Source organism: Thiomonas intermedia (assembly GCF_002028405.1).
GTDB lineage: Bacteria > Pseudomonadota > Gammaproteobacteria > Burkholderiales > Burkholderiaceae_C > Thiomonas > Thiomonas intermedia.
This window is the reverse complement of the sequence record NZ_CP020046.1, coordinates 1-57671: the sequence shown is the minus strand read 5'-3', so window position 1 is coordinate 57671 and position 57671 is coordinate 1. Positions and strand designations below refer to the sequence as shown.

Annotated in this window: 49 protein-coding genes, 2 tRNA genes, 1 other RNA gene and 2 pseudogenes (1 of these 54 running past the window's edge); 27 read left to right on the top strand and 27 right to left on the bottom strand. The window is 64.3% G+C overall.

Features of this window, described 5'->3' with window-relative positions; all coding sequences use genetic code 11:
- Positions 1-1459, bottom strand: the 5' portion of a protein-coding gene (mutL, locus tag BVH73_RS00280) for a DNA mismatch repair endonuclease MutL (protein ID WP_079420186.1). It extends 398 nt beyond the left edge of the window; 1459 of the gene's 1857 nt are visible here — the first part of the coding sequence; it begins with the start codon at positions 1457-1459; the stop codon falls past the left edge of the window.
- Between the two features lie 217 nt (positions 1460-1676).
- On the opposite strand from mutL, the gene BVH73_RS00275 reads away from it, so the two are divergent.
- Complete coding sequence (locus BVH73_RS00275) at positions 1677-2321, top strand: DedA family protein (RefSeq protein ID WP_079415054.1); 645 nt, start codon at positions 1677-1679, stop codon at positions 2319-2321.
- Positions 2322-2335: 14 nt separating this feature from the next.
- Here the strand turns inward: BVH73_RS00275 and lexA are convergent, their stop codons facing one another.
- Entirely contained in the window at positions 2336-3034 is a 699-nt protein-coding gene (gene lexA, locus BVH73_RS00270; protein ID WP_079415052.1) for a transcriptional repressor LexA, read from the bottom strand.
- Positions 3035-3204: 170 nt separating this feature from the next.
- Between lexA and BVH73_RS00265 the strand changes: the two genes are divergently transcribed.
- On the top strand, positions 3205-4167 hold the full coding sequence (locus tag BVH73_RS00265) for an asparaginase (RefSeq protein WP_245800368.1): 963 nt from the start codon (positions 3205-3207) through the stop codon (positions 4165-4167).
- 44 nt (positions 4168-4211) lie between these two features.
- Here the strand turns inward: BVH73_RS00265 and BVH73_RS00260 are convergent, their stop codons facing one another.
- Both BVH73_RS00260 and ompR read right to left on the bottom strand, forming a co-directional pair.
- The gene (locus BVH73_RS00260; RefSeq protein WP_245800367.1) at positions 4212-5654 is read right to left on the bottom strand and encodes a sensor histidine kinase; all 1443 of its coding nucleotides are present in this window, start codon (positions 5652-5654) and stop codon (positions 4212-4214) included.
- Positions 5623-6351 (bottom strand): osmolarity response regulator transcription factor OmpR, encoded by a 729-nt coding sequence (gene ompR / locus BVH73_RS00255; protein ID WP_079415048.1) that lies wholly within the window; start codon positions 6349-6351, stop codon positions 5623-5625. Before ompR ends, BVH73_RS00260 begins: the two co-directional genes overlap by 32 nt.
- A gap of 158 nt (positions 6352-6509) precedes the next feature.
- Here ompR and BVH73_RS00250 point away from each other — a divergent pair, with 158 nt between their 5' ends.
- From BVH73_RS00250 to BVH73_RS00190, 13 genes are all read left to right on the top strand, one after another.
- Positions 6510-6827 carry a transglutaminase gene (locus tag BVH73_RS00250; protein WP_245800366.1) on the top strand — a complete coding sequence of 106 codons (318 nt, stop codon included), beginning with the start codon at positions 6510-6512 and terminating at the stop codon, positions 6825-6827.
- Between the two features lie 198 nt (positions 6828-7025).
- Positions 7026-7892 (top strand): alpha/beta fold hydrolase, encoded by an 867-nt coding sequence (locus BVH73_RS00245; RefSeq protein ID WP_079420182.1) that lies wholly within the window; start codon positions 7026-7028, stop codon positions 7890-7892.
- Entirely contained in the window at positions 7889-10093 is a 2205-nt protein-coding gene (locus BVH73_RS00240) for a RelA/SpoT family protein (RefSeq protein ID WP_079415044.1), read from the top strand. The genes BVH73_RS00245 and BVH73_RS00240 overlap by 4 nt, the downstream gene beginning before the upstream one ends.
- A gap of 44 nt (positions 10094-10137) precedes the next feature.
- Positions 10138-10214, top strand: a tRNA-Val gene (locus BVH73_RS00235).
- Positions 10215-10442: 228 nt separating this feature from the next.
- Positions 10443-12362, top strand: a complete 1920-nt coding sequence (gene thrS, locus BVH73_RS00230) for a threonine--tRNA ligase (protein WP_079415042.1) — start codon at positions 10443-10445, stop codon at positions 12360-12362.
- Between the two features lie 50 nt (positions 12363-12412).
- Positions 12413-12958: a translation initiation factor IF-3 gene (infC, locus tag BVH73_RS00225; protein WP_079415040.1), complete on the top strand. Its 546-nt coding sequence runs from the start codon at positions 12413-12415 to the stop codon at positions 12956-12958.
- 212 nt (positions 12959-13170) lie between these two features.
- Complete coding sequence (gene rpmI / locus BVH73_RS00220) at positions 13171-13368, top strand: 50S ribosomal protein L35 (protein WP_013123033.1); 198 nt, start codon at positions 13171-13173, stop codon at positions 13366-13368.
- Between the two features lie 49 nt (positions 13369-13417).
- Positions 13418-13774 carry a 50S ribosomal protein L20 gene (gene rplT / locus BVH73_RS00215; protein WP_079415038.1) on the top strand — a complete coding sequence of 119 codons (357 nt, stop codon included), beginning with the start codon at positions 13418-13420 and terminating at the stop codon, positions 13772-13774.
- 119 nt (positions 13775-13893) lie between these two features.
- Positions 13894-14937, top strand: coding sequence for a phenylalanine--tRNA ligase subunit alpha (gene pheS / locus BVH73_RS00210; RefSeq protein WP_079415036.1), 1044 nt, complete (start codon positions 13894-13896; stop codon positions 14935-14937).
- A gap of 69 nt (positions 14938-15006) precedes the next feature.
- A complete protein-coding gene (gene pheT / locus BVH73_RS00205; RefSeq protein ID WP_079415034.1) occupies positions 15007-17430 on the top strand; it encodes a phenylalanine--tRNA ligase subunit beta in 2424 nt (807 codons plus the stop codon).
- A gap of 42 nt (positions 17431-17472) precedes the next feature.
- Positions 17473-17820: an integration host factor subunit alpha gene (locus BVH73_RS00200; RefSeq protein WP_079415032.1), complete on the top strand. Its 348-nt coding sequence runs from the start codon at positions 17473-17475 to the stop codon at positions 17818-17820.
- A 178-nt stretch (positions 17821-17998) separates the two neighbouring features.
- A complete protein-coding gene (locus BVH73_RS00195; RefSeq protein WP_079415030.1) occupies positions 17999-18397 on the top strand; it encodes a MerR family transcriptional regulator in 399 nt (132 codons plus the stop codon).
- 31 nt (positions 18398-18428) lie between these two features.
- Positions 18429-18505, top strand: a tRNA-Pro gene (locus BVH73_RS00190).
- Between the two features lie 282 nt (positions 18506-18787).
- Here the strand turns inward: BVH73_RS00190 and BVH73_RS15595 are convergent.
- The 16 genes and pseudogenes from BVH73_RS15595 to nth form a co-directional block, all read right to left on the bottom strand.
- Positions 18788-19907 (bottom strand): annotated as a pseudogene (locus BVH73_RS15595) (IS3 family transposase); the annotation flags it as partial.
- Positions 19908-20264: 357 nt separating this feature from the next.
- Positions 20265-20624: a transfer-messenger RNA gene (gene ssrA / locus BVH73_RS00175) on the bottom strand.
- A gap of 46 nt (positions 20625-20670) precedes the next feature.
- Positions 20671-21339, bottom strand: a complete 669-nt coding sequence (locus BVH73_RS00170; protein ID WP_079415026.1) for an HAD family hydrolase — start codon at positions 21337-21339, stop codon at positions 20671-20673.
- Positions 21336-22049 carry a bifunctional 2-polyprenyl-6-hydroxyphenol methylase/3-demethylubiquinol 3-O-methyltransferase UbiG gene (ubiG, locus tag BVH73_RS00165; protein ID WP_079415024.1) on the bottom strand — a complete coding sequence of 238 codons (714 nt, stop codon included), beginning with the start codon at positions 22047-22049 and terminating at the stop codon, positions 21336-21338. The genes BVH73_RS00170 and ubiG overlap by 4 nt, the downstream gene beginning before the upstream one ends.
- 26 nt (positions 22050-22075) lie before the next feature.
- On the bottom strand, positions 22076-22834 hold the full coding sequence (locus tag BVH73_RS00160) for a YdcF family protein (RefSeq protein WP_079415022.1): 759 nt from the start codon (positions 22832-22834) through the stop codon (positions 22076-22078).
- Between the two features lie 5 nt (positions 22835-22839).
- The gene (locus tag BVH73_RS00155; RefSeq protein WP_079415020.1) at positions 22840-24003 is read right to left on the bottom strand and encodes a glycosyltransferase family 4 protein; all 1164 of its coding nucleotides are present in this window, start codon (positions 24001-24003) and stop codon (positions 22840-22842) included.
- Positions 24000-24848 carry a polysaccharide deacetylase family protein gene (locus BVH73_RS00150; protein WP_079415018.1) on the bottom strand — a complete coding sequence of 283 codons (849 nt, stop codon included), beginning with the start codon at positions 24846-24848 and terminating at the stop codon, positions 24000-24002. The genes BVH73_RS00155 and BVH73_RS00150 overlap by 4 nt, the downstream gene beginning before the upstream one ends.
- A 3-nt stretch (positions 24849-24851) precedes the next feature.
- Complete coding sequence (locus BVH73_RS00145) at positions 24852-25946, bottom strand: glycosyltransferase (RefSeq protein WP_245800365.1); 1095 nt, start codon at positions 25944-25946, stop codon at positions 24852-24854.
- A gap of 58 nt (positions 25947-26004) precedes the next feature.
- Positions 26005-27537 (bottom strand): O-antigen ligase family protein, encoded by a 1533-nt coding sequence (locus BVH73_RS00140; protein WP_079415014.1) that lies wholly within the window; start codon positions 27535-27537, stop codon positions 26005-26007.
- Positions 27534-28340, bottom strand: a complete 807-nt coding sequence (locus tag BVH73_RS00135) for a polysaccharide deacetylase family protein (RefSeq protein ID WP_079415012.1) — start codon at positions 28338-28340, stop codon at positions 27534-27536. Before BVH73_RS00135 ends, BVH73_RS00140 begins: the two co-directional genes overlap by 4 nt.
- Positions 28337-29467: a glycosyltransferase family 2 protein gene (locus BVH73_RS00130; protein WP_079415010.1), complete on the bottom strand. Its 1131-nt coding sequence runs from the start codon at positions 29465-29467 to the stop codon at positions 28337-28339. The genes BVH73_RS00135 and BVH73_RS00130 overlap by 4 nt, the downstream gene beginning before the upstream one ends.
- Positions 29464-30369 carry an alpha/beta fold hydrolase gene (locus BVH73_RS00125; protein ID WP_079415008.1) on the bottom strand — a complete coding sequence of 302 codons (906 nt, stop codon included), beginning with the start codon at positions 30367-30369 and terminating at the stop codon, positions 29464-29466. The genes BVH73_RS00130 and BVH73_RS00125 overlap by 4 nt, the downstream gene beginning before the upstream one ends.
- Complete coding sequence (locus tag BVH73_RS00120; RefSeq protein ID WP_245800364.1) at positions 30362-31177, bottom strand: serine aminopeptidase domain-containing protein; 816 nt, start codon at positions 31175-31177, stop codon at positions 30362-30364. The genes BVH73_RS00125 and BVH73_RS00120 overlap by 8 nt, the downstream gene beginning before the upstream one ends.
- Before the next feature lie 5 nt (positions 31178-31182).
- Positions 31183-31974 carry a 4'-phosphopantetheinyl transferase family protein gene (locus BVH73_RS00115; RefSeq protein ID WP_245800363.1) on the bottom strand — a complete coding sequence of 264 codons (792 nt, stop codon included), beginning with the start codon at positions 31972-31974 and terminating at the stop codon, positions 31183-31185.
- A gap of 509 nt (positions 31975-32483) precedes the next feature.
- Positions 32484-33383, bottom strand: coding sequence for a cobalamin-binding protein (locus tag BVH73_RS00105; protein ID WP_079420180.1), 900 nt, complete (start codon positions 33381-33383; stop codon positions 32484-32486).
- Positions 33380-34021, bottom strand: a complete 642-nt coding sequence (gene nth / locus BVH73_RS00100) for an endonuclease III (RefSeq protein ID WP_079415001.1) — start codon at positions 34019-34021, stop codon at positions 33380-33382. Before nth ends, BVH73_RS00105 begins: the two co-directional genes overlap by 4 nt.
- Positions 34022-34155: 134 nt before the next feature.
- Between nth and smc the strand changes: the two genes are divergently transcribed.
- From smc to BVH73_RS00075, 5 genes are all read left to right on the top strand, one after another.
- Positions 34156-37689 carry a chromosome segregation protein SMC gene (smc, locus tag BVH73_RS00095; protein WP_079414999.1) on the top strand — a complete coding sequence of 1178 codons (3534 nt, stop codon included), beginning with the start codon at positions 34156-34158 and terminating at the stop codon, positions 37687-37689.
- Positions 37690-37720: 31 nt separating this feature from the next.
- On the top strand, positions 37721-38776 hold the full coding sequence (locus BVH73_RS00090) for a cell division protein ZipA C-terminal FtsZ-binding domain-containing protein (protein ID WP_079414997.1): 1056 nt from the start codon (positions 37721-37723) through the stop codon (positions 38774-38776).
- A gap of 16 nt (positions 38777-38792) precedes the next feature.
- Positions 38793-40856, top strand: coding sequence for an NAD-dependent DNA ligase LigA (gene ligA / locus BVH73_RS00085; RefSeq protein ID WP_079414995.1), 2064 nt, complete (start codon positions 38793-38795; stop codon positions 40854-40856).
- Positions 40857-41066: 210 nt separating this feature from the next.
- Positions 41067-44342: an EAL domain-containing protein gene (locus tag BVH73_RS00080; protein ID WP_079414993.1), complete on the top strand. Its 3276-nt coding sequence runs from the start codon at positions 41067-41069 to the stop codon at positions 44340-44342.
- A complete protein-coding gene (locus BVH73_RS00075; protein WP_079414991.1) occupies positions 44323-45291 on the top strand; it encodes an ROK family protein in 969 nt (322 codons plus the stop codon). Before BVH73_RS00080 ends, BVH73_RS00075 begins: the two co-directional genes overlap by 20 nt.
- Here BVH73_RS00075 and msrB read toward each other — a convergent pair.
- A complete protein-coding gene (msrB, locus tag BVH73_RS00070) occupies positions 45255-45689 on the bottom strand; it encodes a peptide-methionine (R)-S-oxide reductase MsrB (protein WP_079414989.1) in 435 nt (144 codons plus the stop codon). The two genes, BVH73_RS00075 and msrB, sit on opposite strands and share 37 nt — an antisense overlap.
- Positions 45690-45702: 13 nt before the next feature.
- Positions 45703-47247 carry a protein adenylyltransferase SelO gene (locus BVH73_RS00065; RefSeq protein ID WP_079414987.1) on the bottom strand — a complete coding sequence of 515 codons (1545 nt, stop codon included), beginning with the start codon at positions 47245-47247 and terminating at the stop codon, positions 45703-45705.
- Positions 47248-47368: 121 nt separating this feature from the next.
- Here BVH73_RS00065 and BVH73_RS00060 point away from each other — a divergent pair, with 121 nt between their 5' ends.
- The 6 genes from BVH73_RS00060 (at position 47369) to BVH73_RS00035 (ending at position 51224) form a co-directional block, all read left to right on the top strand.
- Complete coding sequence (locus BVH73_RS00060) at positions 47369-47896, top strand: methylated-DNA--[protein]-cysteine S-methyltransferase (RefSeq protein ID WP_079414985.1); 528 nt, start codon at positions 47369-47371, stop codon at positions 47894-47896.
- Entirely contained in the window at positions 47889-48842 is a 954-nt protein-coding gene (gene xerD, locus BVH73_RS00055; protein WP_079414983.1) for a site-specific tyrosine recombinase XerD, read from the top strand. The genes BVH73_RS00060 and xerD overlap by 8 nt, the downstream gene beginning before the upstream one ends.
- Positions 48843-48857: 15 nt before the next feature.
- On the top strand, positions 48858-49454 hold the full coding sequence (locus BVH73_RS00050) for a MarC family protein (protein WP_079414981.1): 597 nt from the start codon (positions 48858-48860) through the stop codon (positions 49452-49454).
- A 90-nt stretch (positions 49455-49544) separates the two neighbouring features.
- Entirely contained in the window at positions 49545-50045 is a 501-nt protein-coding gene (locus BVH73_RS00045; protein ID WP_079414979.1) for a Crp/Fnr family transcriptional regulator, read from the top strand.
- A gap of 10 nt (positions 50046-50055) precedes the next feature.
- Entirely contained in the window at positions 50056-50601 is a 546-nt protein-coding gene (locus tag BVH73_RS00040) for a cysteine hydrolase family protein (RefSeq protein WP_079414977.1), read from the top strand.
- 59 nt (positions 50602-50660) lie between these two features.
- The gene (locus BVH73_RS00035) at positions 50661-51224 is read left to right on the top strand and encodes a DUF924 family protein (RefSeq protein ID WP_079414975.1); all 564 of its coding nucleotides are present in this window, start codon (positions 50661-50663) and stop codon (positions 51222-51224) included.
- Positions 51225-51274: 50 nt separating this feature from the next.
- Here the strand turns inward: BVH73_RS00035 and BVH73_RS00030 are convergent, their stop codons facing one another.
- From BVH73_RS00030 to BVH73_RS00015, 4 genes are all read right to left on the bottom strand, one after another.
- Entirely contained in the window at positions 51275-52165 is an 891-nt protein-coding gene (locus tag BVH73_RS00030) for an EamA family transporter (RefSeq protein WP_079414973.1), read from the bottom strand.
- 72 nt (positions 52166-52237) lie between these two features.
- Positions 52238-53068: a ferritin-like domain-containing protein gene (locus BVH73_RS00025; RefSeq protein WP_245800362.1), complete on the bottom strand. Its 831-nt coding sequence runs from the start codon at positions 53066-53068 to the stop codon at positions 52238-52240.
- Positions 53065-53970: an SPFH domain-containing protein gene (locus BVH73_RS00020; RefSeq protein ID WP_079414971.1), complete on the bottom strand. Its 906-nt coding sequence runs from the start codon at positions 53968-53970 to the stop codon at positions 53065-53067. The genes BVH73_RS00025 and BVH73_RS00020 overlap by 4 nt, the downstream gene beginning before the upstream one ends.
- Before the next feature lie 44 nt (positions 53971-54014).
- Positions 54015-54491: an NfeD family protein gene (locus tag BVH73_RS00015; protein ID WP_079414969.1), complete on the bottom strand. Its 477-nt coding sequence runs from the start codon at positions 54489-54491 to the stop codon at positions 54015-54017.
- Positions 54492-54605: 114 nt separating this feature from the next.
- Here BVH73_RS00015 and BVH73_RS00010 point away from each other — a divergent pair.
- A pseudogene (locus BVH73_RS00010) lies at positions 54606-56868 on the top strand (Orn/Lys/Arg family decarboxylase).
- 131 nt (positions 56869-56999) lie between these two features.
- On the opposite strand, the gene BVH73_RS00005 reads toward BVH73_RS00010, so the two are convergent.
- A complete protein-coding gene (locus BVH73_RS00005; RefSeq protein WP_079414967.1) occupies positions 57000-57671 on the bottom strand; it encodes an ankyrin repeat domain-containing protein in 672 nt (223 codons plus the stop codon).

Genomic DNA, 57671 nt, shown 5'->3' with positions numbered 1-57671 from the left:
CGGCGAAGGCGGCGGGAATCAGCAGGGGCTGTACCGCCACGGTTACCTCGCCTTGCTCGGCGGATTTCAGGCGCTCGTACACGATGCGTTCGTGCGCCGCATGCATGTCCACGATCACCAGCCCCTGGCGGTTTTGCGCAAGGATGTAGATGCCCAGCAACTGAGCCAGGGCGAAACCGAGCGGAAAATCGTCGGCATTCGACCCGGTCGATGCCGCGGAGGGCGAGCGGGCGTAGTCGTTCGGCGCCGCTGCGTCGCGTGCCTGAGGGGGCTGCTCCGGGCCGGTGCCGGAAGGGGCCAGGGGTGCATAGGCGCGCGCGAGCGAGTCCCAGGGGGGCAGGCCCGGCCTATCGCTTCCGAAGGGGAGCGCGGCGGAGATCGGATGCGGCGGGGCTGGCGGCGCCGGCGTCGAATCGGTTGCGGGCTCTCGGGGCAGCGACGGTGCAAGCTCGCCGACGGCCCGCGCCAGTACCTTCTCGACGGCATGCCGCACGGCCTGGTGGACGGCGGAGCTGTCCCGAAATCGGACTTCGGATTTGGCCGGGTGCACATTCACATCCACCAGCTCGGACGGCAGGTCGATCAACAGGGCGTATTGCGGTTGCAGCGCGCCATGCAGCACGTCGGCATAGGCAGCGCGCACACCGTGGGCCACGGTGCGGTCGCGCACCCAGCGGTTGTTGACGATGATGTGCTGCACATCCGCGCGGGCGCGCGCGGCGGTGGGTTTGCACACCAGACCGCGCACGGCGAGCGGGCCGATTTGCATCGTGAGGGGCAGGGCCTGCGCGCTGAAAGACTCGCCCAGCACGGCCGCCAGACGGTCCAGGCCGTGGGGCGAGGGGTCGCGGTCGAACTGCAGTTTGAGTTGCCCGTCATGCCAGAGCCGCAGAGCAAGGTTCGGATGGGCGATGGCGGCGCGCTTGAAGACATCGGCGCACCAGGCGTATTCCGTCTGCGGCGATTTGAGAAACTTCCGTCGTGCGGGCAGGTTGAAGAACAACTGCCGCAGGCTCACGCGCGTTCCCGGCTGCGCGGCGGTGGGCTGCACCTGCCCGACCTGGCCTGCGCTGGCCTGAAGGCGGGCACCATCGCCACCGGCGCGGCGGCTGATGATCTCGAGTTCAGCCACGGCCGCCATCGCTGCGAGTGCTTCGCCCCGGAAGCCGAGATGGGCCGCATGCTGCAGCTCCCCAAGGTCGGCGATCTTGCTGGTGGCGTGGCGCAGCAGGGCCAGGGGCAGCTCTTCGGCAGGAATGCCGCAACCGTCATCTTCGACCTGCACGCAGCCCATGCCGCCCTGTTCGAGGCGTACCGTGATGGCGCGGGCGCCAGAGTCAATGGCATTGTCGAGCAGTTCGCGCAGGGCCGAGGCCGGGCGCTCGATGACTTCGCCGGCAGCTATCTGACTGATGAGCACGTCCGGGAGGGGACGAATCGGGCGTTGGGGTTGCAACAAGGTGGGAGTGGCGGGAGTGCACGGGCGCCGCAAGCCAGTTTGTGCGGCCTTGGAGCCTTTCGCGCTGCAGCGGAAAAGCGGGGACATCAGCGCTCAGTATACTTTTCAGGCTGCCTCCGCCGAGCGCGGGGCAGGGCTCCCTTTCGGGATCTGGTCGCAAGATATTGCAGCGTCAACCGCACTTGGGCCTGTTCGTCCCCTTTCTCCTGCAAACCGCATGGAACTCCACTCTGTCGTCGATCTTATCCTGCACTTCGATGTGCATCTGGCCCAGTTCATTGCGGCGTATGGCCCCTGGGTCTACGGGCTGCTCTTCGGCATCATCTTTGTCGAAACGGGGCTGGTCATCATGCCCTTCCTGCCGGGCGATTCCATGCTGTTCGTGGTGGGTGCTTTTGCCGCCACGGGGGCGCTGAGCCTGCCGGGCGTGATCGCCGTACTCTGGGTAGGCGCCGTGCTGGGAGACAGCCTGAACTACCAGATCGGCAAGGCCATCGGCCACAAGGTTTTTACCTGGTCGGATTCACGGTGGTTCAACCGCCGGGCGTTCGACAAGGCGCACGCTTTCTACGAGAAGTACGGCGGCATCACCATTGTCGCGGCGAGGTTCATGCCCTTCATCCGCACCTTCGCCCCGTTTGTCGCGGGCGTGGCCGAGATGTCCTACGGCAAGTTTCTGGCTTACAACGTTCTGGGGGCGACCCTTTGGGTGGGGCTGCTGGTCATGGCCGGCTATCTGTTTGGCAACATTCCGTGGATCAAACAGAATCTGGGCATGATGACGGTCGGCATCATCGTGCTTTCGCTGTTGCCAGCGGTGTGGGGGTGGTGGAAGTCGCGTCAGCAGTCGGCAGCGGTTTGAGCGTTGCCCACGACTTACTGCAAGGCGCCCCGAAGCAGGCCCACGGCCAGCCCTTCGATGGCGAAGGGCTGATTCGCGTCGACCCGGATGGCTGCGAAGTCAGGATTGGCCGGCAGGAGTTCGAGGTGATCGGCATGGGTCTTCAGGCGCTTGACCGTGACTTCATCACCGATACGGGCGACCACGATCTGCCCGCTCTGGGCCGTCAGGCTGCTTTTGACCGCCAGCATGTCGCCATCGAGAATGCCGGCATCGCGCATGCTCATGCCACGCACCTTGAGCAGGTAATCGGGACGAACCGCAAAGGTGGCGGGATCGAGGTTCAGCGTCTGTTCGATGTGCTCTTGAGCCAGGATGGGATGCCCCGCAGCAACGCGGCCGACCAGCGGCAGACAGAGCTGTTCGGCACCTGGCAAGGCGAGTTGCAGCCCTTGGCGCAAGCTCGACACGGTTGAGCCCCTGCCGACTGCGGAGGCGCGTTCGCGTGGCGGCTCGGTGATGCGGATACCGCGCGAGGCGCCGGGTGTCAACTCGATCACGCCTTTGCGCGCAAGCGCCTGCAAATGATCTTCGGCGGCGTTGGCCGAGCGAAAACCGAGCCGGGCCGCGATCTCGGCCCGTGTGGGGGGGTAACCGAGTTCGCGCACGGAGGCGGTGATGAGGTCGAGAATCTCCTGTTGGCGCGGGGTGAGCTTGGAAACGAGAGAACGCATGCGTAGGCTCCGGCGGTAGCACAATGGTTCGGCAGCGCAATCAGATACCTTTTGTAGCTTGAAGGCATCTCACCACGCGCCAACCTGGAAGGCCTGATAGGGCTTCCAGGTTGATGATTTTCACAGCACTGTAAATCAAAACAGCTTCCCTGCAAAGCACTTCCCACATGATGGCTCCATCCTCTCTCCGGCCTTTGCCCCAGATCGTCGTGCTGGGCACGGGCGGCACCATTGCGGGTACCGCCACGGGCGATCCCAGTCTTCCCGGCTATACCGCAGGCGTCCTGGGGGTCGAGGACTTGCTGAAAGAGGTGCCGACACTGGGCAGCCTGGCGCAGATCCAGACCGAACAGGTCGCCAACGTCGACAGCAAGGACATGACCTTTGCGGTCTGGACCCGCCTTGCCGGGCGGGTGATGCACTGGCTGGCGCAGCCATCCATTCAGGCCTGCGTCATCACCCACGGCACCGACACGCTGGAAGAAACGGCCTATTTCCTGAGTCTGGTACTGCCGCTGGACAAGCCGGTGGTCCTGACGGCGGCGATGCGACCGGCGACGGCGCTGAACGCGGATGGCCCGCAGAATCTGCTGGATGCGGTCCGCGTGGCGACCCACCCAGAAGCTCGCGGCATAGGGGTGGTATGCGTGCTTCACGGCGTGGTGCACGCTGCCCGCGATGTCGCCAAGATCAACACCCATGCGGTTGAGGCTTTCTCTTCTGGCGAACGCGGGCCCCTCGGCGAGATCGAAGGTGAGCACCTGCGGCTCTGGCGCAGGACTCCGCCGGAGTCAGGCGCGCCCTTTGCGCTGCCGGCCGCTGAGGCCTGGCCTCGCGTGGAGCTGCTGTCCAATGTCGCGGGTACCGATGGCGCTGTCGTGCGTTGTCTTGTCGAGAGCCCTTGTCTGCACCCGCGCTTGCGAGGGCTGGTTGTGGCCGGTACCGGTGGGGGCACGGTCAGCCGCGAACTTGAAGCGGCGCTGGAGGCAGCCGCCGCACAGGGCGTGAGCGTGAAGGTGGCTTCCCGCGTTGGCCCCCTGAGGGGGGGCGATGACGACGGTCTCAGCGCCGTGAAGTTGCGGGTCAGGCTGCTGCTGGAGCTGGCAGCAATCGGCACGCCGCTGCGGCCTTGAACTGAAAAGGGGGGCGAAGGCTGCGCTGACGAGGCCGCTTCGCCTCAGCTCGCTGTGCTGCCGGCGAGTGGCAGCCAGATCTGCACCTGCAGGCCGTTGGGCACGGCGTTACGCAACTCCAGACGGCCACCCATGGCCGTGATGGTTTTCTCGACGATGGACAGTCCCAGGCCGGTGCCTTTGGCCGACGTTCTTGCGGCATCGCCACGGAAGAACGGGCGTGTGAGTTGCGCCAGTTGTTCGTCGGGCACGCCGGGGCCGTGGTCGCGCACCGTCAGCAGTACGGAATCGATGCCCGGTTGCAGGCTGATGTCGAGATCGGTGTGTACCTCTTCAGGGGTCAAGGCGTAGCGCTTGGCGTTTTCCACCAGATTGACTACGACGCGCTGAAGCTCCAGGGTGTTGGCCCGCACGGGCGGCACAGGCGGGGTCTGCAAGCGGAGCACCACGGTCTCGTCTTTCTGATAGCGGTCGTGGACAAAGTCGAGCAAGGCATTGAGGTCGACCGTTTCCAGCTTGGGAGACGTGCTGCGCGCGTATTCGAGGAACTTGCTGATGATGCGGTCGGCCTGTTCGATGTCGTCGATGATGTGCTCGCGCGCCTGCTCATCGGGCACGCTCAGTTCGGCTTCCAGCCTCAGGCGGGCCAGCGGTGTGCGGATATCGTGTGAAATGCCGGCCAGCATCAGTGCGCGTTCCTCTTCCACCTCCTGAAGGCTGCGGGCCATGCGGTTGAAGCCGCGATTCACCTCACGGATTTCGCGCATGCCTGACAGTTCGTCGAGCATCTGCGAATAGTTGCCGGCGCCCACCCGGGCCGTTGCAAGCCGCAGGTCGCGCAGTGGCTTGTTGACAAAACTGGCGATGACCGCAGCGCCAATGAGGGCCAGCAGGGTGGCGATGGCACCCCACGTGGCCCAGGTTTCACTCAGGGAAGGATCGATCCGGGAGCGGTCGAGCAAGAGCCAGTAGGGGTCGCCTTCGATCTGGAAGCCGATCCAGAGTCCTGGACGATCATTCACGGCGTCGGCGAAATCGAGCTGTTCGTTCAGCCGGGTGTCAACCGCCGTTTCGAGACGTCTGGTGAACTCGGAATGATTCATCGGCGTCCACAGATCACCCGGATTGCGCGGGTAGATGTAGATGCCTTCTTTTTTCGCCAGATCGTCGAGCAGAGAGACCCGGTATTGCGGATCCGAGTGAATCAGCGCCAGTCGCGTGAGGTCGATGAGGCTGGTGATCTGACGTGAGGTCTGTTCGACCTGCGGGCCGAGTTCCAGCAGTCGAAAGCTCTGAAACCAGGTCGCCAGACTGGCGCTGACCAGCAGAACGATGAGCAGAAAGGTGCGCCAATACAAGCGGCCGAAGAGGCCGCTGATCCAGCGTATTGGGCGAAGTCGGCGACTGACGCCGGGGGCAGGTGCCGAGGCGGGTACGGCGTCGCCGTCGATGGCGTCAGCCTTCGGCGTTGTCGGGAACGAAGACATAGCCCACGCCCCAGACGGTCTGGATGTATCGCGGATGCGCGGCATCGGTTTCGATGATCTTGCGCAGACGCGAAATGGCCACGTCGAGGCTGCGGTCGAAGGCTTCGTAGTCGCGGCCGCGGGCCAGCTCGGCCAGCCGATCGCGCGACAGCGGTTGGCGGGGATGTCGCACCAGCGCCTTGAGCATGGCGAACTCGCCCGTGGTCAGGCTGATGGCTTCACCGTTCTTGCTCAGTTCACGCCGCGCCAGATCGAGGCTGAAGGGACCGAAGAGCACGGTTTCGTCTTCGCGCGAGGGCGCCCCGGGCAGTTCGGGTGAAGGCTGGCGACGCAGTACCGCGCTGATGCGGGCAAGAAGTTCGCGCGGATTGAAGGGCTTGGGCAGGTAATCATCGGCCCCGACTTCCAGGCCGATGATGCGGTCCACATCCTCCCCCTTGGCGGTCAGCATGATGATTGGGGTCTGGTCCTTGGAGGCGCGCAGGCGCTTGCAGATGGACAGGCCGTCTTCTCCGGGGAGCATCAAGTCGAGCACGATCAGGTCGAAACGCTCTTTCACCATGATGCGCGACATCGCCTTGGAGTCTTCGGCCACGAAGACTTCATAGCCCTCTTGCGAAAGATAGCGACGCAATAGGTCGCGGATGCGCGCGTCGTCATCGACGACCATCAGCTTCTTCGGTTTTTCGTGGTCCATAGAGGCGTCATTCCTGAATGAAAACAAGGCAGACTCGTCTGCCATCCTTCCTTGCAGCGATAGGTCAGCTAAAGGCTTGTTACAGAGTTTACTGCGAGAGTCGGGTGATTCGGGCCCATTCGATTCGATAATTTCAATTGCAAACTTTGGATACGCCCTTGCTTCGATCGCCCCTGAATTCCCTGCTGAGCGCCTGCCTCGTCGGCTCGATGTCGCAGGCGGCGGCGTCGGCCGCGCTGACGCCGCCGCCGTCGCTCCCCGCCCCTGTGGAAACGACGCTGTCGCAGCCCGTTGACGCAGGCCAGGCCGGCGCGCGGCTTGCGGCGTCGCATTTTCTCAGCCCGGCTGCATCGACGCCGGTCAGACCCCATGTGCTGACCCTGCACGACCGGGAAGTCCTGCGGCAGCAGATCCAGGGTTCTGCTCAGGGCTTGCACGCGTCGTCAAGCACCTCTCCAAGCCATTCCCGCCCGTGAAGTCGGCGCGGCGCCGTTACGCGGCGTTCGGGCTCGCCCACCTGCCACTTGGCGCGCGTTCGTGCCGCCGCGGGAGTGTGCTCATCGTCGCCCGGGTGCGACCCATCCGGCCAGGACGGGGTTTATGGTGGCACTCAAGGCTTCGCGTGGAACGGTCTGTATGATGCCCGCTCCTGTTGAACTCCAGCCTTGAACACCGTGGACCATCAGCCTCGCCTCTGCGCCGTGCAATGTTTGCATCCCGGGGGGCTACATCGTCTGGCCTATTGGGAATGGGGCGCTCCGGACCATGACGATGTGGTCGTGTGCGTGCATGGTTTGACGCGACAGGGGCGCGACTTCGACGTGCTTGCGCAGGCCCTTCAGGCCAAGCGTCGTGTGGTGTGCCCGGATCTGCCCGGACGTGGCGAGTCGGACTGGCTGTCCAATTCCGCGCTCTATCAGGTCCCGCAGTACCTCGCCGATCTGGTGACGTTGTTGGCCCGATTGAAGGCGCGCCGCGTCGCCTGGGTGGGAACCTCGCTCGGGGGGCTCATCGGTATGGCCTTGGCCGGCATGCCGCACAGCCCCATCGATCGTCTGGTACTCAACGATATCGGCCCCTCTCTGGATCCACAGGGGCTCATGCGCATCGCCAGTTATGTGGGTCGGCAGATGCGTTTCGACACGCAGGAAGAGGCGGCCGATTCGTTGCGTGAAATTTCGGTGGGCTTCGGGCCGCACACCGCCCAGCAGTGGATGGCGCTGACCCGCCCGATGCTGCGGCCCGACGGCGATGGCTGGCGGCTGCACTATGACCCCGCACTGGCTCAGCCCTTCACCGCCGCGACGGCGCAGGCTGTTGCGGCCGGCGAGGTTGCCCTCTGGCAGGCCTACGACCAGATTGCCGCGCCTACCCTGGTGGTGAGAGGGGCGGATTCGGACATCCTTCATCCGCAGACCGCAAGATCGATGACGCAGCGCGGCCCCAGGGCCAGGCTGGTCGAGCTTCCCGGGGTTGGACACGCGCCCACTCTGGTGCAGCCGGATCAAGTGGATCTGGTGTGCGATTTCCTGTTGTCGTGAGCCCGCATCCTTCCGACTCCGCGCGCAGCGCCGTCGAGGACACGCCGAGCGATCCTCGCATCGTTCAGGCACGCGCCTATGCGATTGCCCTTATCGACACCGTCGTGCTCGAGACCGGGGAGCCCGCACTCGAACATGCCGATGGCGTCAGCGGCATTCTGTGCGAGATGGGGGCGGATGTCGAAGCGCAGGCCGCGGCCTATCTCAATCTGGTGGTGCCTCACCTGGCCCATCCGCAGGATCAACTGCGCAAGCACTTTGGCGAAGCACTGGCGGCGCTGTCGGTCGAGACGCGCAAGCTGGTCGAGGTGTCGCGCATGGCACGGGGCGGCCCTGACGAGGCCGAACTCCGGCGTCGCCACACCGAACTGGTTCGGCGTTTGCTGCTCGGCTTTTCGCGAGACCTGCGCGTCGCCTTGCTTCGCCTCGCCTCGCGTCTGCAGTCTCTCAGATATTTCACGCGGACCAAGCAGCCCGCGCCCGGGGCCTTTCTGGCCGAGAGCATGGAGGTTTATGCGCCTCTGGCCAATCGGCTGGGCATCTGGCAGGTCAAGTGGGAACTGGAAGATCTGTCCTTTCGACTGCTCCAGCCAGGGGTCTACAAAGACATCGCGCGCAAGCTCGACGAGCGGCGCGTCGAGCGCGAACAAGGCATCAGTACCGCGATCGCACTGCTGCAAGGCGAACTGCAGCGCCAGCGCATCGTGGCGGAGGTGATCGGGCGGCCCAAGCACATCTACAGCATCTGGAGAAAGATGCAGGGCAAGCAACTGCAGTTTGAACAGGTGATGGATCTGCGCGCGCTGCGCATCATTGTTCAAGACGTCAGCGCCTGCTATGCCGCCTTGAGCATGGTGCACGCCATGTGGTCGTCCCTGCCCGACGAGTTCGACGACTACATCGCCAAACCGAAACCCAATGGGTATCAGTCGCTGCATACGGTGGTGCGAACGACATCGGGCCAGATCTTTGAAATCCAGATCCGGACTGCCGCCATGCACGCGCATGCCGAGCAGGGCAGTGCGGCGCACTGGGCTTACAAGGAAGCCGGTGCCAAGGGCTATCAAGGTCAGGTGCAGGCGGGTGACTATCAGTCGCGCATCGCCCTGGCGCGACAACTGTTGGCCCTCCAGCAGGAACTCGCCGGTGGCGACGCGACGCCGCCTACCGAAGCTACTGCCGAACTGGCCGCTGGACAGGATGCCGAGGATCGCATCTTCGTCCTCACCCCGCAGGCCCGCATCGTCGAACTGGCCAACGGGGCAACACCTGTGGATTTCGCGTACGCCTTGCATACCGACCTGGGACATCGCTGCCGCGGCGCTCGCGTTGACGGGGCCATGATTCCGTTGACGACACCTTTGCGCAGCGGTCAGACCGTGGAGATTGTGGCGGCGAAAGAGGGCGGGCCCTCGCGTGACTGGCTCAATGCCGACCTGGGTTACCTTCGCAGCCCGCGGGCTCGCGCCAAGGTTCGCGCCTGGTTCAATCAGCTGGCCCAGGAACAAACCATCGCCAAGGGCCGGGCACAGGTCGAGCGCCTGTTGCAGCGCGAGGGGAAGACCAGCTTCAACTTGCAGAGTCTGGCCGAGGGTCTGGGGTTTCGCTCGGCCGACGAATTGTTTGATCGCGTTGGCAAGGATGAATTTTCGCAGCGCCAGATCGAGGCCTATCTGCGGGCAGATCCCCATGCTCCGGTGGTGGAGGAACTGCTGGCCTTGCCGACCAGCAACAGCGCAGCACCCAGGAAGCAGGGTGGTCAGGTTCTGGTGGTGGGCATGGGATCGTTGCTGACGCAACTGGCGCCTTGCTGCAAACCCGCCCCGCCCGATGCCATCGGCGGTTTTGTCACTCGCGAGAAAGGGGTGACGGTCCATCGCGCGAGTTGCCAGAATTTTCGCAATATCGCCCATCAACACCCCGAGCGTGTCATTGCCGTGACGTGGTCGGGACAAGGGGAGAATGAAGCCCTTTACCCCATTGACCTGGAGGTCAGTGCCAATGACAGACAAGGGCTTCTTCGGGATATTTCGGATGTGCTGACCAAAGAGCGCATCAACGTCATTGCAGTGAGCACACGCTCGGTGGGTGATCTGGCGCAGATGCGTTTTACCGTGCAGCTGGCCAACAGCGCCAAGCTCAAGCGGGCGTTGGGGTTGATCGCCGAGGTGCCCGGTGTGTTGAAGGCCTCAAGGAAGTGAGTTTGGCGCCCGTTGCAAACGCGTGCTATGATTGCGGGCTTCTTAGGCGGTTAGCTCAGATGGTTAGAGCGCTTGCTTGACATGCAAGAGGTCGTTGGTTCGATTCCAATACCGCCTACCACATTTCATAAGATTCAATACGCTGGCTTGTCGGGTTGGTGCCAGCGCCCCGGATTGACCTGATGAAGTGTCTTGGTGATGTCACCGACGCTCACATTTGCTCTTAGACGCCATGCAAATCTTCCGAACTAGCTTGCCGACCTCCTGAGTTTCAGAGGCCCGCACGCACGTGCATTGCGATAGAAAGGTGCGGTCCATCCGCACCTTTTTCATTTGAGCGAGACGCATCATGTTCCAGATCACCCTGCCTGACGGTTCCAAACGCGCTTTCGAAGCGCCTCTCACGGTTGCCGAGCTCGCGCAATCGATTGGCGCCGGGTTGTACAAGGCGGCCCTCGCCGGCAAGGTCGACGGCAAGCTTGTCGACACCAGCTACAGTCTTTCGCAGGATGCCGAGGTGGCCATCGTCACGGACAAGGATGCTGAAGGTCTGGAGGTGCTCAGGCATTCCACGGCACACCTGCTGGCCTACGCCGTCAAAGACCTCTATCCCGAGGCTCAGGTGACCATTGGCCCCGTGATCGATAGCGGCTTTTACTACGACTTCGCCTACAAGCGCCCTTTCACCCCTGAGGATCTCGAGCGAATCGAGGAACGCATGGCCGAGCTCGCGCGCAAGGACGAGCCGGTCAAACGCCAGGTGCTGCCCCGTGACGAGGCTGTGGCGTACTTCAAATCGCTTGGCGAGCATTACAAAGCCGAGATCATCGCCAGCATTCCGGCGGGCGAAGATGTGTCGCTTTATTCCGAAGGGGGTTTTACCGATCTTTGCCGTGGGCCGCACGTGCCTTCAACAGGCCGCCTCAAGGTGTTCAAGCTGATGAAGGTTGCCGGTGCCTACTGGCGGGGGGATCACCGCAATGCGCAGTTGCAACGCATTTACGGAACGGCCTGGGCCAGGAAAGAAGATCAGGAGGCCTACCTCCATGCCTTGTCCGAGGCGGAGAAGCGCGATCACCGCAAGCTCGGAAAAGAGCTCGATCTCTTTCATTTCCAGGAAGAGGCGCCGGGGCTGGCGTTCTGGCATCCGAAAGGCTGGGCCATCTGGCAAGCCGTTGAGCAGTACATGCGGCAGGTTTACCGGGAGAGCGGCTACCAGGAAGTGCGGGGTCCGCAGATTCTGGATGTAAGCCTGTGGAAGCGCTCTGGCCATTGGGACAATTATTCGGAGAACATGTTCTTCACCGAATCGGAGAAGCGCCAGTTTGCGGTCAAGCCCATGAACTGCCCAGGCCATATCCAGATCTTCAATTCGGGCCTGCGCAGCTACCGTGACCTTCCTATTCGTTACGGTGAATTCGGCGCGTGCCATCGCAACGAACCTTCCGGGGCATTGCACGGGTTGTTGCGGGTGCGCGGCTTTACCCAGGATGACGGTCATATCTTTTGCACGGAAGATCAGATCGAATCCGAAGTGACCGCTTTTCACCGGCAGGCGATGCAGGTCTACACCGACTTCGGATTCTCGGACATCGCTCTCAAGATTGCGCTGCGTCCCGAGAAGCGCATCGGCGAAGAGGCGGTCTGGGACAAGGCGGAGGCCGCGTTGCGCGCCGCGCTTCAGGCTTGCGGCGTGGCCTGGCAGGAATTGCCGGGCGAGGGCGCCTTCTACGGTCCGAAGATCGAGTACCACATGAAGGATTCGATCGGCCGCGCCTGGCAGGTCGGCACCATGCAGGTGGATTTCATGATGCCAGAGCGGCTGGGTGCGGAATATGTCGACGAGCACTCGCAGCGCGTGCGTCCCGTCATGTTGCACCGTGCGATCGTGGGTTCGATGGAGCGCTTCATTGGTGTGTTGATCGAACACTACGCCGGTGCCATGCCTCTGTGGCTCGCTCCGGTGCAGGCGGTCGTGATGAACATCACCGATGCACAGTCTTATTACGCGCGCTCTGTTGCACAAGCGCTGACAAAACAAGGCTTTAGGGTCGAGTTGGATTTGCGCAACGAAAAAATCAACTATAAAATACGCGAGAATGCATTGAGCAAAGTGCCTTATCTGCTTGTGGTCGGAGACCAAGAGCGCGCCGCGGGAACAGTTGCGGTGAGGGCACGAGGCAATGTCAACCTCGGGGTGCTGTCCCTGGAGGCGCTGACGCAAAAACTTTCCCAGGAAGTGCAGTCGCGCGGACAAGACCGCCAGTAGGCATGCGGTTCTGGCAGCACATTGTTTGTATGAATTGAAAGGTTTGAGCCATCGCTACGTTCCAAAGCCGTAATACACCGGAGAAACGCGCCCACCGTCTGAATCGCGAAATCACGCTCTCTGAGCTTCGTCTCGTAGGGCCGGAGGGAGAGGCGATCGGAGTGGTTTCTCTTGCCGAGGCGCTCAAGCTTGCTGAGCAGCATGATGTGGATCTGGTGGAAATCGCGCCTACCGCATCGCCTCCGGTCTGTCGTTTGATGGATTACGGCAAGTTCAAGTACGAAGAACAGAAAAAGAACCACGATGCGCGGCTCAAACAAAAGCAGATCCAGATCAAGGAAGTCAAGTTCCGCCCGGCTACGGATGACGGCGACTATCAGATCAAGCTGCGAAATCTGCGCAGATTCCTGGAAGAAGGCGACAAAGGCAAGGTGAGCCTGCGCTTTCGGGGGCGTGAGATCACGCACCAGGACATCGGCATGCGGGTGCTCGAACGGGTGAAGGCCGATGTGGAAGATGTGGGCCAGGTCGAGCAGATGCCGAAGTTGGAAGGGCGCCAGATGATCATGGTCATCTCGCCGAAGAAGAAAAAATGAGTGGTGTGTCGTACGGGCCGGGAAGGGCGGTACGGCGCGCAGCAAGGAGTGAGTTCCCGTCCCCGTGGTGGTGAACAATCCTGTGGTGTAAGCCGCAGTCGCGTGTGTTTGTCTCAAATGGGCGAATGCCGCAAAACTCGTGTGCGTGGGCTTGAAAGAGTCTGGTTCATCGTCAGACCGCCTGCGGATATGTCATATTTAATGGAGCAATCATGCCCAAGATGAAAACCAAGAAGAGTGCCGCAAAGCGATTCCGCGTGCGTCCGGGCGGCACTGTCAAACGTGGCCAAGCGTTCAAGCGCCATATCCTGACCAAGAAAACCACCAAGAACAAGCGTCACTTGCGTGGAGCCACGGCGGTGCACGACAGCGATCTGAAGCAGATCGCCGCCATGATGCCTTTCGCCTGAAACGCTTCCCGTTTCAGCCCGAACATTCAATCAGGATAAGGAGTCTTAAATGCCTCGCGTCAAACGTGGTGTGACTGCTCGTGCACGTCACAAGAAAGTTCTCGACCTTGCCAAGGGTTTCCGTGGCCGTCGTAAAAACGTCTACCGCATCGCCAAAGAAGCGGTGATGAAGGCTGGGCAGTACGCCTATCGCGACCGCCGTGCCAAGAAGCGTGAATTCCGTTCGCTGTGGATCACCCGGATCAACGCTGCTGTGCGTCAGTCCGGCATGACCTACAGCGTGTTCATGAACGGCATGAAGAAAGCGCAGATCGAAATCGACCGCAAGGTGCTCGCTGACATGGCTGTGCATGATGCTGCGGCATTCGCCAAGATCGTCGCTCAAGTCAAGGCCTCCATGGCTTGACGCATCGCCGCCTCGTGCGGTGGTGTTGCGCGGAACAAAGGCCTGCTTCCACAGGCCTTTGTTCTTTGTTGGCCCTGGTGCAACTGATCCTGTCCACACTCTCACGTTGGTCTAAGTTCATGAACCCTTTGCAAACCCTGATCGATCAAGCCAACGCCGAGTTTTCGCAAGCGCTTGATTCAGCCTCGCTGGAGAACGCCAAGGCGCGCTATCTGGGCAAGAGCGGTCTTGTCACCGTGGAGATGAAGGCGCTGGCAACGCTGTCGGTTGACGAGAAAAAGGTGCGCGGCGCGGAGATCAATCTGGCCAAGCAGGCCATCGAGAAAGCGTTGCAGCAACGACGTGAAGCGATCGAACAGGCTGCGCTGCAGGCCCAGTTGCAGGCTCAGTCGATCGACGTAACCTTGCCTGGACGTGCCGGCAACCAGGGGGGGCTGCATCCCCTTACGCGCAGCTGGATGCGGATGGAGCAGATCTTCCGCTCCATGGGATTCGAGGTGGCGGATGGCCCAGAGATTGAAGACGATTGGACCAACTTCACGGCGCTGAATTCTCCGCAGAATCACCCCGCGCGCTCGATGCAGGACACTTTCTATGTCGATGCCAACGACGGGCATGGCCAAGCGCTGTTGCTGCGCACCCATACTTCGCCGATGCAGGTTCGTTATGCCCGCGCCCATGTGCAGCGACATGCAGGGGCTGCGGAGATGCCCCCCATCAAAGTCATCGCACCGGGGCGAACCTATCGGGTGGACAGTGACGCGACGCATTCGCCGATGTTTCATCAATTCGAAGGTCTGTGGATCGACCAGCATGTCTCCATGGCCGATCTGAAGGGCACGTTCACCGGTTTTCTGAAAGCGTTCTTCGAGCGTGACGATATTCTCGTGCGCTTTCGCCCGTCCTATTTCCCCTTTACAGAGCCCTCTGCCGAGATCGACATGATGTTCGAAAGCGGGCCGCTCAAGGGGCGCTGGCTGGAACTGGCCGGATCGGGTCAGGTGCACCCCACGGTGGTGCGCAATTTCGGCCTCGATCCGGAGCATTACATCGGATTCGCCTTTGGCAGCGGCCTGGACCGCATCACCATGTTGCGGTACGGCATTTCAGACCTGCGCCTGTTCTACGAGAACGATCTGCGCTTCCTGCAGCAGTTTGCATAAATCAAGCATTCATCCTCGGCTTGTATCGCGCGGCGCGGCCGCTGATCTGAACATCACAAAGAGTTGACCATGCAGTTTCCAGAATCCTGGTTGCGCCACTTCTGCAATCCCGCGCTCACGACAGAGGCCCTGGCCGAGACCCTGACCATGGCGGGTCTGGAGGTGGAAGGGGTACAGACTGCCGCACCGGCATTCTCGGGTGTTGTGGTTGGTCGGGTGCGTGAACTCCAGCCTCACCCCAATGCGGACAAGCTTCGCGTCTGTCAAGTCGATGTTGGCCAGCCGGAACTGCTGCAGATCGTCTGTGGCGCGCCCAACGTCGTGGTCGGCATGGTGGCGCCTTGCGCGCTCATCGGCGCCGAGCTGCCGCAAGAGGGGCAGGGCGTATTTCGTATCGGTGCGGCGAAGATGCGAGGTGTGGATTCGCAGGGCATGTTGTGCTCGGCGCGTGAACTTGGATTGTCATCCGATCACGGCGGCCTGCTTGCCCTGCGCGACGATCTTCCAGCAGGGACCGATCTTCGCGAAGCCCTGGCCTTGGATGAGGCCGTGTTCACCATCAAGCTCACTCCCAATCTGGGGCACTGTCTGAGCGTGATGGGTGTTGCGCGCGAAGTATCAGCGGTAACGGGGGCCGTGCTCAACCAGCCGGATTTCAAGTCCATCGTGCCGTCGCTTGCGGATCGACTGCCGGTGCGCATCGAGGCGCCCGATCTATGTGGTCGTTTTTCCGGTCGCGTCATTCGTGGCGTGAATGCTCGTGCCGAAACGCCCCAGTGGATGAAGACTCGACTGGAGCGCAGCGGGCAGCGGAGCATTTCGGCCCTGGTCGACATCTCCAATTATGTGATGCTGGAATTGGGACGGCCGAGCCATGTGTTCGACCTGGCCAAGATTCGAGGCGCGCTGACTGTGCGCTGGGCTCGCGAGGGCGAACAACTCGAATTGCTGAACGGACAGACCGTCACGTTGCATGCCGATATGGGGGTAATTGCCGCTGAGAACGGTGTGGAGTCACTGGCCGGCATCATGGGCGGAGAGTCGACGGCGGTCACCTTGGACACCACCGATATCTATCTTGAAGCCGCCTTCTGGTGGCCGGATGCGATTCGTGGCCGGGCACGCAGACTGAATTTTTCGACCGATGCCGCGGCGCGCTTCGAGCGCGGGGTTGACTACGCAACCACCGTCGAGCATCTCGATGCAATCACCGCACTGATCCTGGACATCTGCGGTGGGCAGGCCGGCCCGGCCGATGATCAGATCACTCAGCTGCCTCAGCGCGTGCCGGTGCGCATGCGCGTGGCGCGTTGCGAGAAGGTCATCGGCATTCCCATTGGCGCCGAGCGCATGGGCGAGATCTTCGCGCGCCTGGGTCTGAAGGCCGAACTCGAACAGCACCGCGATGGGCCGGTGTGGATCGTGACGCCGGGCAGTGAGCGGTTCGACCTCGAAATCGAGGAAGACCTGATCGAGGAAGTGGCCCGCATTCACGGGTATCAACACATTCCGACTCTGGCCCCAGTGGCACGGTTGAGTCCGCTGCCCGTACCGGAGGGCAGGCGGAGTCTGCACAGCCTGCGTTTGAAAGCTGCCGCGCTTGGCTACCAGGAGACCCTCAACTTCTCCTTCGTCGATGCACAGTGGGAGCAGGATTTTGCAGGGCAGAGCGAGCCGATTCGACTGCTCAACCCTATCGTCTCGCAGATGTCGGTCATGCGGTCCACGCTGATCGGATCTCTGGTGAACGTGTTGGCGGAGAACCTCAATCACCGCGCCAAACGATTGCGGCTGTTTGAGCTCGGGCGCGTCTTCATCCGCGATGTCACAGAGCCCGACGGCCCTTTACAAGTCGCCGGTGTCCGGCAGCCCATGCGATTGGCCGGCCTTGCTTACGGCTCGGTGGTGCCGGTGCAATGGGCCGAACCGGAGCGTCGTGTCGATTTCTACGATGTGAAGGCCGATGTGCAGGCCTTGTGCGAAGGCGTGGGCGTGGTGCATTGGCAACCCGTTCAGCACCCGGCGCTTCACCCCGGGCGCAGTGCCGAGGCGTGGGTCGATGGACAGAGCCTAGGGATCGTGGGTGAACTGCATCCGCAGTGGGTGCAGCGGTATCACCTGTCGTTTGCGCCCGTCGTCTTTGAACTTGATGCGAGTGCGCTTCAAAACCAGCCGCTGCCGACGTTTGAGCCCATCAATCGCGTACCCGCTGTGCAGCGAGATCTTGCGTTCCAGGTTTCGGCCACGATCACGTTTGCCCAGATGCAGGAAGCAGTACAAACCGCCATCCAGAGCGTCCCCGTTTGCGGCATCATTCGCGAAGCGCATTTGTTCGACGTCTTCAATCCGCCGGGAGAGTCGGCGACGAGAAGCATGGCGTTCCGCCTGCAACTGCAGGATCAGCAAACCCTGACCGACGAACGGGTCGATGCCGCCTGCCACGCCTTGGTTTCCGCAGTTGCGAAGGCGACGGGCGCAGAACTCAGAAGCTGAGGTCGGCAGCCACAACAAGAAACACAGCACACAGGAGGGCACATGGCGCGCATACAGATCGAATCGGTGCAGACACCGACGCTGACCAAGGCAGAACTCGCCGAGCAGCTTTACGAACGCATCGGCCTCAACAAGCGCGAGTCAAAGGACATGGTCGACGCGTTTTTTGATCAGATCAGGGATGCACTGGGACGCGGGGAAGATGTCAAGCTTTCAGGGTTTGGACATTTCCAGCTGCGCGAAAAGGCGCAACGGCCTGGCCGCAATCCCCGCACGGGCGAGATCATCCCGATTGCGGCACGGCGAGTGGTCATCTTTCACGCCAGCCACAAATTCAAGCACCAGCTGCAGAGCGACGTGATAGCCGAGATTGCTGAAACCGCGCCTTGAAGCGACCGCCCGGCAGATGCGTACGGCGTGCGCTGAAGGCTTTCCGCTAGCGCAGGATTTCCCGACGCGCAAGCAAGGACCATCCGGCAGATCTCGTCGTCTGGTTTGCGTTGTCGGCCATGCGGCAAAATGCCAGCCTGAATCGATTGAATCCGCTTTTGCCCACTCGCCTAATGCCATGAGCGTCGTCCCAGCTTTACCGCCCATTCCAGCGAAACGCTACTTCACGATCGGAGAAGTCAGCGAGCTGTGCGGTGTTAAATCGCATGTACTGCGCTACTGGGAGCAGGAGTTTGCGCAGCTGCGCCCCATGAAGCGAAGGGGAAATCGGCGCTATTACCAGCATCACGAGGTCCTGCTGATTCGCCGCATTCGTGAACTGCTATACGAACAGGGCTTCACCATCAGTGGCGCTCGCGCCCGGCTTGGAGGGAGCGTGGCCGATGAGTCTCACGAGAGCGCAGCACCTCAGGGAGATGCTGTCCAGCCGTCCCGCTCGCTGCTGCCTCCTATTCAAGACATGGGTGAACTGCGCGCAGAACTACTCGCCATCCGAAGAAGTTTGATTGAGCATTGAATATTGATGTATGATTGCGTGCTTTGGTCGTCGGGGCGTAGCGCAGCCTGGTAGCGCACCTGCATGGGGTGCAGGGGGTCGGAGGTTCGAATCCTCTCGCCCCGACCAAAGACCCTAAGTATCAAGTCACTACAAAAAAGTCATTACAAAGCAAGCCCGACCCATCCGTCGGGCTTTTTTGTGGGTCAGGAGCAAGCCCCCGGCTGACGCCCGTGACAATTGGTGAATTGGTGAGTTGATTCCCATGCAAACCTGACCACGCTGGCGCCCGATATCGTGGCCGCCTTCCTGGACGACACGCTGCCGAACCCCATCACACTGTGACCTGCCCCCTGTAGACGTACCAATCAAAAGGGGAAGTCCGGGTTCAAGGTTACTCGATGGGTTTTGGGTTGATGGGGATTGAGCTGCATCGCCAGCGCGCTGGCGATGCAGCTCGGCGAAGCGAGCCGGTGGCATGCGGCCCAGGCTGCTGTGCGGCCTGACCTCGTTGTAGTCCTGCCGCCAGACCGCCACGGCCATCCTGGCCTGATGCAGGGTTTCGAACCAGCACTCGTTCAAATGCTCGTCACGGAACTTGCCGTTGAAGCTCTCGATAAAGCCGTTTTGCATGGGGCGCCCAGGCTGGATCAGGATGTGGCGAATGCCATGCGCCTGCGCCCAGGCCATGAACGCCCGGCTGGTGAACTCCGGACCGTTGTCCGTTCGCACGGCCTGCGGATACCCGCGAAACAGCGCAGCGCGGTCCAGCACTCGGGTGATGTACTGGCCTGAGATGCCGAAGTCCACCGCGATCTCCACGCTCTCGTGGCTGAAGTCATCGGCCACCGTGAAGTACTTCAGGCGCCGCCCGCCCGAGAGGCTGTCGCTCACAAAATCCATGCTCCAGACCTCGTTGACTGTGCGTGCCTGTTGCAGCGGCACCCGCTCGTTGACAGGGCGCTTGCCCTTCTTGCGACGGCGCACGGCCAGATTGGCTTGCCGGTAGAGGCGGTACACCCGCTTGTGGGTGACCCCGGGGAACTCTGCGGGTGCAGCAGATCGTGGATTCGCCGATAGCCAAAGCGCCGGCGCACGTTTGCGATCTCCACGATCTTCTCGTGCAACTCCACGGTGGCCTGATCGGCCTGCGGCGGATGGCGGTAGCTGTCGCGTGAGAGCCCTACAAGACGGCACGCGCGGCGTTCGGACAAATGGTGTTCGCTGACCATGATCCGGATCGCCTCGCGCCTGGCCTGTGGGGCTGGCGCTTTACCCCCAGAACGCTCTTGAGCGCGTGCATGTCCAGGTGGGCCTCGGCCAGCAGCCGTTTGAGCTTGGCGTTCTCGGATTCGAGCTCGCGCAGGCGCTGGGCCTCAGAGACTTGCATGCCGCCGAACTTGGCGCGCCACTTGTCAAACGTCGCGTCGCTGAAGCCGCCGTTGCGGCACAGCTCCTTGATCGGCATGCCGGCCTCGGCCTGTTTGAGCAAGCCGATGATTTGTTCTTCGGTGAATCTGCTCTTCTTCATGTCCGTCATTCTCCAACTGGTTGACGGACTTCACTAACTTCAGACTGGTACGGCTGGCGGGGAGCAGGTCAAAACCCGCGAACCGCACCCGGCAACTTGTTATGCGCGAGTGGCGGCAAAACGCGATGGCGGGCGGCTGGAGCGGCTAAATGCACCCACGCGTAGCGGGGGTGCGCAGGCAGGGGCAAGGAAAGAATTTGAGCCTATGAGCGGCCGTTAAGCGCGGGGGGGCATTTGGCGCTCCCGTCTGCAGGGCAGGGAAGCCCGGTCTCGAAACTGGTTTTGTGGGCAGTTTTGTGGGCACCGAATGCGACCCAAGAAAAAACCTAAGTGAATCAATCACTTAGGCTTAGGTAATGGTGGAGCCGGGGGGAATTGAACCCCCGTCCGCAAATACTCCACAGCAGGATCTACGTGCTTAGTAACGCCTTTTGGTTTTAACCCCTATGACGCGGGTGTACGCGCTTCATTTGGGGCGATCCACTGAGTTTAGGGTTGAATCGCGTGGCGAAATTCAACTCGAGCCAATGTGTATGACCTCGCAGGTGTTACCACCCCGGCCCATCGGCCAACCGTTGCGAGGCTCACCGGTGTTAAGCGGCGAGGGCGTACGAAGAATCGTTCGCAGTTACTTAGTTTCCAGTGGTTTATCGAGCGTACTGGGGCTCGGCATGCACCTGTCTGTTTTGTTATCCACGTCGAAACCGGGTCGGCCCCATGGAGTGCTCATTGTACGGCGGCGTCCGATGGGGTGCCGCCGTGTTCAGGACATGAGGTCCAGGGTCAGTAAATCAAGGGGGTGGTGGATGATGGCGTCTGCGCCCCAATCGTTGGGCGAGCTTGGCCCGCAGTAGCCATAGGCGGCTGCGATGGACTGCATGCCGGCGGCCTTGGCGGATTGAATGTCCCGCAGATCGTCGCCAATGTAGACGCATTCGGCGGGATTGATCTGCAGCGCATCGGCGGCGTACAGGAGAGGATCGGGGGCGGGCTTGGGCCGTTTGGCGGTGTCGCCACTGACGATGCAAGCCGGCGGTTCTGGCCAGGGCAATTGGGCGACCAACGGCTGGGTATAGGTGCTGAGCTTGTTGGTGACGATGCCCCAGAGAATGGCACGCCGCTGCAGTTGTTCGAGCAATAAGCAGACACCGTCGAAGAGCTCGGTTTCAACGCGGATGGCGCCGAGGTAATACGCCAGGAAGTCGTCTTTCAGCGGGTTGTAGCGAGCATCGTCCGGCGAAACCTGCATGCCGATGCCGAGCAGGCCGCGCGCGCCATGCGAGGCCATGGGGCGCAAGACATCGAGGGGCATGGGGGGCAGGCCATGGTCGGCTCGCACGCGGTTCAGGGCCGCAGCCAGATCGGGAGCCGTGTCGGCCAGGGTGCCGTCGAGGTCGAACAGACAGGCCCGTACGGGAGGCCTGTTCTTCATGCGGGGGGGCGGCGCAAGGCCATGAGGTAATTGACGCTGGGGTCTTGCGTGATTCGGAATTGTTGGGAGAAAGGTTGGAATTCAAGGCCCGCGATATCCGCCGTTTCCAGCCCGCAGCGACGGCCCATGGCGGCTAATTCCGAGGGTTGTAGAAATTTGGCGAAGTCGTGGGTGCCTTTGGGCAGCAACCTCATGACGTATTCCGCGCCAAGGATGGCGAAGAGATAGGCCTTGGCGTTGCGATTGAGGGTTGACAAGAAAATCCAGCCGCCGGGGCGAACCAGGCTGGCGCTGGCTTGAAGAATGGAGGCCGGATCGGGCACATGTTCCAGCATTTCCATACAGGTCACGACGTCGAACTGTGCGGGCACTTCCTGGGCGTAACGCTCAGCGCTGACGAGGCGGTAATCAATATCGAGTTGGGCATCCAGTGCATGCAGACGTGCGACTTGCAGCGAAGCCTCGGCCAGATCGATGCCGGTTACTTTGGCGCCAACGGCCGCCATCGACTCCGAGAGGATGCCTCCACCGCAGCCGATGTCCACGACCGACTTGCCTTGCAGATCGACATGGTCGCGTATCCACTGCAGTCGGTGGGGGTTGAGTTGGTGCAGAGGACGGAACTCGCCGTGTTCGTCCCACCAGCCATGGGCGAGAGCGCTGAATTTTTCGATTTCTTCAGAGGCGACGTTGTGATCGATCGGGTTCATGGACGGCATGGGTCAAAGCGTGGCGGTCACTGAAACTTGACGAGCCTGTAGTAGAGCATTCCCAGCAGCTCATGCACGACACGCGAGGTCTTTTCCAAGGCGCTGATCTGGGGTGTCAGCATGTCCAGGGGCTGGATGGGCAGGGCCTCAAAGTCTACCGGCCAGGCGCAGACGGCCACGCCTTCATGGGCAAAGGCCATCACGGCGCGAGGCATGTGGTCTGCCGAGGTGACGAGATAGCGGCGCGCAGGCGGTGTCTGCAGCAGACGTTCGCGCAGGTTGACCGCGGTCTGGAAGGTGGTGCGAGAGGCGGTATCGAGCGTGATGCGATGGCGGGGAAAGCCCATTTGTTCGGCCAGCGCGCCCATCAGGTTGGCCTCGCGCACAGCCTTGCCCCAGCCGCCGGAGATGAGAAGGGAGCTTCCCGGCGTGCGCTGTGCGAGTTGCACAGCGGCGATCAGGCGCTTCAGGCTGGCTGTCTTCAAGGCGGCGTAGTCTTGTGCGTCGGGCGGGTTGCCGTCCACGCCGCCGGCGAGCACGACGAAGACGGTGTGCGGCGGCGGCGGAGGGCAGACCTGCGCCTGACTTGCGCGTCGCTCAAGCGCTCCGAGGGCGAGGTTGGCGAAAAGCGGCATGCTGGACATCACGAACAGCACGGTGATGGCATAGGTGAGCCATCGCAGACCGTGCGGCTGTCGGTGCCAGGTGACTAGCGCGGAAAGAACAAGCAGGCCGCAAGCCGTCAGACCGACGGGGGAAAACAGCAGTTCGAGGGTGAGCTTCAAGGGCGTCAGGACAGCGCAACCGAGGCTGCGGCGGGGGCGGGCAGGCGAGCCCAGTCGAGGTAGACCTTCTCGTCGCCGTCCACCCAGACGTGACGCGAAAACAGACGCTCGGCGCGTTGCCGTCCGGCCTGGCCCAAAGCGGCCACGGTGTCGCGTTCGCTGAGGGTGAGCATTTTCTCGGCCAGATCGTCTACGTCTGCGGCGGTGAAGAGCAGGCCGGTGACGCCGTCTTCAACGACTTCACCGCAGCCCCCGATGCGCGGCGCGATCACGCAGCGGCCCGCAGCCATGGCTTCGCGGGCCGAGAGGGGAAACGATTCGCGAGTGGACGAGAGCACGAACACGTCGAGCAAGGCGAGATGGGAAGGAATGTCGCGCTGCATGCCGGCGAAGATCACCGTGTCTTGCAGGCCGAGGCGATCAACCTGCGCCTTGGTCTGATCGAGCAGGGGCCCGTCACCGACGATGAGCAGGCGGGTTTCGGGTTTGCGCTGCACGACCTTGGAGAAAGCCTCGACCAGGTAGTTGTGGCCCTTTTCTTCGGAGAGGCGAGCGACGATGCCGAAGATCAGATGCCTGCCGGGCTCCAGCCCATACTGCCGGGCGAAATCGGCCGTACGGGTCGCGGAGGAAAAACGATCGAGGTCGATGCCGCTGTGGATCACCGCGGATTGTTCGGCCGGCAGACCATGGGCCAGCAGACGGTCGCGCTCGTAGTTCGATTCGAAAATGATGAAGTCCGCACTTTGACGCAGGATGCGGCCCGCCCATTTGAAATTCTTCGGGTTGTGGATGTTGTGGATGGTGGTCACGATCGGCACCCGGCGCCCCGTGCCCGCCACGCGATAACCGTAGGGGGTGAAACGCAGTGCGGCATAGGCCACCATGGAAGAACGCACCGATTGCGGCGCGACCAGCTCGATGCCTTCGCGTTTGACGACTTCGCGCAATTGCCTGAGCGCCCGAAGGAACTGGGAGGGTGCGCTGAAATGGAAATCGATGTCCACGTGAACGGCGCCCTTGCCGATCAGCTCGTTCAGCAAGATGCCGTCGGTGGTGGCGACATAGACGATGTGGCCTTTGGCCGTGAGGTCTTCGGTCAGGGTCAGCACGTCGGACTGCACACCGCCGATACCGAAAGGCTCGGTCATCAGATAGAGGATCTTCATAGCGTCGTGGCCTCGAAGGAGGCGCTGGGTTTGAGGTGTTTCTGCGCAAAGCGGCGGGTGCGCCGGGCATGCAGCAGGCGGTGAATCGGATCGAAGGCACCGGCGAGTTTCAGGCGGAACTGGGCCGGGTCGTCGCGGTCGGTGATTTCGGTGCGCTTGAGCTGGTACAGATCCGCATCCCGGCGGTTGACGCCGGGGGCGACACTGACCGCTGCGGCATAGCCCGACTGCTGCACCAAGGCCAGTTCGCGTGGACCAAGGTCGCCTGACGGGTAGCAGAAAAACGAGACTGGCGCGTGCAGCTGCTCGGCGATTTCCGTCCGGCTCAGGGCAATTTCCTGCTGCGCCATGGCGTCGCTGATGGTGGGCAGGTAGGGGTGGGTGCGGGTGTGCGAGCCGATGGTGATGCCCGGGGTGCGAGCCAGGCGGCGCACTTCGTCCCAGTCGAGGTGCAAGCGCTGCGCGCCCGGGTCGCCATAGCGGGGATGGCTGAGCGCCTGGTCGCAGAACTGGGTGGTGACAAAAATGGTGGCAGGAATGCGATGACGCTCCAGGATGGGCAACGCTTCGGTCAGGTTGTCGAGGTAGCCGTCGTCGAATGTGACGGCAAACAAGGGTTCGCGCAGCGGCCCGGCACGAAGGGCCTGCAACCCCACTTCGAGGCTGACGACCTTGTGCGCGGCAAGCTGTTGCATCTGCTGATCGAAACGCTCGGGCGACACGGTGAGCTGGTCGTAGGCCGCCAGCTGGGCGACGCGGTGGTACATCAGGATGCGCAGTCCGGGACTGAACGCGTTGCGCAATCGGGCATAGGGCAGCAGCGCGGAGGCAAGCAATCGACGCATGGTTTACTCCGCCGGGGCGACGCGCGCCGGATGGGGTTCCGGGGGCAGGCCCAGGGCTTGTTGATGGAGCCGGTTATAGGCGGCCGCGGTACGCGAAACGTCGAACCGGGCGATGACGGTGTCGCGCGCGCGCTGCCCGAGCCGTGCCCGCATCGGGGCGTTCTGCAGCAGTTCGTCGAGGCGCCGGGCAAACTGGGGCACATCGCGCGCACCGACCAGCAGGCCGTTGTCTGCGTCGACGACGACATCGGGAATGCCGCCCACGCGCGTGCACAGCACCGCCTTCGAACTCGCCATGGCTTCCAGCAGGGCGATCGGCAGCCCCTCCCAGTGCGACGACATCACGAACACATCCATCGCCGCGACCAGGCGGGGCACGTCGGTGCGCATGCTCGTGAAGATCACGCAGTTCTGCAGCCCGAGGTCTTGGACCTGCTGTTTGAGCGCGTCCTGCAAATCGCCTGTACCGACCACCAGACAATTCAGCGTACCGTCACGCACCTGCGGTAACTGGGCCAAGGCGTGAAACAGGTCGCCATGCGCCTTCTGTTCGTGCAGCCTGCCGACGATGCCGATAAGCAACCGGTCTTCCGGCAGGCCGAACTCGGTGCGCACGCCCGCCCCGGAGAAACTCGAGAACTTCTGCAGATCGATGCCGTTGGGAATGGAGATCAGCTTGCGCGGCGGAATGCCGTCGCGCGTGGCCAGCGTTTGCGTGACCTCTTCACTGCAGCCCACCACGGCGGTGCTCATGCGCGCAAACAGCCGGTCGATCAGCTTGCGGCCCTTGCCCTTCCAGGGGTTGACGATGTTGTGCACGGTCGAGAACACGGCTGGAACACCCGCCAGTCGTGCGGCCAGGCGTCCGTAGGTGTCTGCGGTGAACAGGTGGGTGTGAACGACCGCAGCCTTCTCCCGCCTCAGCCAGGACGCGACTCGAAACACCAAACCCAGATCGAGTTTGCCCCTGCGGCCGAAGATCACCACGGGAATGCCCAGGCGTTCGAACTCCTGCTCCAGCGGGCCGCCCCGGATGAGGCACACGATCGCATAGCGGTAGCCCGGAATGCGCAAGCGCATCAAATCGACCAAAAGCATCTCCGCCCCATCGCGAGGCAGCTCGTCGATCATATGGACGATGAGGGGGGGAGGTTGATTAACGCTGCTTGGCATGGGGCTGGGGCGCGGAAACTGCGGTCTTCTTAGGGCCGATCAAATGCGCAATGATGGCAATATAAATCCAGAAATAAACGTCAACTGCGGTATCGATGATGTGGGTTCCAAACATGTTCACGCCGATAAGACCCGCCACGAGGGTGATGCCTCCCAGGCCGATGATGCGGTCGATATCCACCGTACTGTTGCGATAAAGGGACCAGCCTCTCAAGGCCAGCGCACCAATGATGAGAAGGAGCGTGATGAGGCTTGGCAGTCCCATATTGGAAGCGGTATACAGGAACATGTTCTGATTATCGGTCGCGTCACCCGTTGAACCTTCGTAAAAACCAGGAACATAATTTGGCACAAGGCTGTGAAATTGATCGAAACCTTTGCCGAAAATGGGCGACTCCTTGGTCATCTCAATAGCTGCATTCCAAAGCAGAAAACGCGAATCGGCACTTTTGTCGATGGTGGAACCGGCCTCACGATCCTGATAGGTCTGCTCCACGCGGGCCTTCATCGAATTGGGGACGAGTGAGGGAATGAAAAAATAGATCGACCCTACGACAAGCAGTACCAGGACGAAGAATTTCTTGCTTTTCACGAAAGACAGGGTGATCAATTCCAACGCGAAGGCAAGATAGGCGCCGCGCGAAAAGGCGGCCAGCAGCACCTTCAACCCGATCAGGACGATGGGGGCCATGCGCAAGGACTTCCAGCGCGGAAAATAATAGGCGCCATAAGCCAGCAGTGGCGCCAGGGCATAGATGGTCTGCGCCGCAAATTCGTTGGGCTGTCCGATCGGACCCAACAGACGCGATTTCTCGATGCTGCTGGCGCCTCGGGTAAACCACCATTCCTGGATGCCATAAAGAAATACCACGGCGGCCGAGAACATCATGTAGACAATGAGTCTGCGCGCCATGTTTTTGTCTTGAATCAGATTCACGACCAGGAAAAATATAATGAACTGATCAAAAAAACCACGAACCGACAACAGATAATTCCAGAAAAAGGGATGAAGACCGATGTTGTAAATAGCCGTAAAGATGGCGATCACGCTCAGAAAGAACCAGACGCCGATAAGCCGCGTGAAGGGCAGGGAATGAAACAGCTTTCTTTTGTTTTTGAAAGCCAGGGTCACCCAGACCGCAATCAGAAACAACTCGAGCAGATTGGTCCCATTGACGCCTGGTGCAATCAGGACGGGGTACAACTTGCTGAGCGGGTAATAAATCACCACAAGGGCGAGCAGGGGTTCCGGGCCTTTGCGCAACTGCACCAGCAGCAGGATGCCGAAAACCAGCGCGAAGCCGTAAAGGCCGATTTTTCCCGGATGGAGCTTGAAGACTATGAGGCTCAGCACGAAGACGGCCGGGACTGCGAGCAGTCTGAGCGTGGCGTAAAGCTGCGGCCCGGCCCAGTCCGCAGATTCGGGGGCTGGCTCTGCTGCAGCCGGGGCCGAAGCGATTTTTCGGTTGCTCAGAACGCCGGGCTTCTGGCGCGGATGCGGGCTTGTCGCGCTCATGGCTGTTGGTGGGGCACGCCTTTGACGCGGGCATAGAGCTGGTGGTAGCGGGCGTTGCCGATCAGGCGCTTGGCCAGGGTTTTCGCTTGCGAAAACGTTCGGGCGCGGAACAGGGTCGCGGCGTCGGCTTGGGCATACGCCAGGACGGTGGCATCCGGAGTGCCGGCACGGATGGCCAGTCTGGGCAGGGTGCCTTCATGGGGTGTCGCCTGCGGCCCAAGCGCGCCGATGTCCGAACCATGGAGCACCGCATAGCCCGCTTCGCGCGCCACGCGCAGGCTGCGGTCGTCATAGCGGCCACCTGGGAACGACATCTGCCGGACCTCCGTCTGAAGTTCCTGGGTGAGGCGGTCATGCGATCGCTGCAGCTCGGCGCGCAGCGCGTCGTCTGGAAGGTCGCTGAGAAAACGGTGCGTCTGTCCGTGCCCGCCCACGACCATGTCGTTCTTCGTTAGTTCGCGCAGCTGGTCCCAGGTGCAGAAACCAGGGCGCTGGCCGATGAAGTCGGTGGTGACGAAAAACAGCGCGCTGAGGCCGCGCTGCCGGAGCAGTGGCAAGGCGAGTTCCGCATTGCTGGCGTGGCCATCGTCGAAGGTGAGCACGACACCCGTGGGCATGGCCTCGCCCACGCCTTCCAGGGCGCGAGGATGGATGACCGGGATTTTTGCGGCGAGCATCAGATCGAGCTGCCTGGCGAAGGCTTCGGCCGAAACCGCATAGGGACGGTCGATCGGATCGATCGCCAGGCGTTGGGCCTCGCTGGCATACAGGCCGTGGTACATGAGAAGGCTCAGCCGCTTCATGTCTTTTCCCATTTCGCGTCGGCACGTCCCTGCACAAACCGCAGCAAGGCCAGCATCGCGGCGGCATTCATGTCGACGAAGACCTGGGCGAAGCTGACGAATTTGTTCCGGCGCAGTGCGGGCGCCCAGTGGCCCGCCGCGGCCAGGAGGTAGAACGCCACCTGGGCGGCCAAGGCCAAGCGATAGAACGGACCAGGCACGAAGGCGCTGGTTACTAACGTGATGACGAGGGCGTAAGGCACGAGCAAACGAAACACCTTATGGGACATGAACTGGAACCATACCGGGTTCTGTGCCGGACTGAACAGCCAAAAATGTCTCGAAAAGGTCTGGAAATTGCCCGTCAGCGTCCGGATCTTGCGCTTTTGCTCGGCCGAGGACTCTGCCTGCAGCACGTCATAGACGTGGGCTTGCGCTTCCATGAGGGTGCGTTTGCCCATGCGGGTGATGCGCATGGGAATTTCGAAATCGTCGAGGATGGTGTCGGGCGCGATCGGCGCGAAATCGCGGGTGCGGATGGCGTAGAGCGCGCCGGTGGCGCCGACCGTGGAATGAAAGCGGCTCTCGGCCTTGCGGATGGCCTTTTCGTAGCGCCAGTAAAGACCGATGTTCTGACCAGCCTGCGTGCTGCTGGGGCGATGCACGAGTTCGCCGCTCACGGCGCCTACGGTGGGGTCGCAAAAATCGGACATGAGCCGCCGCACCGACCCGGCTTCGAGATCCTGGCGCACATCGCAGAACACCACGAATTCGGTCTGCACCTGGGCAAGAGCGAGATTGAGCGCATGGGCCTTGCCCTGGCGCTGCGGGTAGGCCAGCACCCGAACGCCCGCGAGATTGCCCAGCACGTCGGTGGTGGCGTCGGTCGAACCGTCGGAGACGACCAGGATGTCGACCTTGTCCTGGGGATAATCGAGCGCCCGCAGATTGGCGATCTTGCCGGGCAGGCGTGCCGCCTCGTTGTAACCCGCCATGACCACGGTGACGCGAGGCAGCCCGTCATCGTCCAGCAGAGGGCACGAGACCTGGGGGCGCAGCCGGGCCAGCAGGGCGATCAGCACGGGATAGCCGACGTAGGTGTAGGTGATGAACAGGGCCGCGCCCCAGAAGAGGATGAGCAAGGTCATGGCGAGGGCGGCGGCTGAACCGGCGCGAGCTGGAGCAGGCCGCCGCGAACGGTCTCGATCCATTGCTGCTGCGCGACCCGGGTGGTTACGGCATGGTCGATGTCGTGCAGATGGGCAAAGAGCAGACGGTCATGGCGAATGTTTCGCAGGCCGAGGGTTTGACGCAACTGATTGGCGTAGTTCACGGCGCTGAAATCGGTGCCAGCGCTGAAGACCATGACGCCGACGTCGCGCTCCGTCAGCGCGAGCAAGCCGCGCCCCAGGGTGAGCCGGTCGATGTTTTGGTCGTCATCGATCTCGGCGTCGCTGACCTGCGCAGTGGCGGAAGAGCGGCCTCCGGCGAGCCGGCGCGTGATCTTGCGGACGACGGCGCCCACGCCGCGCACGGCCACTTGCAGCCACTTCCCCCAGGCGCGCGGGCCGAATCCATGCCGCATCAGGCGCAGACCCAGGTAACGCATCACGCTCAGCGACGTGGCATAGCTCAGCGCGTCGTACAGCACGATGGCACTCACACGGGGATCGGCCTGGGCGCTCCAGTAACTCGGCAGGGCGCCGGAACAAAAGCCCACCAGGGCGAAATGCCGGGCGCCCGTGCTGCTCTGAAGAAGATCCATGGCGGCATGCAGGTCGGCGACGACCTGCTCTTTGTAGGACAGTCGGCCGTCCGCCCTCAGGCTGTCGCCCATGCCATGCAGATCGAAGCGCAGAGTAGCCACGCCGTCGGCGGCGAGGGCGCGGGCGAGCTTGACGTTGACGCGGTGCGCCCCCACCCGGTGGATCACGCCGGCATTGAACAGCAGTACGCCGAAGCGCGGCGGCGAAGGCGCGGCGGCATCTGGAAAGGTGATCGTGCCCAGCAGATCGCCCTGTGGACCGAAAGTCTGTGTGGTTTCACGCATGATCGACGGGAGCGAGATGGTCGATCAGATCGCGGATCCAGTGCATGGGCACGATGGCCGTGGCCGCAGCGCTGTCAGTGGCCCAGTCGATGCGCGATTCGGTGTCGACCAGTTGGAGTCGGTCGGGGTGCAGCCGGGCCTGGTCGAGCTGGCATTGCGTCTGCTTCAGGTCGGGCGTGAGCAGGCGAATGGCCGCAGCCGGAACAGCGTCCAGGCACGCGGGCGCAATGGCTTCGATCTGCGCGCGGGCCTGCGGGCTGAGAAAGAAGCCGAGCGCCTCGGTGTCGGGCTCGGGCAGCAGGGTTTGACGCAGGCGGGCACTCATCGGCCAGCGTGCGCCGTAGCCCCGGTTGAGCGCCTCGAGGCTGGAGGCCGCCAGGTCGCTCAGATAGGCCCGTCCATCCAGCACCGGCTCGATGAGCATGAGCAACTGGGGCGGCAAGGGCGCGCGCCGGACCAGATCGAGCACGATGGTGGCGCCCAGACGCAGCCCTACGGCTGACCACACCGGCGCGTGGCTGCGGCGCAGCAGCTCCATCAAGGCTGCCTGGGTGTCGGCCACGCTGCCTTGAAGGTCCCATGCCTCGTCGGCTCCGGCCGAGTCGCCACTGCCGTAGTAGTCGAAGCGCAGCACGTGATAGCCGGCGGCGGCGAGCCGCTCGCTCATCACCCGGTATAGCCGGTGGGCGCGGATGCCTTCCTGCCCGAAAGGGTTGCACAGCAAGACGGCGTGGTGCCGCGCAGGGGTCTGCCCCGTGGGTTCGAGATAGAGGCCCACCAGTTCACGGCTGCCATTCAGGAATCGCACCGGTATCAATCAGACCTCCCGGGCAGGGATGCCTGGCGGTAGAGCGCCTTGCCGAAGCCGCCCAGGACCGCCAGCGCGGCGGCGTGACCGGACGGACTCGGCAACGGAGACAGGTCGATGTAGTCGGCGGCATGCTCCGAAAGCACCCGTTGCCGCGCCGGGATCATGCCCACATGCAGGGTTTTGGGCTCAAGCGCCAGTCCGAGGCCGAGCGCCTTCATGCAGGCTTCCTTGCGCGCCCAGCAGGCGAAGAACACGCCCGTCTGCTGTTTGGGGGGGAGTTGCGCGAGTTCGTCGAGTTCCCCTTGGGTCAGCACGCCTGTGGCCAATGCGCTGTCGGGAAGATCGGGCCGGATGGCCTCGATGTCCACGCCGACCGGAAGACCGTTGCTCACGGCCAGCAACGCCTTGTCGAGGCTGTGGCTGAGGTTGAAACACAGGGAGGCGTCATCCTTGCGGCCACTCAGGGCGGGCTTGCCGTGGAGCCCGGACGTGAATTGCAGATCCTGTGGGGCGCGGCCCAGGTAGCGGCCGAGAATCTGCCGCATCCAGCCATGCGCGGCGATGTAGCGCGTCTGGTCGATGGCGAAGACGAAGCGTCGGGCGCGCTCCTGTTCGGCGGCGTCGAGCAGGTCCAGCGCGTGGGCCGGCGGATGACGCAGATCGAGCTCCCAGATGTGCACATCGCGCAGATGCGGGCGCTCGAGCGGTGCCGCCGGATCTCGTAATCGGGAGGCCGTACCCAGGCGCATGGCATTGCGCACCTGTTGCGACAGAGGCAGGGACAAGGTTTTCACACGAGCAGGAGAGAGTCTGTGCGCCAGCGGCGTGCGGTCGTGCACACGACGCTGGCGCCGGGGTGGCGAAGAAAAAAGGCTTTCGGGTAAATGAGCCTGCATGATGCGTGCGCTGTCGCTGACCAGACAATCCCGTCAAGCGGGGGCGAATGTGCGCCTCTGGGGGGCGAAGCCCGGATCATAGGCAAGGGCGCCTCAGACCCTGTGACAACTTCTGCACAATTTCCGGCTATTGATTCGGCACGTTGAAGTCTGAAACGGCACCCCACCCCAACCCTCCCCACAAGTGGAGAGGGAGCCAACACGCCTCGCCCGCGGCGTAGGGGAGGTTGGGAGGGCTTACGCAGATCACGCGCAGCGCCGTTCTCTCCTCCCCCACGTCGTGGGGGAGGTTGGGAGGGGGAGACGTCGGCATGGCGAGGCCCATGACCCGTTCATCTTTCTCCAGACCAGATCAACAAACCAGAAGCGGGTGTCCGGCGCCGCGTCGGTTGCCGCATCGGGTCGCCTCAAGGGGCGCGGGATCGTCGGGCGGTGGCCATGGCGGTGCAGAGTTGCTGCACGCCGTCGAGCACATTCACTCCCATGCGGGGCAGAGCGTCAGGAGACAGCGGCACCAGTTGATCGTGTCGCACCGCACTGATCTGCGGAAACCGCTTCCACGCCTTGAGCCACTGCGCACCTTGCGGGCTGGCCGTCACGATGAGCTGAGGATCGGCCTCGACGACGGCCTCGGCGCTGATGGTGGGCGCCAGGACGGCCAGATGGCCGAACACGTTGCGTCCACCGCACAGCGTGATGGCCTGATTGATGAGCTGCGTGCCACCCACGGTAATCAGGGGCGTGGACCATGCCTGGTAAAACACCCTCACCATGGGCTTCTGCCCGGCATAACGCTGGCGCAACGCGCCCAGCCGATGGGCGAAATCGCCGACCCAGCGCGCAGCTTGTCGCGACGTTCCCGCCAGAACGCCGATGCGGCTGACCGTGGAGGCCAGGGATTCAAAGGTGTTGGCCTGGCTCCAGAAGACGGGAATGCCCAGCGCTTTCAGCCGGGCCGCATCGCGGGGTGGCGTGCCCGACTCCCAGGCCAGGATCAGATCGGGCTTGAGACGGACGATGGCTTCGAGATTCAGCGCGAAGGCGTCGCCCACGAGGGGCAGCTTGCGCGCCCAAGGCACGTTGCTCGCGCCCTGGATCGTGCCCACGACCTGACGGCTCGCCCCGGCTGCCGCGCTGAGTTCGAGCAGTTGCGGTGACAGCGCGATGATCCGCCGGGCCGGCGAGGGCAGGGTGACGCTCTGCCCGGCGTCGTCGGTGACCTGAACCGGCGCGCCCCAGGCGACCGGCGCGGCCAGCCAAAGCGCCACGGCGAGCGTGGCCGAGACAAACCATCGGACCGCGCTCATCGGGGCGCCGTCGTCTTGGGCTTGAAGGCGCACAGATCGGTCATGGCGCAGCGCCAGCATTCCGGTTTGCGCGCCTTGCAAACGTAGCGGCCGTGCAGGATCAGCCAATGATGCGCATGCAGGCGATAGTCTGGCGGTATGACCTTGTCCAGCCTCGCCTCCACGGCCAGCGGCGTCTTGCCCGGCGCGAGCCCGAGGCGGTTCGCCACGCGGAAGATGTGGGTGTCCACGGCGATCGTGTCCTGCCCGAAGGCCACATTCAAGACGACATTGGCCGTTTTCCGGCCCACGCCCGGCAAGGACTCCAGCGCCTCACGGCTCTGCGGCACTTCGCCACCAAACTGGTCGATCAGGATGCGGCAGGCGGCGATGATGTTTTTCGCCTTGGTTTTGTAAAGCCCGATGGTGCGGATGGCGTCGCGCAGCCGGTCTTCCCCCAGGTCGAGCAGGGCCTGCGGGGTGTTGGCCATGGCGAAAAGGGGGCGGGTGGCCTTGTTCACGCTGACATCGGTGGCCTGGGCCGAAAGCGCCACCGCGACCAGCAGCTCGAAGGGCGTGCGGTATTCCAGCTCGGTGCGCGGATGGGGCTCGGCGGCGGCGAAGCGTTCGAACAGGGTCTGGATCTGGGCGGCTTTCATGCGGCGCGATGATAGGCGTCGCCAGCCCACGTCGCCCCGAGGGATTGCGGGAAAGGCTCAGGGGCGATGGTATGATTTCCCTCTGCTGCGAAATTCACAATTTCTTTTGTAAATCATAGAGTTAGACCCTATCGATGCGTTTGACCTCGCTCCGCCTGGCCGGATTCAAGTCGTTTGCCGAACCTGTGACGCTGCCATTCCCCGGCCGCATCAGCGGAATCGTCGGCCCCAATGGCTGCGGCAAATCGAACGTGATCGACGCGGTGCGCTGGGTGCTGGGTGAAAGCAAGGCCAGCGAGTTGCGCGGCGAGTCCATGCAGGACGTCATCTTCAACGGCAGCGGCCAGCGCAAGGCGGCCAGCCGCTGCAGCGTGGAAATGGTGTTCGACAACAGCGATCACCGCATCGCCGGTCAGTGGGGACAGTTCACCGAAATCGCCATCAAGCGCGTACTCACCCGCGACGGCACGTCGAGCTATTTCATCAACAACCAGGCCGTGCGCCGCCGCGACGTGCACGACATCTTTCTCGGCACCGGCCTGGGGCCGCGGTCCTACGCCATCATCGGCCAGGGCACCATCACCCGCATTCTGGAGTCGCGCCCCGAAGACCTGCGCATGATGCTCGAAGAGGCTGCTGGTGTCTCCAAATACAAAGAGCGCCGCCGCGAGACCGAGAACCGCCTGCAGGACACCCGGGAGAACCTCACGCGCGTGCAGGACATCCTGCGCGAACTCGGCAGCAATCTGGGGCGGCTGGAACAGCAGGCCGAGGTCGCCACCCGCTATCAGGCGCTGCAGGCCGATGCCACCCGCGCACAGCAGCAGCTCTGGCTGCTGCGCCAGGACGAGGCGCAGGCCAGACGCCAGCAGATCACCCTGGCCGGCGGCGAGGCCATGAATGCGCTGGAGGCCCGCATCGCCGAGCAGCGCGGCATCGAAGCCGAGATCGAAACCCTCAGGCAGGCGCAATTCGCCAGCAGCGATACGCTCAACCGGGCGCAGGCCGCGTTCTACGCGGCGCAGTCGCGCGTCAGCCAGCTCGAGGCGGAAATCCGCTTCGTACTCGAAGCGCGCCAGCGCGCCCAGGACACGCTGCAGGCCATCGACACGCAAACGCAGGAGTGGCAGCACCGGCACGACACCTCGGTGGCCGACGCCGCCAACACCGCCGAACGTCTGGCCGACGCCGAGATCCAGGCCGAAGTCGCCCAGGCCCGTGCGCAGGAACATGGCGAAACCCTGCCCGCGCTCGAAGCGGCCCTGGGCGACGCCCAGTTGCGCGCGGCAGACGAGCGCGCCCAGGCCGCCGGCGCCCAGCAGGCGCTGCAGGCCGAGGCGGCGCGGCAGCGCAGCCTGGGGCAGCAGATCCAGCAGTTGCAGCAGCGCGCCGAGCGGCTTCGCGCCGAGCAGCGCACGGTGGTCGCGCCCGACAGCCTCCGCCTGGCCGATCTGAAGCGCCAGCAGGAGAACTTGACCGACGAGCTCGACGCCACCCGTGCACAGCGCGAACAGCTCGACGACACCCTGCCCGAAAGGCAGCAGGCGCGGCAGCAGGCACAGCAGGCGCAGCAAGCCGCCGCGGCGCAACTTGCGGCCACGAGCGCACGCATCGCCGCGCTCAAGACCTTGCAGGAGCGGGTGCTCACCGAGGGCAAGCTGCGCCCCTGGCTGGCCAGGCACGGGCTCGACGGTCTGACGCAACTCTGGTCGCGCCTGCAAGTGGAAACGGGGCTGGAAACCGCGCTCGAAGCCGTCATGCGCGAGCGCCTGTCGGCCCTGGAGCTTCGGCAGCTCGACATGGCCGCCGGCTTCGGCGGCGATGCGCCGCCAGCCAAGCTGGCGTTTTATTCCGCCGCGGTACAGGCGCAGGGCACCGGGGCACCGACCGCGGCCATCCCGCCCGAAGGCTGCCGTTGCCTGCGCGAAGGCGTGCGCAGCGGCGATGCCGGGCTGGCCGGTCTGCTCGACGACTGGCTTGGCGCGGTGTTTGTCGCGCCCTCGCTGCAACAGGCGCTGGCGCTGCGCGGCAGTCTGCCGACCCAAGCCACGCTGGTGACCCGCGAGGGGCACGCCGTGTCGCGCCAGAGCGTGAGCTTCTACGCCCCGGACTCCGAGCAGTCCGGCGTGCTGGCCCGGCAGCAGGAAATCGACAATCTGGAGCGCCAGATCAAGGCGGAGCAGCTCATCGGCGAGCAAAGCCGTGCCCAGCTTCACCAGGCCGAACACGATCTCGGACAGGCCCAGGAGCAGCTCGCCGCGCTGCAGCGGCGCCAACAGCAGGACACGCAGCACCTCCACACGGTGCAGGTGGAATGGCTCAAGCTGTCTCAGCAGGCGGAGCAGAGCGCCGCGCGCCACGGCCAGATCGCGGCGGATCTGGGCGACATCGACGCCCAGACGGAAGAGCTGCAGGCGCAGCAGGCCGAGAGCGAAGCCCGATTCGAGGAACTCGACGCCCGCCTGGCCGACCAGCAGCAGTTGCAGGCCGATCTCGAAACCGAGGTGATCTCCGCGCAGCAGCAACTCGCCGATGCACGGGCGCAGCAACGCCAGCTCGAATCGCAGGCGAGTGAGAGCGGCTATGCGGTGCGCAGCCTGCAGCAGAAGCTGGCCGATCTGCAGCGCGAGGCGCAGATGGCGCAGACGCAGCTCGCCCGCCAGGACGCCGCGCGCGAGACCGCGCAGGCCGAACTGGCGCGACTCAGCGAGCAAAGCGCCCAGACCGGGCTGCAATCGGCCCTGGGCGAGCAGGAAGGCGCCCAGGCCGTCCTCGGTGCCCGCCGCAGCGAGGCCGACGACATCGCCCAGCAGCTGCGCCAGCGCGAGGAGGCCCGGCTCACCCTGGACCGCGACCTCGATCCCCTGCGGCAGCGCATCACCGAATTGCAGCTCAAGGAGCAGGAGTTCCGTCTGCAGGCCGAGCAGTTTGCCCAGCAACTTGCTGAAAGCGAGGCCGACCTCGACGCCGTCCGCGCCAGTCTGCCCGACGATGCGCAGGCGCCGGCGCTGGCGCGCGAGTTCGATCGCCTGCAGCGCGACATCGGCGCCCTGGGCGCCGTCAATCTGGCCGCGCTCGACGAACTGGGCCAGGCCCGCGAACGCAAACAGTTTCTCGATACCCAGCACGACGATCTGCAGACGGCCATCACCACGCTCGAAGACGCCATCCGCAAGATCGACGCCGAGACCCGCGACATGCTGGCCACCACCTTCGAGCAGATCAACGACCACTTCGGCCGCATGTTCCCGCTGCTGTTCGGCGGCGGCAACGCGCGGCTCATCATCACCGGCGAGGAGATTCTCGACGCCGGGGTGCAGGTCATGGCGCAGCCGCCGGGCAAGAAGAACAGTTCGATTCACCTGCTCTCCGGCGGCGAAAAGGCGCTGGTCGCCATCGCGCTGGTGTTCGCCATCTTCCAGCTCAACCCGGCGCCGTTCTGCCTGCTCGACGAGGTGGACGCGCCACTGGACGACGCCAACACCGAGCGCTACGCCCGGCTGGTCAAGGACATGTCGGCCAGCACGCAGTTTCTGTTCATCTCGCACAACAAGATCGCCATGGAAATGGCCGATCAGCTCATCGGCGTGACCATGCAGGAGCAGGGCGTCTCTCGTACCGTTGCCGTGGAAATGGACGCGGCGCTACGCTTCGCCCAGGCCGCCTGAGCCCTCACATCACACCCCGAAGGATTCCTGGATGGGACAGTTGCAAACCGCCCTGATCGTCATCGGCGCCATCATCATCGCCGCCGTCATCGCCTACAACACTTGGCAATCGAGCAAATTCAAGCGCCAGCGCGCCACCGCGAGCGACGATGTGCAGACGGCCATCGAGCCCGCCGGGCTCGATACGCTGCCGACGGATCCCGACGGCCAGACCTTCGAACCCTTGACGCTGGGCCCGGAGGTCGGCCCGCGCCCGCGGCTCGTGCCGCTGCAGATCGATCCCCTGATCGACGCCATTGCCAGCTATCTGCTCGATCCGGTGCGCCCGGGCGACGTGCTGCTGCCCCGCCTGCCCAAGACTGCGCGGGCCGGGGCCAAACGCATGCTGTTCGAGGGCCGCCACGCCGAAACCGGCCAATGGGAGTCCCTGCAGGCGCAGGGCGTCTATGCCGAGCTGCAGGCTGCCGTTCAACTGAGCAACCGGGCCGGGCCGATCAACGCCATCGAATTTTCCGAGTTCATCGCCAAATGCCACGAACTCGGCGACACGCTCGGGGTGCCGCCCGACCTGCCCGACATGGCCGAGGCCCTCGAACAGGCCCGCGGGCTCGACGCTTTCGCCAACGACAACGATGCCCAGCTCTCCATCACCCTGCGGGCCCGCAGCGTGCCCTGGGGCATGGACTTCCTGCGCCAGCGCGCCCAGGCGGCGGGCTTCGTGCCCGGCACCGAGGCGGGGCGCATGGTTCTGCTCTATCAGGATGTCGAGCAGGCGCCGACCGCCCTGGTGCACCTGCAGTTCGATGCCCGCGCCGATCTGTCCGACAGCGCCGCCGCCGTGAGCCACGCCACGCTGCTGCTGGAAGTGCCTCAGGCGCCCGCGGCGCAAAGGCCTTTTGCCCGCATGCGCCAGGTGGCCCGCGAGCTGGCCACGGCACTGGATGCCGCCGTGGTCGACGACAACAACGCGCCCCTGTCCGACGCCGCGCTCGATCACATCGAAAAGCAGCTCGACATGCTCTACGAGGTGCTCGATCAGCGCGGTCTGCCCGCGGGCTCCGCCGCGGCGCAGCGCCTGTTCTCATGACCCATCCGCCTGCCTGATGTCCCAGCCGGATCTCTTCGCGCTGCCCGCCGAACGCGCCGCGCAACTGCGTGCCGAGCTGGCCCGCTACGACCATGCCTACTACGTGCTCGACGCGCCGCTGGTGCCCGACGCCGACTACGACGCCCTGTTCCAGGAGCTTCAGCGGCTGGAGGCCGAGCACCCCGCGCTGCGCACGCCCGACTCGCCGACCCAGCGCGTCGGCGGAGCGCCGCTGCCCGAGTTCGCGCCGGTGCGGCATGCCGTACCCATGCTGTCCATCCAGACCGAGACCGACACCACGCCCCAAGGTGCCGCCGCTTTCGACCAGCGCGTGCGCAATCGACTTGGTCTGGGCGACGGCGACCCGGCCGTGATTTACGCGGCCGAGCTCAAATTCGACGGCCTGGCGCTGAGCCTGCGCTACGAACAGGGTCGGCTGGTGCAGGCGGCCACACGCGGCGACGGCGAAACCGGCGAGGACGTGACGCTCAACGTGCGCACCATCCGCAGCGTGCCGCTGCAACTGCGCGGCAATCCGCCTGCCGTGCTCGAGGTGCGCGGCGAGGCCTTGATGAAGCGGGCCGACTTCGAGCGCTACAACGCCCGGCAGCGCGACAAGGGGCTGCCCACGCTGGTCAACCCGCGCAACGGCGCGGCCGGCAGCATCCGCCAGCTCGACCCGGCCATGGCGGCGCAGCGCCCGCTGGCGTTCTACGCCTACGGCTGGGGCGAGATCGTGGGCTGGGCTGACCAGCCCGATACCCACCATGCCATGCTCGATGCGATCGAGGCGCTGGGCCTGCCCGTGGCCAAGCAAAGGGTGCACGGCGCCGGCGCCGGGGTGCTCACCGACTTTCACGCGCGCATTGCCGCGGCGCGCGACAGCCTGCCGTTCGACATCGACGGCGTGGTCTACAAGGTCGACAGCCTGTCGCTGCAGCGCGAACTCGGCTTTCGCAACCGCGAGCCGGTCTGGGCGGTGGCGCACAAATACCCCGCGCAGGAGCGCCGCACCCGGGTGATCGGCATCGATGTGCAGGTGGGCCGCACCGGCAAACTCACGCCGGTGGCCAAGCTGGAGCCCGTGTTCGTCGGCGGGGTGACCGTGACCAACGCCACCCTGCACAACGAGGACGAGGTGCGGCGCAAGGACGTGCGGGTGGGCGACACCGTCATCGTGCGCCGCGCGGGCGATGTCATCCCGGAAGTCGTGGGCGTGGTCGCCGAAGCGCGCCCCGCCGACGTCGGCGAGCCGTTCGATCTGTATCAGCGCCTGGCGGGCCATTGCCCGGTGTGCGGCTCGGCCATCGTGCGCGAGGAGGGCGAGGCCGACTGGCGCTGCACCGGCGGCCTGTTCTGCGCGGCGCAGCGCAAGCAGGCGCTGCTGCACTACGCCAGCCGCCGGGCGATGGACATCGAAGGCCTGGGTGACAAGCTGGTCGATCAGCTCGTCGAGGGCGGCATTGTGCGGGTGCTGCCCGACCTGTACCGCCTGGGCCTGCTCAAGCTCGCCGCGCTCGACCGCATGGCCGAGAAAAGCGCGGCCAATCTGCTGCAGGCGCTCGAAGCCAGCAAATCCACCACCCTGGCCCGGTTTCTTTACGCGCTGGGCATCCGCCATGTCGGCGAAGCGACCGCCAAGGATCTGGCGCGGCACTTCGGCAGCCTGGACGCGATTCTCGATGCCCCCCTCGACGCCTTGCTCGCGGTGCCTGACGTCGGCCCCGTGGTGGCCCAGAGCCTCCGCACCTTCTTCGACCAGCCGCACAACCGCGAGGTCGTCGAGCAGTTGCGCGCCTGCGGGGTGCGCTGGGACGAATCCACACGCGACCACGACGCGCCCAGACCGCTGACCGGCAAAACCCTGGTGCTCACGGGCACCTTGCCCACGCTCAGCCGCGAGGAGGCCAAGGCCCGCATCGAAGCGGCGGGCGGCAAGGTCGCCGGTTCCGTCTCGAAAAAGACCGATTACGTCGTCGCCGGGGCCGAGGCGGGCAGCAAACTCGCCCGCGCGCAAGAGCTGGGGGTGACCGTGCTCGACGAAGACGGCCTGGCCGCCTTGCTTTCGCCCGTCGGCTGAACCCGGTGGCGAATCGGATCGCCACGGCACATGAAAAAGAGCGTCCGGACTTGAATCGTCACAAAATGTGTCGTTGACGAAAGGCGCGCCGTGGCGTCGAAGCCCTGATGGCGGCACGCACTGCGTGCGCCGAAGGCTTGATGCGATGGCCGCAGCGGAGCTTCGGCCGATTCCGGAGCTGCTTTAGGTGCCACTGACGTCCGTACTCCCATGTCCACAGTTTTCGCCTCTGAGGGGCCGACCGATCCGGGGAATGCTCCCGCCTTGGGGCATGCGTCGAGGCCAGTACGGCCTACATCCGGCTTGCAGCACGCCATCGCCGTGGCGCAGAGCCGACTCTTGCTCAGCACCATTCCGATCGGCCTGATCGGCAGTCTGACCATCGCCTATGGCACGGCCTGGGCGCTGCACGGCGAGGTGAGTCCGGGTTCGATCGCCCTTTGGTTGACCCTGCTGACCGCAGAGCATCTCCTGCGCTTCGTTTATTGGCTGATCGCCACACGATCCAACCGGGTGACGCGCCACCCCTTCGGGTCGAGACTGGCGGTGCGCCTGAGCATGCTGTCGTCGGGCTGCACCTGGGGCATGGCGTTGATCCTGGTCTTTCCGGAGCACCAGACCTTCCAGATTTATCTCATGATGATTGCCGTTGGCATCAGTGGCGCCGCGATGGCCGAACTCTCCGCCGATGTCATCAGTGCATTGTTGCTCACCACCCCTGTGCTCGTGCCCACAGTCATCCGGGCGCTGCTCAGCGCCGACCCTTTGCTCGTCGTCATCGGCGCCATGTTGCTGGTCTATTTCCCCTACCTCCTCAACGCGTCCAGACGCACGCAGCAGGCGTTCCTGGACTTGCTGACGCTGCGATTCAGCGCGGAGGAGGAGCTTCGCTACGACCGGTTGACACACCTCCCAAGCCGGGCCGCCCTCGATCAGACCTTGCCCGACATGCTCGCCCGGGCCCGCGCCCAGGGCAGGGCGCTGGCCGTCGGATTTGCCGATCTGGACGATTTCAAACAAGTGAACGACCGCCACGGCCATGGCGCCGGTGATGCCTTGCTGGTGAAACTCGCGCGTCGGTGGCAGGGCGCGCTGGGGCCGGATGAGCAGATCTCGCGGCTGGGCGGCGACGAGTTCGTGTTCGTGCTGGGCGACTTGCCGCGTGAAGACACCATGACGGCGCTGAGCGCAAGGCTGGACCGTCTGCATCAGGCCCTTGAGCGTCCGCTGCCGATTTCATCGGAGATTGCGCTTCCGATGGAAATCACGCTGGGGGTGGCGCTGTATCCGGACGATGGCGACGACCCCGGTCAGTTGCTGCGCGACGCCGATACGGCGATGTATCTCGCCAAGCAGCACAAGCACGACCGCGCAAGCTGGTGGTGGCGGGGCACGACCGCGTCCAACGTGATCGAGACCGAGGTCGGCATCGCCCCCTTCGGCCCGGAAGCCACGGCGGTGCTGGAGCAGGCACAACCCTCCTTCGATCTCGCCGCAGCATCGTTCATCGACGCGTTCTACGACCAACTGCGAGACAACCCGGCCGCCGACCAGATTTTGCACAGTCTCGATGCGGCGGAATTCCATGCGCTGAAAAAAAGCCAACGAGCCCACTTTCACAAACTCATGGAGCCCGGCCTGCCCTCGGAGGCCTTGCGGGACTACAGCGAACGTGTGGGTACCGTGCACGCGCTGTGCGGTGTCGGCGCCACGTCTCTGTCGCAGGCCCTGTCCACCTACCGTCATGTCCTCAGCCGCGAGCTGAACAAGGCGCCCTTGACCGCGCGCAACCGTTATCGTCTTCTGACCCTCGCCGAAGCGAGGCTGCAGCAGGACGTGCAGACGCAGTTGCGGGCGGGCGAAGACCTGGTCAATGCCTACGTCGGTCTTCTGGCCGCGCCGCTGCCCGATCCGGGCGCGCTGTGGGCCGATGCCTCGCGTGATGCGCTGAAAGCGCTGGGCGCGCTCCCAGGCATCCAGGCCGGCATGCTGGTGCGGATGGACTCTCACGGCCAGCTCGTTCTGGAGCAGATCGCGGGGGCAAGGGCCGCCGAGATCGGACGCGCGCTGGCTTCGGCCCTATCACCGCTCGACTTTCAGGGCAGGGAGGGGCAGATGCCGGAAGTCGTGGGCCAGGCCTGGATGTCGCAGAAGATCACGCAGCTCGCGTCGTGTTCGGCCGAGGGCCCCTGCGCAGACTGGTCGGCGCTGGCCCGCAGCCTGCATGTCCGCTCGATGCTGGCCATTCCGCTGGCTGGCCCCGACGGCCACGTGATGGCGGTTCTGGGCGTGTTCGGCGCCTACCCCAACCAGTTTGCCTCGACCTGGGCCATGCAGTGGTCTCACGGACTGCAACGTCACTGGGAAACGGTGTGGGCGCGTTGCCGCGCGTCGCAGCGCACCCTCGTGGTCCCAATCGATGTGGCGCAGACCTATCGCACCCGTGTGCTGTCCGGCGGGCTGCGCATGGCCATGCAGCCCATCGTGAACCTGCAGACCGGGCGGATTGCCAAAATGGAGGCGCTGGCCCGCCTGGAGATGCCGGGTGGGCACATGGTGCCTCCGGCCGAATTCATTCCCCTGCTGGGCGACGCCGAACTCTCGGGGGTGTTCCGCCAGGGCCTTTCTCAGACCCTGGGGTATCTGCGGCAATGGGACAGCCATGGACTGCAACTCGACGTGAGCATCAACCTGCCGCCCTCGGCGCTGCGCGATCCGGACTGCGTGCACTGGGTCAACCAGGCTTTGCAGACGTATGGCTTCGCCCCGCAACGGCTGACGCTGGAAATTCTCGAAACCCAGGAACTCGATCTCGATCAGCAAACCCCCATGCTTTCGGCCATGCGCGCCTTGGGCGTGCGTCTGGCCATGGACGATCTGGGCTCCGGCTACAGCAGCATCTATCGCCTGTCCGCCCTGCCGTTCGACACCATCAAGATCGACCAGAATCTCTTGGCGGGGCTCTACGACAACCCGCTTCAGACCATCACCCTGGTGGGTACGCTGGCCTTGATGGGGCTGGATCTGGGACGCGAGGTGGTTGTCGAGGGGCTGGAAGATCTGGGCATGATCGAGGCTGCGGCAGTGCTCGGTGCCCAGTACGGTCAGGGTTATGGATTGAGTCGGCCCATGCCGGCCAGCGAGGTGAAGGACTGGGTCGGCCGCTTCACGCTGCCCATTGCGCCGAGTGCCGCGGTCATTCGCACCGCGGCCGGTGCACTGGCCTACCACTGGCGCTTCGTCCATCCGGGCACGGGGCGATACCCCACCGATGTGGCGACATGTCCGATCGGCGTTTACCTGCGCGACAATCAGGTCGATGCGCACGTTCTAGAGCTGCATCACCGCACACACGGCGCCGCGACGGATCCTGAAGCGGCACAACAGCTGACCGACTGGCTGGCTGCGCGCCTTCAAAGTGTCGGCAGTTCAAAGTCGGCGAGTTCAAACAGCCAACACCCCATTCATGGCCGATCCACATCCTGACGCCTTGCTCGGCCTCGACCTTGGCGGCACCAAGATCGAGGTGGCGGCGCTGGATGCGCAAGGCCGCTTTGTGCTGCGCGAGCGCCGCCCGACGCCTCAGAGCGATTACGCCGCAACCTTGCGCGTGATGGGCGAACTGGTCGCCCAGGCTGATCGGGCCTTGGCCGGGCCGACTCCGCGCCCCGTCGGCGTGGCCATTCCCGGCTCGCTGTCGCCGCTCAGCGGGCGCATCCGCAACGCCAATTCCACCGTGCTGAACGGCAGACCGCTGCAGCGCGACCTCGAAGACCTGCTCGGCCGCCCGGTGCGGCTGCACAACGATGCCAACTGCCTGGCGATCAGCGAGGCGATCGATGGCGCCGGTCAGGACGCGCGCATGGTGTTCGCAGTCATTCTGGGCACGGGCTCCGGCGCCGGGCTGGCCATCGACGGTGCCGACTGGCTGGGCCGTAACGCGGTGGCGGGAGAGTGGGGGCACAATCCGCTGCCCTGGCCGAGGCGGTCTCAGGCGTGGCGCGAGTTGCCCGGGCCGACGTGCTGGTGCGGCCTGCAGGGCTGCATCGAGACCTGGCTGAGCGGGCCGGGCCTGGCCGCCGACCATGCGGCGCACACCGGGCGGCACGGATCGGCCCAAGAGCTGATCGCCGCCATGCGCGGGGGCGATGCGGCCGCGCGCGCCAGTTTCATCCGCTATGCCGACCGGCTCGCGCGTGCGCTGGCGCAGGTCATCAATCTGCTCGATCCGGACGTCATCGTGCTGGGCGGCGGCATGAGCAACGTCGTCGAGCTGTATGAGGAAGTGCCGCGCCGTTGGGGCGCCTGGGTATTCTCCGACGCGGTGCACACCCGGCTGCGTCCGGCACAGCACGGCGACTCTTCCGGGGTGCGCGGCGCAGCGTGGCTGTGGCGCGATCAGGCGCCCGTGGAACCGCCCTTATCGTCACCCTGACGGTCGGCGAAGTCGAGCGCGGCCGAATTGATGCAGTAGCGCAGCCCCGTGGGGTTGGGGCCGTCGGGGAAGACATGGCCTAGGTGGGCGCCGCAGGGTCCGCACTGCACTTCGGTACGCACCATGCCGTGACTGATGTCGCTGACCTCGCGGATGACGGCCTGGGCGGTGGGCTGCCAGAAGCTGGGCCAGCCGCTGCCCGACTCGTACTTGGTGCGCGAATCGAACAGCGGCGTGCCGCAGCAGACGCAGCGATAGACGCCGTCGCCGTGATGGTCCCAGTACAGGCCGGTGAACGGGGGCTCCGTGGCGCTGCAACGCGTCACGCGGTACTGATCTTCGGTGAGTTTGCTGCGCCACAGGGCATCGTTGGCGTCGCTGGGAGTCGGCTTGGACATGGAGTGTCTCCTTTCAGGAAGAGCAGGACAGGCAGGCGGGCGGCGCATGCTCGGGCGGTGGCTCGGTGTAGTGCGGGGGCACGGCTCCGGCATCGAAGGGCCGCTCCAGTGCGCGCAACAGACGCCGCACTTCGTCGAAGTCGCCGACCTCGGCCTGGGCGATGGCGGCCTGCGCCAGATGATGACGCAGCACGACAAGCGGGTTGACCGCGTTCATCGCCGCCGCGCGCTCGGCATCGTCACGCGGTTCGCTGCGCAGGCGTTCGCGGTAGCGGGCAACCCAGTCGGCCAGACGCTGCGGCTCGCGCTGGCCTTGCGCGGCGAGGGCAGGGGGGATGGGGGCGCGCGCGTCGGCGGCGAGCTGGGCGAGATGGCGGAAGCTCAGCGTCCAGTCACTGTGGTTGGCTTCCAGCGTGTCGAGCAGCGCCTGGAACAGATCGCCGTCTTCGGGCCTAAGCTGCGTGAGACCGAGCTTGGCCGCAAGCTGGCGCTGCATGGCCTGCACATACGTCGGGCGGAAGGTGTTCACTACGTCCAGCGCGGATTCGGGCACGTCGATCAGGGGCAGCAGCGCCTGGCCCAGCGCCAGCAGATTCCAGTGGGCAATGGCTGGCTGCCGTCCGTAGGCATAGCGCCCGCCGCGATCGGTGGTGTTGGGCGTGTGCAGCGGGTCGTAGGCGTCGAGAAAGGCGAAGGGGCCGTAGTCGAGGGTCCAGCCGAGGATGGACATATTGTCGGTATTCATCACGCCGTGGATGAAACCGACCGCCTGCCACTGGGCGATGAGCTGCGCGGTGCGGTCCACCACCCATTGCAACAGCGCCAGGGCCGGCTGCGGCGCGTCGGCGCAGGCCGGGGCATGGCGCGCAATCACCCAGTCGCACAGTTGCCTGAGCTGCTCGGTCTGCCCGGTGTAGCTGAAGTGCTCGAAGTGGCCGAACCGCACGAAGCTCGGCGACAGCCGGGTGACCATGGCCGCGGTTTCGATGCGCTCGCGGCGCACCGGCCGGCTGGAGCCCACCAGACACAGCGCACGCGTGGTGGGTATGCCTAGCGCCGCCATGGCCTCGGAGCACAGAAACTCGCGAATGGAGGAACGCAGCACCGCCCAGCCGTCGCCCATGCGTGAAAACGGCGTGCGCCCGCTGCCCTTGAACTGCACTTCCCAGGCGGCACCGCTGCCGCCATGTCGGCCGCCGCCGGCGTCGGGCCAGTCGCCCAGCAGCAGGGCCCGGCCGTCGCCGAGTTGCCCGGCCCAGTTGCCGAACTGATGCCCGGCGTACACGGTGGCGCGGCTGCCGTCGCGGATGGCCGCGACGTGCCCGCCAAAGGCGAGCGCCCAGTCATGTTCGTCTGCGGCATCGCGGGGCGGTGACAGCCCGACGAGTGCGGCGGCTGGGGCGCTGCTGGCCACCAGAACGGGGTCGGGCAGGGGGCTGACCGCCACGGGTACGCTGAAAGCATCGCCCAGCGTGGCGAAGTCCTGCGTCAAAGGCGGCCACGCCCGCCCAGTCAGCGCGGGCGTGGGCGAGTCGAGATCCAGAGCGGTCGGCATCATGCTCGTATTCTCGGAGAAAGCCGGTGTCCGGGTGGGCATCGGGGTATCCTCTGCCTCGATCCCAGCCGACTCCTGGGGGTGCACAACAGCCCTTGTCGCATGTCCGTCCGAGGTGTTTGTCATGTCGTCCACCCCAAACCCGAACCCACCCGTGCCCGCCACCCCAGACGCCGTCATTGCCCTGCCGTTTGGCCGTATGGGGCTGTTCTGCAGCCCGCATGCCGTGCTGCATCTGGCCTATCTTCCACCGGATACCCCTCTCATCCCGCCCGCCGGGGCGCTCTGCCGTGAACTGGCTGCGCAGTTGCAGGCCTATGCCGCCGACCCGTCGCATCGCTTCGATCTTCCGCTGGCGACAGCGGGCACGGCCTATCAGCAGCGGGTGTGGGCACTATTGCGGCAGATCCCGCCGGGCCAGACCCGCACCTATGGCGATGCCGCTGCCGAGCTGCGCAGTGCGGCGCGCGCGGTGGGACAGGCCTGCGCGGAGAATCCGTTCGCGCCCATCGTGCCGTGTCATCGCATCGTGGCGCGGGGCGGTCTGGGCGGGTTTGCCCATTCCACGGCCGAGTCGGGGTATCTGCTCGGCATCAAGCGCTGGCTGCTGCAGCACGAAAGCCGCCTGGCCCCTTTTTTTGCTCATGCCTGAAACACCAGTCCACCGCGATTGGCCGCCGGCGCCCCCAGCCTGCGCCGCCGTGATCGAGCGGTTCTGCGAAGCCCTCTGGCTGGAAGATGGCCTGTCATCCAACACCCTGGCAGCCTATCGGCGCGATCTCACCCTGATGGCGCGCTGGCTGGCGTTTTCGCGCCGTCCACCCTTGGTCGAGGCTGCCATGCGCGACATCCAGGCTTATATCGCGGCGCGCTTCGTGCAAAGCAAGGCCACGTCGTCCAATCGCCGCCTGGTGGTGTTGCGCCGGTTTTTCCGCTGGGCCCTGCGCGAGCGTCTGCGTAGCGACGATCCCACCCTGCAGCTCGATACGGCGCGCCAGCCGCCGCGCCGCCCCAAGACCTTGAGCGAGGCCCAGGTCGAGGCCCTGATCGCCGCGCCCGATGTGAACACCCCGCTGGGCCTGCGAGACCGCGCCATGCTCGAACTCCTTTACGCCAGCGGCTTGCGCGTGAGCGAGCTGGTGGCGCTGCCCGTGATTCGCCTGTCGCTCAACGAGGGCGTGGTGCAGATCTCGGGCAAGGGCGGCAAGGAAAGGCTGGTGCCGTTCGGCGCCGCCGCGCAGGACTGGCTGCAGAACTATCTGCGCACCGCGCGTCACGCGCTGCTGCAGGGGCGGGACAGCCCCTTCCTGTTCGTCACCGCCCGCAGCGGGCAGAGCGCCCGCGAAGCCGTCGGCATGACCCGGCAGATGTTCTGGATGCGGCTCAAGACCTACGCGAACCAGGCCGGCATCGACGTGCCGCTTTCGCCCCACACCCTGCGCCATGCCTTCGCCACGCACCTGCTCAACCACGGCGCCGATCTGCGTGTGGTGCAATTGCTGCTCGGCCATGCCGATATTTCGACCACGCAGATCTATACCCACATCGCGCGCGAGCGGCTCAAGACCCTCCACGCCCGCCACCATCCCCGCGCCTGAGACGCGCCTTTCATCATGGCCAACGACGACTTCTGGTCCGCCTTCGTCTTGCTTCTGCTGATTCTCGACCCGTTCGGAAATCTGCCTTTTTTCATTGCCGTCATGCGCAAGCTGCCGCCCAAACGTCGGTTGCCCGTGGCCGTGCGCGAGATCGGCATCGCCTACGTGGTGCTGCTCGCCTTCATGTTCGGCGGGCATGGGTTTCTCAAACTGATGAATCTCAGCCAGCCCTCGATCGAAGTGGCCGGCGGTGTCATCCTGCTGCTGGTGGCGATCAAGATGATTTTTTCCACGACCTCCGAAATCTTCGGCGGCGAAGGCGGACGCGAGCCGCTGATCTTTCCGCTCGCGGTGCCGCTGCTCGCCGGGCCTTCGGCGCTGGCCACGGTGCTGCTGCTCGCCTCGCGCCAGCCGGGCGAAATCTGGACCTGGGTCGGGGCGCTGAGTTCCGCCGTGGCGCTGACCGGCGGGCTGCTGCTGATGAGCGAAACCCTGCTCAAGTGGCTGGGCGACTCGGTGATGAACGCCGCCGAAAAGCTCATGGGCCTCATCCTCACCGCCATTGCCGTCAACATGCTGCTCTCGGGCATTCGCAGTTACTTCGGGCTGTGAATGCCGCGCTTTGAAAACGGCATCGCGGCCGATACGATAGTCAGCTGATTCGATGTGCCACCGACTTTTCCACTCTGAAGAACCCCTCTCATGGAACGCCTGACCATCACCACGGAAGACCGCGACGCCCTGGCGCATTTCCTCAGCCAACTCGTTGACACCAGCATCCTCACCCGTCGCGAGATCCACGACTTTCTCGACTACTGCGATCTCATGGCGCCGAAGAAAGGCGAGGTCATCGCCGACATCGGCCAGGTGGGGGAGAGTCTGTTCTTCGTGCTCGAAGGCCAGGGCTGCCTGATGGCGCAACTGCCCGAGAACGAGATGGAAATCGGCAAGATCCAGCCCGGCGAGATGCTGGGCGAAATGAGCTTCTTCGACCGCAAGCCGCGCGAAGTTCGCCTGCGCGCCGGCGAAGACACCCGCCTGCTTCGCATCAGCCGCCGCATGTACGACCGCCTGCGCCTGGAGCGCCCGCTGCTCGCCGTGCTGCTGCTGGAGGTGGCCATCATCAGTCTCGACCACCTCTATCGCCGCACGTCTTCCGACATGGCGCAGCTCAACCGCTACATCCACCGCACGGGGCGGTGAGGAGCCCGCCATGACCGCCACGACTGCGCTTCTCGTCATTGACATGCAGTGGGCGCTGTGTGAGGGCGAGGAACAGGCCCATGACGCCGCGGGCCTCATCAGCCGGATCAATGGATTGATGGCACGCGCCGATGACGCCAAGGTTCCCGTCATTTGCATTCAGCATGAAGAGGCGCAGGGAAGCTTGCAACACGGATCACCGGGTTGGGCACTGGATTCGAGACTGGCCGTTCCAGCGACGGCCATGCGACTTCGGAAGACCACGCCTGACTCCTTTCACCTCACCGATTTGCATGCAGTCCTTGAGGAGCTTGGGATCAAGCATGTGATCGTGTGCGGTCTGCAAAGCAACTATTGCGTAGATACCACGGTGCGAAGAGCGCTGGCTTTGGGCTTTCCGGTCACCCTGGTGGCAGATGGCCACTCCACCGTTGACAACAGTGTTCTGAAGGCACCTCAGATTTCAGCGCATCACAACGCGACGCTGTCGAGTATGTCGAGCTTCGGACCTCGGGTGACCCTTCAGCCAGCCAAGGAGATCTCATTCGGCGTTTAGATTTGAAGGCCGAACACAGACGCCTCGTTGAAGCTGCAACATCTTCACCTCTAAGAGCCATGAACGTGCACGAGAAGGGAGTTCCAGGGTTGGACGACGTCCTGTCTTTCTGGTTCGAAGCGAGCCAGCCCGAGCAGTGGTTCAAGGTCGATCCGGCCTTCGACGCGCTGCTCCGCACGCGCTTCGGTGCGCTGCATGAACAGGCGTGTCGCTGTGAGCTGTTTGCCTGGCGGCGCATGCCCGAAGGGCGACTGGCCGAGATCATCGTGCTCGATCAGTTTTCGCGCAATCTTCACCGCGGCTCCGCAGCCGCTTTTGCCAACGACGCGCTCGCCCTCGCCCTGGCGCAAGAGGCCGTGGCCTGCGGGGCGGATACAACCTTGCCGCCGCCGCGCCGCACCTTTCTCTACACGCCCTATATGCATAGCGAGTCGCGTGTGGTGCATGGCGAGGCCGAGCGCCTGTTCCGCGAGAACGGCCAGCCTCGCAACCTCGATTTCGAGCTTCGCCACAAAGCCATCATCGACCGCTTCGGCCGCTACCCGCACCGCAATGCCGTACTCGGTCGGGAGTCGACGCCGGAAGAGTTGGACTTTCTCCAGCAGCCCGGCAGCCGTTTCTGATCTGGCGGGGGCTGTTGACGCGGTAAACGCTGGCTGCGCCTTGGCGGGACTCAGGTTCGGACCACGATCCGCGCGATCCATCCCCGCAACCTACTGGCGAACTGATTGAGCGTGAGGCCGGCCAGGACGAGGACGCCGGCCGTCACTTTCCAGGGCTCCATGCCCTCGTGCAGGACCAGGGTGCCCGACAGCATGCCCGCAACCGGCACGAGCAGCGCGAAGGGTGCGACCTGTGAGGCAGGGTAGCGCCGCATCAGCATGGACCAGATGCCGAAACCCAGCAGGGTGTTGGGGTAGGACTGGAACAGCACGGTGGCCCAGGACAGGGTATTCATCGCGCCCAGCGCCACGGCCATCGACCGCGGCCCTTCGACGAGCAGGGCGGTGGCGAACAGGGGCGGCACGGCGATCAGGCTGCCCCAGACCACCAGCGACATGGGATGGACCGCTTTCATCTGCTTGGTCAACACGTTGGCCACGGCCCAAGCGACTGCCGCACCGACCACCAGCATCAGGCCGATAAGGGTCGAAGGCGTATCCAGATGCCAGGCCACGATGCCCATGCCGGCCAGCGCAATGCCGGCGCCGAACAGTTGCGTGAACCTTGCTTTCTCCTTGAGCAGCCACCAGGCCAGCCCGATGGTGAAAAAGGCCTGGAGTTGAATGACCAGCGACGACAACCCGGCTGGCATGCCTAGCTTCATGCCAACGAACAGCAGCCCGAACTGCACGGCGAACTGCATCAGTCCCCAACCGACCAGCAGTTCCCAGCGCACGGCGGGGCGGGGCACGAAGAACACCAGGGGAAGCGCCGCGAAGATGAATCGCAAGGTGGTGAAAAACAAGGGCGGCATGCCTTGCAGGCCGATCTTGATCACCACGAAGTTGAAGCCCCAGATGGTGACGGCCAGGACGGCGAGCAGGATGTGAGCGAAGCGCATGGAGGTTGAAACGAAGGAAGGAGGCCGACGAACGGCCTAGGCAGGCGAAGCAGGCGCCTCGGCCGCTCTGGGTCAGCACCCTTGTTCCAGGGCCTGGAGTTCCTGCGGGCTGAACCCGGCGAGCAAGCGGGCTTCGCGGTTGAAGGGCGGCTTCATGCGCGGCGCATCGTAATCGGCTGTGAGGGCCTCGAATGCGGCGATGGGGTCGCGGCCGCCGCGCTGGCAGGCCCAGTGGTACCAGCGATTGCCCACGGCAACGTGGCCGATTTCATCGGCGAGGATGCGGTCGAGAATCTGCGCGCCGCGCAGGTCGCCGGCTGCCGCGAGTTTGGCGCGGATGCTGGGGTTCACGTCCAGCCCCCGGGCTTCCAGCGTACGGGGCACCAGGGCCATGCGGGCCAGCAGATCCGCGGCGGTTTTCTCGGCCATGTCCCACAAGCCGTTGTGCGCCGGGAAGTCGCCGTAGCGGCTGCCCTGGTCGTGGAGATGCTCGCGCAGCAGCGTGAAATGTTCGGCCTCCTCCGCGGCCACCTTGATCCAGTCGCGGTAGAACGTCTCGGGCAGGTCTGGAAAACGCCATACGGCGTCGAGCGCCAGGTTGATGGCGTTGAACTCGATGTGGGCGATGGCGTGCAGCAAGGCCGAGTGGCCCCTGGAGTCGCGCGGATTGCGGCGCGGCATCTGCTGAGCGGGAATCAAGACTGGCTGATCGGGACGGCCGGGGAGGGTGGCACCTGCCTCCGGCCGCAGCGGAGCGGCAGGATCGATGCGCACCCGTCCCGCCTGCGCATCGGCTTGCAGGGCCAGGGTCTGCGCCACCTTCTGTGCGGGGTCGCGCGCGCAGAGCGCGGCAAGCGCGAGGGCCCGCGCGCAAGGCAGCGCGGAGGTTTCGGCAAGGCTCACTGCGTCTTCTTCAAGACGGTCATGGCCGAGGCGATGAGGCCAGCCGCCTGGCTCATATCGCCAGGCACGATCAGGGTGGTGCTCGACTTGGCAAGATTGGCATAGGTATCCAGTCCCTGCTGCGCGATCTTGAGCTGGACGGCGTCGGCACCGCCGGGCGTCTGAATGGCCGCGGCCACGACCTCCAGCGCGTGCGCCGTGGCATTGGCCACGGCCTCGATGGCGGCGGCTTCGCCCTGGGCGGTGTTGATGGCAGCTTGCCGCTCGCCTTCGGATCGGGCGATGAAAGCCTGGCGCTCTCCTTCGGCCACGTTGATGGCCTGCTGGCGGGCGCCTTCGGACGTGGCGATCACGGCGCGCTTTTCACGCTCGGCGGTGATCTGGCGCTGCATGGCATGCAGGATTTCGTTGGGTGGCGTGAGGTCCTTGATTTCGTAGCGCAGCACTTTCACGCCCCAGGTGGCGGCGGCTTCGTCGAGCGCGTTGACCACGCTGTGATTGATGAACTCGCGCTCTTCGAAGGTCTTGTCGAGTTCGAGCTTGCCGACCACCGAGCGCAGCGTGGTCTGCGCGAGTTGGGTGATCGCAATGATGTAGTTGGACGAGCCGTAGCTGGCGCGCATGGCATCGGTCACCTGAAAGTAAAGCACGCCATCCACGGTGAGCTGGGTGTTGTCCTTGGTGATGCAGACCTGGCTGGGCACGTCGAGGGGAATCTCTTTGAGCGAATGCTTGTAGGCCACGCTGTCGATGAAGGGAATGATGATGTTCAGCCCGGGTTGCAGTGTGGAGTGATAACGCCCCAGACGCTCCAGAATCCAGGCGTTTTGCTGCGGCACGATCTTGATGCCGCGACTGATGAACAGCACAGCGATGACGGCCAGGATGATGGCGATTTCCATGGAAAGGGTCTCCGAGGGTGTGTTGTGGTGTCGGCAGGCCGGAATCAGCCAGCCGGATGTTGGGCGTGGACGTCCGCCGGGCCATGCTGACCCGCGCCTGGCAGTGGCTCGATCAGCAGCACATTGCCGTCCTGACCGGCAATGCGGTGAGGGCCGCTATGCAGCGGGCCGCGCCGCATCAGCCGCGCCGACCAGTCGGAGCCGCGGTAATGCACCCGGGCGACGCCATCGGCCGACCAGGCCGACACGTCCACCGTGGCGCCGAGATCGAGATTGTCGTGCCGCGCATCCTCCGGGGTGCGTCGGCCGAGCATGCGACGACCCAGATAGAGCGCGATGACCGCTCCTCCGCCCACCACCGTGAAGGCCAGCCAATGCCCCGCAGGCGCAAGCCCCGCATGGGCGGCCAGGGCGCCCGCCACGGCGCCGATGGCCAGCATGAGCAGATAAAAGGTGCCGCTGACCAGTTCCATGGCGACGAAGAAACCGGCCAGAATCCACCAGGCGGTCGGGTTGTCCATCTCGGGTGCTCCCTTTCGTGGCGCGAAGCTGGGCGCTTCACTCAGCGCTTTACTCAGCGATTCACGCAGATTACCTAAACTGTGCCACTTTATTCCTTCCGCGCCGGAGCCGTCATGCACTTTCGCTTTCCCATTGTCATCATCGACGAGGACTTCCGTTCGGAAAACTCCTCAGGCCTCGGCATCCGGGCGCTGGCGCAGGCCATCGAGAAGGAAGGCATGGAGGTGCTGGGCGTGACGAGTTATGGCGATCTTTCGAGCTTCGCGCAGCAGCAAAGCCGGGTCAGCGCCTTCATACTCTCCATCGACGACGAGGAGTTCACCACGGCGGAGGAGGGCGTGGAGGCGGCCGCGCTGCATTCGCTGCGCGCCTTCATCGAGGAGATTCGCTTTCGCAACGCCGAGATTCCCATCTATCTGTACGGCGAAACGCGCACCTCGGGGCATATTCCCAATGACATCCTGCGCGAGCTGCATGGTTTCATCCACATGTTCGAGGACACGCCCGAGTTCGTGGCGCGTCACATCATCCGCGAGGCGCGGGCCTATATGGAGTCGCTCGCGCCGCCCTTTTTCCGCGCGCTCACGGGCTATGCGGCCGACGGCTCCTACTCGTGGCACTGCCCGGGGCACTCGGGAGGCGTCGCCTTTCTGAAGAGCCCCGTGGGGCAGATGTTCCACCAGTTCTTCGGCGAAAACCTGCTGCGTGCCGACGTGTGCAACGCGGTGGAAGAACTCGGCCAGCTGCTCGATCACACCGGACCGGTGGCCGCCAGCGAGCGCAACGCCGCGCGCATTTTCCACGCCGATCATCTGTTTTTCGTCACCAACGGCACCTCCACTTCGAACAAGATGGTGTGGCACTCCACCGTGGCGCCGGGCGACGTGGTGGTGGTGGACCGCAACTGCCACAAGTCCATCCTGCACGCCATCATCATGACCGGCGCGCTGCCGGTGTTCCTCACCCCGACGCGCAATCATTACGGCATCATCGGGCCGATCCCCTGGCCGAGTTCCACCCTGACAACATCGCGCGCAAGATCGCGCTCAATCCGCTCACGCGGCATCTGGCCGGCAAGGTCAAGCCGCGGGTTCTCACCCTCACCCAGTCGACCTACGACGGCGTGCTCTACAACGTCGATGCCATCAAACAACTGCTTGACGGCCACATCGACACCCTGCATTTCGACGAAGCCTGGCTGCCGCACGCCTGCTTCCACGACTTCTATCGCGGCATGCACGCCATCGGCCCCGACCGCGAGCGCACCCAGGAAGCCATGGTGTTCTCTACCCAATCGACGCACAAGCTGCTTGCGGGTCTGAGCCAGGCCTCGCAGATCCTGGTGCAGAACGCGCAGAAACCAGCAGCTCGACTTCCATCGCTTCAATGAGGCGTATCTGATGCACAGTTCCACCTCGCCGCAGTACGCCATCATTGCGTCCTGCGATGTGGCCGCGGCCATGATGGAGCCGCCGGGCGGCACCGCGCTGGTCGAAGAGAGCATTCTGGAAGCCATGAACTTCCGCCGCGCCATGCGCAAGGTCGATGCCGATTACGGCCAGGACTGGTGGTTCAAGGTCTGGGGGCCGGACGCGCTGGCGGAGGAGGGCACCGGCGAGCGCGACGACTGGCTGTTGCATGCCCAGGACGGCTGGCACGGCTTCGGCGCCGTGGCCGATGGCTTCAATATGCTCGATCCCATCAAGTCGACCATCGTCACGCCAGGACTGAACATCAATGGCGACTTCGACGCCACCGGCATTCCGGCCGCCATCGTCACCCGGTTCCTGGCCGAGCATGGCGTGATTGTCGAGAAGACCGGGCTCTACAGCTTCTTCATCATGTTCACCATCGGCATCACGAAAGGCCGCTGGAACACCCTGGTCACGGCGCTGCAGCAGTTCAAGGACGACTACGACCGCAACCAGCCGCTGTGGCGCATCCTGCCTGAGTTCGTGGCGCAGAATCCGCGCTACGAACGCATCGGTCTGCGCGATCTCTGCCAGCAGATCCACGAGGCCTACCGTGCCCAGGACGTGGCCCGTCTGACCACCGAGATGTATCTCTCCGATCTGCAGCCGGCCATGACGCCGACCGAGGCTTACGCCAAGATGGCGCACCGCGAGATCGAGCGCGTGGAGATCGACCAGCTCGAAGGGGCATCACGGCGCGCTGGTCACGCCGTATCCGCCCGGCATTCCGCTGCTCATTCCGGGCGAGCGTTTCAACGCCCCCATCATGCGCTACCTGCAGTTCGCCCGCGACTTCAATCTTCGCTTCCCTGGATTTGCCACCGACGTGCATGGGCTGGTGACCGAAACCGATGCCAGCGGGAACAAGCGCTATTTCGTGGACTGCGTGATCAACACGGCCTGAGATCGGGGCGGACGGGGCGGTAGACAGGAGCCGCCGCCTCGTCAGGTTATCGCAAGGCTATCTCATTCATTTTACATAATGCACATATGTTCATCTTTAAGCTGGGCCAGGGGCACGCCGTTCGCCGTCCATCACCAGCTTCCCTTGGGACGATCCTTGCCCATGGCCCTGGCAATCATGTCGGCGATGTCTTTGTGATGCATATTCGTGGCCAGCGTCAGTGCCGTGTAGCCCATGGCATTCTTCAGATTGGGGTCGGCACCTTCGTCCAGCAACAGCTTGACCGTGCTGTCGTACCCAAAATACGCGGCCATCATCAGCGACGTCGAGCCATTGGGCGCTGCGGCATCGATGTAGGCGGCGTGATCGAGCAGATACTTGACGATCTCGGTGCGGCCCCGGGTTGCGGCGTAGGACAGCGGCGTCCAGCCCGGCTTGTTGATCTCGGCGCCTTTGTCGACCATCATCTTCACGATACCCAGATCGCCTTGCAGGCAGGCGATCATCATGGCGTTCTCGTCAGACGGGTTGAGCTGGTTCAGGCGGATGTGCGGGTCGTCGATCAAGACCTGCGCCACTTTGAGCGACTTGTAGCGCAAGGCCAGATACAGCGCCGAATTGCCCTTGGCATCTACCGCGTTGGGATCGAAACCCTTGGCCAGCAGGCTGCGCACCGCACCGGCGTCGTCAATATTGACGGCGCGGAAAAAATCGGTGTACGCGCCGGCGTGCGCCCACGGTCCCGCGCTGGCGAGCAGCACGGCCGCGGTCGATTGCACGAAAAAACGGCGGGAATGATTCAT

Bases quoted from the DNA above. Each gene is read 5' to 3' on its own strand.
- BVH73_RS00140 (WP_079415014.1), bottom strand. From the start codon at position 27,537: ATGAGCGCGACAAGCCCGCATCCGCGCCAGAAGCCCGGCGTTCTGAGC.
- BVH73_RS00030 (WP_079414973.1), bottom strand. From the start codon at position 52,165: ATGCGCTTCGCTCACATCCTGCTCGCCGTCCTGGCCGTCACCATCTGG.
- BVH73_RS00260 (WP_245800367.1), bottom strand. From the start codon at position 5,654: ATGTCTTCGTTCCCGACAACGCCGAAGGCTGACGCCATCGACGGCGAC.
- BVH73_RS00020 (WP_079414971.1), bottom strand. From the start codon at position 53,970: ATGGAAATCGCCATCATCCTGGCCGTCATCGCTGTGCTGTTCATCAGT.
- BVH73_RS00155 (WP_079415020.1), bottom strand. From the start codon at position 24,003: ATGAAGATCCTCTATCTGATGACCGAGCCTTTCGGTATCGGCGGTGTG.
- BVH73_RS00060 (WP_079414985.1), top strand. From the start codon at position 47,369: ATGTCGTCCACCCCAAACCCGAACCCACCCGTGCCCGCCACCCCAGAC.
- pheS (WP_079415036.1), top strand. From the start codon at position 13,894: ATGAACCCTTTGCAAACCCTGATCGATCAAGCCAACGCCGAGTTTTCG.
- BVH73_RS00150 (WP_079415018.1), bottom strand. From the start codon at position 24,848: ATGCGTCGATTGCTTGCCTCCGCGCTGCTGCCCTATGCCCGATTGCGC.
- BVH73_RS00125 (WP_079415008.1), bottom strand. From the start codon at position 30,369: ATGCGTGAAACCACACAGACTTTCGGTCCACAGGGCGATCTGCTGGGC.
- BVH73_RS00170 (WP_079415026.1), bottom strand. From the start codon at position 21,339: ATGAAGAACAGGCCTCCCGTACGGGCCTGTCTGTTCGACCTCGACGGC.
- BVH73_RS00075 (WP_079414991.1), top strand. From the start codon at position 44,323: ATGGCCGATCCACATCCTGACGCCTTGCTCGGCCTCGACCTTGGCGGC.
- BVH73_RS00005 (WP_079414967.1), bottom strand. From the start codon at position 57,671: ATGAATCATTCCCGCCGTTTTTTCGTGCAATCGACCGCGGCCGTGCTG.
- xerD (WP_079414983.1), top strand. From the start codon at position 47,889: ATGCCTGAAACACCAGTCCACCGCGATTGGCCGCCGGCGCCCCCAGCC.
- pheT (WP_079415034.1), top strand. From the start codon at position 15,007: ATGCAGTTTCCAGAATCCTGGTTGCGCCACTTCTGCAATCCCGCGCTC.
- ompR (WP_079415048.1), bottom strand. From the start codon at position 6,351: ATGGACCACGAAAAACCGAAGAAGCTGATGGTCGTCGATGACGACGCG.
- BVH73_RS00145 (WP_245800365.1), bottom strand. From the start codon at position 25,946: ATGCTTTTGGTCGATTTGATGCGCTTGCGCATTCCGGGCTACCGCTAT.
- BVH73_RS00200 (WP_079415032.1), top strand. From the start codon at position 17,473: ATGGCGCGCATACAGATCGAATCGGTGCAGACACCGACGCTGACCAAG.
- BVH73_RS00035 (WP_079414975.1), top strand. From the start codon at position 50,661: ATGAACGTGCACGAGAAGGGAGTTCCAGGGTTGGACGACGTCCTGTCT.
- BVH73_RS00045 (WP_079414979.1), top strand. From the start codon at position 49,545: ATGGAACGCCTGACCATCACCACGGAAGACCGCGACGCCCTGGCGCAT.
- smc (WP_079414999.1), top strand. From the start codon at position 34,156: ATGCGTTTGACCTCGCTCCGCCTGGCCGGATTCAAGTCGTTTGCCGAA.
- lexA (WP_079415052.1), bottom strand. From the start codon at position 3,034: ATGCGTTCTCTCGTTTCCAAGCTCACCCCGCGCCAACAGGAGATTCTC.
- BVH73_RS00015 (WP_079414969.1), bottom strand. From the start codon at position 54,491: ATGGACAACCCGACCGCCTGGTGGATTCTGGCCGGTTTCTTCGTCGCC.
- BVH73_RS00195 (WP_079415030.1), top strand. From the start codon at position 17,999: ATGAGCGTCGTCCCAGCTTTACCGCCCATTCCAGCGAAACGCTACTTC.
- rplT (WP_079415038.1), top strand. From the start codon at position 13,418: ATGCCTCGCGTCAAACGTGGTGTGACTGCTCGTGCACGTCACAAGAAA.
- BVH73_RS00065 (WP_079414987.1), bottom strand. From the start codon at position 47,247: ATGATGCCGACCGCTCTGGATCTCGACTCGCCCACGCCCGCGCTGACT.
- BVH73_RS00135 (WP_079415012.1), bottom strand. From the start codon at position 28,340: ATGAAGCGGCTGAGCCTTCTCATGTACCACGGCCTGTATGCCAGCGAG.
- ligA (WP_079414995.1), top strand. From the start codon at position 38,793: ATGTCCCAGCCGGATCTCTTCGCGCTGCCCGCCGAACGCGCCGCGCAA.
- BVH73_RS00130 (WP_079415010.1), bottom strand. From the start codon at position 29,467: ATGACCTTGCTCATCCTCTTCTGGGGCGCGGCCCTGTTCATCACCTAC.
- BVH73_RS00090 (WP_079414997.1), top strand. From the start codon at position 37,721: ATGGGACAGTTGCAAACCGCCCTGATCGTCATCGGCGCCATCATCATC.
- msrB (WP_079414989.1), bottom strand. From the start codon at position 45,689: ATGTCCAAGCCGACTCCCAGCGACGCCAACGATGCCCTGTGGCGCAGC.
- BVH73_RS00105 (WP_079420180.1), bottom strand. From the start codon at position 33,383: ATGAGCGCGGTCCGATGGTTTGTCTCGGCCACGCTCGCCGTGGCGCTT.
- BVH73_RS00080 (WP_079414993.1), top strand. From the start codon at position 41,067: ATGTCCACAGTTTTCGCCTCTGAGGGGCCGACCGATCCGGGGAATGCT.
- BVH73_RS00275 (WP_079415054.1), top strand. From the start codon at position 1,677: ATGGAACTCCACTCTGTCGTCGATCTTATCCTGCACTTCGATGTGCAT.
- BVH73_RS00265 (WP_245800368.1), top strand. From the start codon at position 3,205: ATGGCTCCATCCTCTCTCCGGCCTTTGCCCCAGATCGTCGTGCTGGGC.
- BVH73_RS00040 (WP_079414977.1), top strand. From the start codon at position 50,056: ATGACCGCCACGACTGCGCTTCTCGTCATTGACATGCAGTGGGCGCTG.
- rpmI (WP_013123033.1), top strand. From the start codon at position 13,171: ATGCCCAAGATGAAAACCAAGAAGAGTGCCGCAAAGCGATTCCGCGTG.
- nth (WP_079415001.1), bottom strand. From the start codon at position 34,021: ATGAAAGCCGCCCAGATCCAGACCCTGTTCGAACGCTTCGCCGCCGCC.
- thrS (WP_079415042.1), top strand. From the start codon at position 10,443: ATGTTCCAGATCACCCTGCCTGACGGTTCCAAACGCGCTTTCGAAGCG.
- ubiG (WP_079415024.1), bottom strand. From the start codon at position 22,049: ATGAACCCGATCGATCACAACGTCGCCTCTGAAGAAATCGAAAAATTC.
- BVH73_RS00050 (WP_079414981.1), top strand. From the start codon at position 48,858: ATGGCCAACGACGACTTCTGGTCCGCCTTCGTCTTGCTTCTGCTGATT.